The organism is Staphylococcus caeli, assembly GCF_900097965.1.
GTDB lineage: Bacteria > Bacillota > Bacilli > Staphylococcales > Staphylococcaceae > Staphylococcus > Staphylococcus caeli.
The window spans coordinates 346,029-403,699 of record NZ_FMPG01000002.1; the positions used below are offsets into that span (position 1 = coordinate 346,029).

General features: G+C 33.4%; 50 protein-coding genes and 2 pseudogenes (2 of these 52 cut by a window edge). 9 read left to right on the forward strand and 43 right to left on the reverse strand.

All coding sequences use genetic code 11. From position 1 onward, the window contains the following. A protein-coding gene (locus tag BJS11_RS04490; RefSeq protein ID WP_069995446.1) for a glycoside hydrolase family 2 TIM barrel-domain containing protein crosses the window boundary here: on the reverse strand, positions 1 to 1,459 show its beginning. 1,532 nt of this gene lie to the left of the window's left edge; 1,459 of the gene's 2,991 nt are visible here — the first part of the coding sequence; the start codon lies at positions 1,457 to 1,459; its stop codon lies beyond the left edge, outside the window. A 13-nt stretch (positions 1,460 to 1,472) separates the two neighbouring features. Next, entirely contained in the window at positions 1,473 to 2,861 is a 1,389-nt protein-coding gene (melB, locus tag BJS11_RS04495; protein WP_069995445.1) for a melibiose:sodium transporter MelB, read from the reverse strand. 171 nt (positions 2,862 to 3,032) lie between these two features. Between melB and BJS11_RS04500 the strand changes: the two genes are divergently transcribed. Continuing rightward, complete coding sequence (locus BJS11_RS04500) at positions 3,033 to 3,866, forward strand: AraC family ligand binding domain-containing protein (protein ID WP_069995444.1); 834 nt, start codon at positions 3,033 to 3,035, stop codon at positions 3,864 to 3,866. A gap of 314 nt (positions 3,867 to 4,180) precedes the next feature. On the opposite strand, the gene BJS11_RS04505 is transcribed toward BJS11_RS04500, so the two are convergent. The 13 genes from BJS11_RS04505 to BJS11_RS04565 form a co-directional block, all read right to left on the reverse strand. After that, the gene (locus BJS11_RS04505; protein ID WP_069995443.1) at positions 4,181 to 4,813 is read right to left on the reverse strand and encodes a DUF5079 family protein; all 633 of its coding nucleotides are present in this window, start codon (positions 4,811 to 4,813) and stop codon (positions 4,181 to 4,183) included. A gap of 61 nt (positions 4,814 to 4,874) precedes the next feature. Continuing rightward, positions 4,875 to 5,339 (reverse strand): DUF5083 family protein, encoded by a 465-nt coding sequence (locus BJS11_RS04510; RefSeq protein ID WP_069995442.1) that lies wholly within the window; start codon positions 5,337 to 5,339, stop codon positions 4,875 to 4,877. 73 nt (positions 5,340 to 5,412) lie between these two features. Further along, the gene (locus BJS11_RS04515; RefSeq protein ID WP_069995441.1) at positions 5,413 to 5,619 is read right to left on the reverse strand and encodes a hypothetical protein; all 207 of its coding nucleotides are present in this window, start codon (positions 5,617 to 5,619) and stop codon (positions 5,413 to 5,415) included. Between the two features lie 185 nt (positions 5,620 to 5,804). Next, positions 5,805 to 6,416: a DUF5080 family protein gene (locus BJS11_RS04520; RefSeq protein ID WP_069995440.1), complete on the reverse strand. Its 612-nt coding sequence runs from the start codon at positions 6,414 to 6,416 to the stop codon at positions 5,805 to 5,807. Positions 6,417 to 6,446: 30 nt separating this feature from the next. Next, positions 6,447 to 7,124 (reverse strand): DUF5079 family protein, encoded by a 678-nt coding sequence (locus BJS11_RS04525; protein WP_069995439.1) that lies wholly within the window; start codon positions 7,122 to 7,124, stop codon positions 6,447 to 6,449. Positions 7,125 to 7,230: 106 nt separating this feature from the next. Next, entirely contained in the window at positions 7,231 to 7,818 is a 588-nt protein-coding gene (locus tag BJS11_RS04530; RefSeq protein ID WP_069995438.1) for a DUF5080 family protein, read from the reverse strand. A gap of 77 nt (positions 7,819 to 7,895) precedes the next feature. Then, positions 7,896 to 8,417 carry a DUF5079 family protein gene (locus BJS11_RS04535; protein ID WP_081333087.1) on the reverse strand — a complete coding sequence of 174 codons (522 nt, stop codon included), beginning with the start codon at positions 8,415 to 8,417 and terminating at the stop codon, positions 7,896 to 7,898. Between the two features lie 164 nt (positions 8,418 to 8,581). Beyond that, a complete protein-coding gene (locus BJS11_RS04540; RefSeq protein ID WP_069995437.1) occupies positions 8,582 to 9,250 on the reverse strand; it encodes a DUF5079 family protein in 669 nt (222 codons plus the stop codon). 48 nt (positions 9,251 to 9,298) lie between these two features. Then, positions 9,299 to 9,931 (reverse strand): DUF5079 family protein, encoded by a 633-nt coding sequence (locus BJS11_RS04545; RefSeq protein WP_069995436.1) that lies wholly within the window; start codon positions 9,929 to 9,931, stop codon positions 9,299 to 9,301. Between the two features lie 57 nt (positions 9,932 to 9,988). Beyond that, the gene (locus BJS11_RS04550) at positions 9,989 to 10,657 is read right to left on the reverse strand and encodes a DUF5079 family protein (RefSeq protein ID WP_069995435.1); all 669 of its coding nucleotides are present in this window, start codon (positions 10,655 to 10,657) and stop codon (positions 9,989 to 9,991) included. A gap of 39 nt (positions 10,658 to 10,696) precedes the next feature. Then, positions 10,697 to 11,089 (reverse strand): DUF5084 family protein, encoded by a 393-nt coding sequence (locus BJS11_RS04555; RefSeq protein WP_069995434.1) that lies wholly within the window; start codon positions 11,087 to 11,089, stop codon positions 10,697 to 10,699. Beyond that, a complete protein-coding gene (locus BJS11_RS04560) occupies positions 11,079 to 11,492 on the reverse strand; it encodes a DUF4064 domain-containing protein (protein WP_069995433.1) in 414 nt (137 codons plus the stop codon). The genes BJS11_RS04555 and BJS11_RS04560 overlap by 11 nt, the downstream gene beginning before the upstream one ends. 261 nt (positions 11,493 to 11,753) lie before the next feature. Continuing rightward, the gene (locus BJS11_RS04565; protein WP_069995432.1) at positions 11,754 to 12,095 is read right to left on the reverse strand and encodes a winged helix-turn-helix transcriptional regulator; all 342 of its coding nucleotides are present in this window, start codon (positions 12,093 to 12,095) and stop codon (positions 11,754 to 11,756) included. A 104-nt stretch (positions 12,096 to 12,199) separates the two neighbouring features. Here BJS11_RS04565 and BJS11_RS04570 point away from each other — a divergent pair, with 104 nt between their 5' ends. Together BJS11_RS04570 and BJS11_RS04575 are read left to right on the forward strand one after the other, a co-directional pair. Then, positions 12,200 to 12,865 carry an MBL fold metallo-hydrolase gene (locus BJS11_RS04570; protein WP_142351577.1) on the forward strand — a complete coding sequence of 222 codons (666 nt, stop codon included), beginning with the start codon at positions 12,200 to 12,202 and terminating at the stop codon, positions 12,863 to 12,865. Further along, on the forward strand, positions 12,862 to 13,641 hold the full coding sequence (locus BJS11_RS04575) for a carbon-nitrogen family hydrolase (protein ID WP_069995431.1): 780 nt from the start codon (positions 12,862 to 12,864) through the stop codon (positions 13,639 to 13,641). Before BJS11_RS04570 ends, BJS11_RS04575 begins: the two co-directional genes overlap by 4 nt. Positions 13,642 to 13,726: 85 nt before the next feature. Here the strand turns inward: BJS11_RS04575 and BJS11_RS04580 are convergent, their stop codons facing one another. Continuing rightward, on the reverse strand, positions 13,727 to 14,341 hold the full coding sequence (locus BJS11_RS04580; RefSeq protein ID WP_069995430.1) for a DUF5067 domain-containing protein: 615 nt from the start codon (positions 14,339 to 14,341) through the stop codon (positions 13,727 to 13,729). Between the two features lie 256 nt (positions 14,342 to 14,597). On the opposite strand from BJS11_RS04580, the gene BJS11_RS04585 reads away from it, so the two are divergent. After that, positions 14,598 to 14,990, forward strand: coding sequence for a hypothetical protein (locus tag BJS11_RS04585; RefSeq protein ID WP_069995429.1), 393 nt, complete (start codon positions 14,598 to 14,600; stop codon positions 14,988 to 14,990). Positions 14,991 to 15,093: 103 nt separating this feature from the next. On the opposite strand, the gene gtfB is transcribed toward BJS11_RS04585, so the two are convergent. The 20 genes and pseudogenes from gtfB to BJS11_RS04680 form a co-directional block, all read right to left on the reverse strand. Further along, a complete protein-coding gene (gtfB, locus tag BJS11_RS04590; RefSeq protein ID WP_069995428.1) occupies positions 15,094 to 16,425 on the reverse strand; it encodes an accessory Sec system glycosylation chaperone GtfB in 1,332 nt (443 codons plus the stop codon). Next, on the reverse strand, positions 16,418 to 17,926 hold the full coding sequence (gene gtfA / locus BJS11_RS04595; RefSeq protein ID WP_069995427.1) for an accessory Sec system glycosyltransferase GtfA: 1,509 nt from the start codon (positions 17,924 to 17,926) through the stop codon (positions 16,418 to 16,420). Before gtfA ends, gtfB begins: the two co-directional genes overlap by 8 nt. A 16-nt stretch (positions 17,927 to 17,942) precedes the next feature. Next, the gene (secA2, locus tag BJS11_RS04600) at positions 17,943 to 20,330 is read right to left on the reverse strand and encodes an accessory Sec system translocase SecA2 (protein WP_069995426.1); all 2,388 of its coding nucleotides are present in this window, start codon (positions 20,328 to 20,330) and stop codon (positions 17,943 to 17,945) included. Then, positions 20,314 to 21,282 carry an accessory Sec system protein Asp3 gene (gene asp3 / locus BJS11_RS04605; RefSeq protein WP_069995425.1) on the reverse strand — a complete coding sequence of 323 codons (969 nt, stop codon included), beginning with the start codon at positions 21,280 to 21,282 and terminating at the stop codon, positions 20,314 to 20,316. The genes secA2 and asp3 overlap by 17 nt, the downstream gene beginning before the upstream one ends. Then, complete coding sequence (asp2, locus tag BJS11_RS04610) at positions 21,269 to 22,828, reverse strand: accessory Sec system protein Asp2 (RefSeq protein WP_069995424.1); 1,560 nt, start codon at positions 22,826 to 22,828, stop codon at positions 21,269 to 21,271. The genes asp3 and asp2 overlap by 14 nt, the downstream gene beginning before the upstream one ends. Further along, complete coding sequence (gene asp1, locus BJS11_RS04615; RefSeq protein ID WP_069995423.1) at positions 22,828 to 24,375, reverse strand: accessory Sec system protein Asp1; 1,548 nt, start codon at positions 24,373 to 24,375, stop codon at positions 22,828 to 22,830. The genes asp2 and asp1 overlap by 1 nt, the downstream gene beginning before the upstream one ends. 10 nt (positions 24,376 to 24,385) lie before the next feature. Continuing rightward, the gene (secY2, locus tag BJS11_RS04620) at positions 24,386 to 25,588 is read right to left on the reverse strand and encodes an accessory Sec system protein translocase subunit SecY2 (protein WP_069995520.1); all 1,203 of its coding nucleotides are present in this window, start codon (positions 25,586 to 25,588) and stop codon (positions 24,386 to 24,388) included. Between the two features lie 146 nt (positions 25,589 to 25,734). Further along, entirely contained in the window at positions 25,735 to 26,046 is a 312-nt protein-coding gene (locus tag BJS11_RS13565; RefSeq protein ID WP_148114206.1) for an LPXTG cell wall anchor domain-containing protein, read from the reverse strand. Positions 26,047 to 27,519: 1,473 nt separating this feature from the next. Next, a pseudogene (locus BJS11_RS14140) lies at positions 27,520 to 34,503 on the reverse strand (lectin-like domain-containing protein); the annotation flags it as partial. Positions 34,504 to 35,236: 733 nt separating this feature from the next. Further along, entirely contained in the window at positions 35,237 to 36,442 is a 1,206-nt protein-coding gene (locus BJS11_RS04630) for a GTP-binding protein (protein WP_069995421.1), read from the reverse strand. 95 nt (positions 36,443 to 36,537) lie between these two features. Beyond that, positions 36,538 to 37,770 (reverse strand): staphylopine family metallophore export MFS transporter CntE, encoded by a 1,233-nt coding sequence (gene cntE, locus BJS11_RS04635; protein WP_258953788.1) that lies wholly within the window; start codon positions 37,768 to 37,770, stop codon positions 36,538 to 36,540. A gap of 30 nt (positions 37,771 to 37,800) precedes the next feature. Continuing rightward, complete coding sequence (locus tag BJS11_RS04640; RefSeq protein ID WP_069995420.1) at positions 37,801 to 38,550, reverse strand: ABC transporter ATP-binding protein; 750 nt, start codon at positions 38,548 to 38,550, stop codon at positions 37,801 to 37,803. Continuing rightward, positions 38,543 to 39,358, reverse strand: a complete 816-nt coding sequence (gene cntD / locus BJS11_RS04645) for a staphylopine uptake ABC transporter ATP-binding protein CntD (protein WP_069995419.1) — start codon at positions 39,356 to 39,358, stop codon at positions 38,543 to 38,545. The genes BJS11_RS04640 and cntD overlap by 8 nt, the downstream gene beginning before the upstream one ends. After that, positions 39,355 to 40,218, reverse strand: coding sequence for a staphylopine uptake ABC transporter permease subunit CntC (cntC, locus tag BJS11_RS04650; RefSeq protein ID WP_069995418.1), 864 nt, complete (start codon positions 40,216 to 40,218; stop codon positions 39,355 to 39,357). The genes cntD and cntC overlap by 4 nt, the downstream gene beginning before the upstream one ends. Continuing rightward, positions 40,218 to 41,153, reverse strand: coding sequence for a nickel/cobalt ABC transporter permease (gene opp1B / locus BJS11_RS04655; protein ID WP_069995417.1), 936 nt, complete (start codon positions 41,151 to 41,153; stop codon positions 40,218 to 40,220). The genes cntC and opp1B overlap by 1 nt, the downstream gene beginning before the upstream one ends. A 17-nt stretch (positions 41,154 to 41,170) precedes the next feature. Continuing rightward, the gene (gene cntA, locus BJS11_RS04660; protein ID WP_069995416.1) at positions 41,171 to 42,766 is read right to left on the reverse strand and encodes a staphylopine-dependent metal ABC transporter substrate-binding lipoprotein; all 1,596 of its coding nucleotides are present in this window, start codon (positions 42,764 to 42,766) and stop codon (positions 41,171 to 41,173) included. 30 nt (positions 42,767 to 42,796) lie between these two features. Beyond that, on the reverse strand, positions 42,797 to 44,116 hold the full coding sequence (locus tag BJS11_RS04665) for an opine metallophore biosynthesis dehydrogenase (protein ID WP_069995415.1): 1,320 nt from the start codon (positions 44,114 to 44,116) through the stop codon (positions 42,797 to 42,799). Then, the gene (cntL, locus tag BJS11_RS04670) at positions 44,109 to 44,933 is read right to left on the reverse strand and encodes a staphylopine biosynthesis enzyme CntL (RefSeq protein ID WP_069995414.1); all 825 of its coding nucleotides are present in this window, start codon (positions 44,931 to 44,933) and stop codon (positions 44,109 to 44,111) included. The genes BJS11_RS04665 and cntL overlap by 8 nt, the downstream gene beginning before the upstream one ends. A gap of 9 nt (positions 44,934 to 44,942) precedes the next feature. Beyond that, complete coding sequence (gene cntK, locus BJS11_RS04675) at positions 44,943 to 45,788, reverse strand: histidine racemase CntK (protein ID WP_069995413.1); 846 nt, start codon at positions 45,786 to 45,788, stop codon at positions 44,943 to 44,945. A 921-nt stretch (positions 45,789 to 46,709) separates the two neighbouring features. Beyond that, on the reverse strand, positions 46,710 to 47,048 hold the full coding sequence (locus tag BJS11_RS04680; RefSeq protein WP_069995412.1) for a MerR family transcriptional regulator: 339 nt from the start codon (positions 47,046 to 47,048) through the stop codon (positions 46,710 to 46,712). A 113-nt stretch (positions 47,049 to 47,161) separates the two neighbouring features. On the opposite strand from BJS11_RS04680, the gene BJS11_RS04685 reads away from it, so the two are divergent. Next, a complete protein-coding gene (locus BJS11_RS04685; RefSeq protein ID WP_069995411.1) occupies positions 47,162 to 48,139 on the forward strand; it encodes an NAD(P)H-quinone oxidoreductase in 978 nt (325 codons plus the stop codon). A gap of 156 nt (positions 48,140 to 48,295) precedes the next feature. Next, the gene (hchA, locus tag BJS11_RS04690) at positions 48,296 to 49,171 is read left to right on the forward strand and encodes a glyoxalase III HchA (RefSeq protein ID WP_069995410.1); all 876 of its coding nucleotides are present in this window, start codon (positions 48,296 to 48,298) and stop codon (positions 49,169 to 49,171) included. Positions 49,172 to 49,304: 133 nt separating this feature from the next. On the opposite strand, the pseudogene BJS11_RS04695 reads toward hchA, so the two are convergent. From BJS11_RS04695 to BJS11_RS04705, 3 genes and pseudogenes are all read right to left on the reverse strand, one after another. After that, positions 49,305 to 50,252 (reverse strand): annotated as a pseudogene (locus BJS11_RS04695) (IS30 family transposase). A gap of 532 nt (positions 50,253 to 50,784) precedes the next feature. Further along, positions 50,785 to 51,294 (reverse strand): DUF805 domain-containing protein, encoded by a 510-nt coding sequence (locus BJS11_RS04700; RefSeq protein WP_069996614.1) that lies wholly within the window; start codon positions 51,292 to 51,294, stop codon positions 50,785 to 50,787. Positions 51,295 to 51,442: 148 nt separating this feature from the next. Beyond that, entirely contained in the window at positions 51,443 to 51,841 is a 399-nt protein-coding gene (locus tag BJS11_RS04705; protein ID WP_069996615.1) for an Lrp/AsnC family transcriptional regulator, read from the reverse strand. A 104-nt stretch (positions 51,842 to 51,945) separates the two neighbouring features. Here BJS11_RS04705 and BJS11_RS04710 point away from each other — a divergent pair, with 104 nt between their 5' ends. Continuing rightward, on the forward strand, positions 51,946 to 52,383 hold the full coding sequence (locus BJS11_RS04710; protein WP_069996616.1) for a VOC family protein: 438 nt from the start codon (positions 51,946 to 51,948) through the stop codon (positions 52,381 to 52,383). Between the two features lie 13 nt (positions 52,384 to 52,396). On the opposite strand, the gene BJS11_RS04715 is transcribed toward BJS11_RS04710, so the two are convergent. Both BJS11_RS04715 and BJS11_RS04720 read right to left on the reverse strand, forming a co-directional pair. Continuing rightward, a complete protein-coding gene (locus BJS11_RS04715) occupies positions 52,397 to 53,542 on the reverse strand; it encodes an MFS transporter (protein ID WP_069996617.1) in 1,146 nt (381 codons plus the stop codon). A 194-nt stretch (positions 53,543 to 53,736) separates the two neighbouring features. Further along, positions 53,737 to 54,180 carry a hypothetical protein gene (locus BJS11_RS04720; protein ID WP_069996618.1) on the reverse strand — a complete coding sequence of 148 codons (444 nt, stop codon included), beginning with the start codon at positions 54,178 to 54,180 and terminating at the stop codon, positions 53,737 to 53,739. Between the two features lie 225 nt (positions 54,181 to 54,405). Between BJS11_RS04720 and BJS11_RS04725 the strand changes: the two genes are divergently transcribed. Next, positions 54,406 to 55,281 (forward strand): YdeJ family lipoprotein, encoded by an 876-nt coding sequence (locus BJS11_RS04725; protein WP_081333139.1) that lies wholly within the window; start codon positions 54,406 to 54,408, stop codon positions 55,279 to 55,281. 49 nt (positions 55,282 to 55,330) lie between these two features. Here BJS11_RS04725 and BJS11_RS04730 read toward each other — a convergent pair whose 3' ends face one another. After that, positions 55,331 to 56,203: an alpha/beta hydrolase gene (locus tag BJS11_RS04730; protein ID WP_069996619.1), complete on the reverse strand. Its 873-nt coding sequence runs from the start codon at positions 56,201 to 56,203 to the stop codon at positions 55,331 to 55,333. A gap of 210 nt (positions 56,204 to 56,413) precedes the next feature. Here BJS11_RS04730 and BJS11_RS04735 point away from each other — a divergent pair, with 210 nt between their 5' ends. After that, on the forward strand, positions 56,414 to 57,142 hold the full coding sequence (locus BJS11_RS04735; RefSeq protein WP_069996620.1) for an NAD-dependent protein deacylase: 729 nt from the start codon (positions 56,414 to 56,416) through the stop codon (positions 57,140 to 57,142). A 90-nt stretch (positions 57,143 to 57,232) separates the two neighbouring features. Here BJS11_RS04735 and BJS11_RS04740 read toward each other — a convergent pair whose 3' ends face one another. Next, a protein-coding gene (locus BJS11_RS04740; RefSeq protein WP_069996621.1) for a cryptochrome/photolyase family protein crosses the window boundary here: on the reverse strand, positions 57,233 to 57,671 show its end. It continues 935 nt past the right edge of the window; the window shows 439 of its 1,374 coding nt (coding positions 936–1,374); the start codon falls outside the window, past its right edge; the stop codon is at positions 57,233 to 57,235.

Genomic DNA, 57,671 nt, shown 5'->3' on the forward strand with positions numbered 1-57,671 from the left:
CATACATTCTACTAATCATATCTATATTGGATAAATCATACTTTTTTTCTTTATCTCTATACAACGCACCTTCATAATGAATTGGGCGTGTTGAATCTAATGATTTAGCACGCATTAGTCCCTTAACCATATTAATTCCAAAACCTGATTCATTACCTAGTGACCAAGAAATAATTGAACTATAATTTTTTAATGGGATAATAGAAGACTCAATACGCTCAATAATTGGTGTTTCATACTTCTTGTCATCTGTAATAATATTAAAGTGTTCAGTGTTTTCTTCTCCATATAACCTAACAACGCCATGTGTTTCTATATCCGCTTCACTCATTACATAAAATCCATACTGATCTGTCATTTCATAAAATAAAGGTGCTTTCGGATAATGTGCAGTTCTTATTGCATTAAAATTTCCTTGTTTCATTAATGCTAAATCTTTTTTAAAATCTGCTTCACTCATTACATATCCTGACTGTGGATGGCTATCGTGATAATTTGTCCCTCTCAATTTAATTGATTGTCCATTTATATACAGTTGATTATCTTGTATTTTAACTTCTCTAATTCCTATTTTTTGAGTTATTACTTCATTTTTAGTAACAATCAATAAAGTATATAATACCGGGTGTTCCGCCGACCACAGTTCTGGTTGTTTAAGTATAAACTGATGCTGGTTTGTAATTGTAACGTGTTCTATTTCAGTTCCTTCAAAATCATATAAATACAAATCAAAAATATCTAAATCACATTTTCTTTTCATTTTAAATTTGATATTTCCTTCACACTTGTCATAATCTACAGTTGTTTCAATTTGAAAATCATCTATGCGTGATTTAGCACGTTTTAATATATATACATCTCTAAAAATACCTGAATGACGAAACATGTCTTGATTTTCAAAGTAAGTACCATCTGAATATTTAAGTACAACGACTTCAATAAAATTTTTCCCATTATGAACATAATCAGTAATATCAAATTCTGAAATAGCATGTGCAATTTGGCTATATCCAACAAAATTGTTATTTATCCATACATAAAACGCACTATCTACTCCTTCAAAGTTCAAATGAAACTCATTTTCTTCATCATAATCCAGAATTTCAAAGGAGCGTGAATAAAGACCACATGGATTATCTTCAGGTATATATGGCGGGGTGAATGGTATTGGATACTGTGTATTTAAATATTGTATTTGATCATAACCATACAAATTCCAAACAGAAGGAACTTCTATAGTATTATTCTTCTTATGTTTTCGTCTTTCCATACATGATTCAAAAGATTGATATAATTTAAACTGCCAAGTTCCATTTAATAATGTTACATTCTGTGTCGCATATCTTGTTTCTAATTTATAATTTTGTTCTCCATGTTTATATGGTATATAAAAAGCTCTTCTTGGTAGCAAATTAATATGTTGCGTTTCTAAATTTTCATGGTAACTTTCTTTGAACATATGACATCTCTCCTTATTTAATACGTTCTCTATGTTCCCTCTGGCGTTTATATTGCAAGGTTCTCTCTATATCTATTAGAAAATTTCCTTTTAAATTAAAAGCTTTATGATATAGAAAAGCAGATAATCCCACAAATACTAATGGCGCTACAATAATCATGATACGTAGTCCATTAATCGTTACAACTGACTGAGTTGCATTAGGCGTATAACCTAATATTGATAAACCAATACCAACAATCAAAGCTGCTACTGCTTGTGATGCTTTAGTCAAAAATGTATTGGTAGACGTAATTATACTTTCATTACGCTGACCAAATTTTACCTCCCCATAGTCAATAACATCTGCTAATGAAACTGTAGTAATACCAATCATAAACCCTGACCCAATCCTTAATATACCAGCACCTATGATAATAAATAATGTACTCTTTGGTGCAATATATCCGGCTATTAATATTATAATCAGTCCTAAAACAATACATACAATCGCTGTATTAAATGCGCGAGTTCTACCTATCCATTTTATGAATTTAGGTAACAATAAAAGTCCCGCCATTTCGCATAAAATCATAGCGTTAAAAATTGAAAATAAATGCTCTGCATTTACAACATATTTAAAGTAATAAATAATGGAACCATTCAAAGTTTGTAAACATAAATTGAATGTTAATAGTACGCCCATGATGGCTAGTAGTTCTTTATTTTTAAATAAAATTCTTCCAATATCTTTGAAATTAACTTTAATTCCTATTTGTTTCTCTAACTCTTTGTCTTCGGGTACTTTAAAAACTGTTACTGCAATGGTAAATATAAAAACCAAACTACAAATGATAGCAAATATAAAAATACCTATTGAATCACTGCCATTACCGAACACATCACCTAATTGATGAATAAAAAACAAGCCAAATGTTCCAACTGTAAAAGCCGCAAGACTAGCAAAAAATCTTGGTATGACAGAAATTTCTTCACGTTCCCTTGGATTATGCGTTAAATTAGGCAACCAAGACCAATACGGAATATCCATCATTGTGTATGTCATTCCCCAGGAAATATACATAAATGAAATATATATGTACATAAGTGTTTGTGGTAAATCAAAATTTGTAAAAAGTAAAACAGTTACAAGTGCATTTGCTAATGTCCCTATCACTAACCATGTTTTAAATTTACCAAATTCATTTCTGGTATTATCTACAATCATTCCCATAATAGGATCATTGATTGCATCCCAAATACGTGCTACGAACAACATAACGCCTACAAAAGCTGGAGAAAGTCCGACAATGTCAGTAATGTAAAACATTAAAAATACACCAACAATATTAAAAATGGCATCTTTACCTATTGCGCCAAATCCAAAGGCATATTTTTGCTTTGTTGTTAAATATCTATTCATAATATCCACCTCTACGTTTATCTAATTAAAGCGCTTCCAATTTTGGTCGATTTTATTTTATCAATAGCCAATATAGTCATGAATAGCATAATGATGCCTTTATATGGCAAAATGTTTCCTTTTCTATTAAGATATAAATAAATTAATATGATATTCATTAAGAGGGATTTTATGCAGATATTATGGAAGAAATTTCAAAAGAAATTAGTAGATGCCAATTTAGCTGAATGTGGTATTGAAATTGGTATCCCTAATGTTGGCTATGATTACACGGTGCTTCAACAATCTGTACTACATATAGTGACTGATGGTGAGGGTGTCTTTAAATATAATAATGAAATATATCACTTAAAAAAGGGAGATATTTTTTTACTTGAGCGTGGTATGTCAGTGAAGTATATGCCCTCATTTTCAAATCCATGGACATACTATTGGGTGGGAATTAATGGTAAGCAATTATTAAATTATTTAATGCGTTCTTATATTGTAGACACTCATGTCATTATCGGAAAAGATACACAAGACATTAAAGTGATTATTCAAAAGCTCTGTAAATTAGCGAAAGATATTCAGTCGACTAATTCTAACGATATACTTATTATGCAGTATTTATACAAACTTGTTTATACATTTCAAGACAAATTCCCCAAAACTTTCACTGTTCCATTAGACATTGTAAATGAAGATATTCAACACGCTATAGAGTTTATCAATACACATTATCAAAACGGTATTACGATTACTGATGTTACAAATTCAGTAAATATGTCTAGAAGCTATTTGTATAAACTTTTTAAAAAACATTTAAATTGTTCACCTAAATCGTACTTAACTTATATACGTATGTATCATGCCTCTCAACTTTTAATAAACAGCAATTTGTTAGTTAGCGAAATCTCTCAAAGAGTTGGTTATAGTGATCCCTTGCTATTTTCCAAAAATTTCACTAAACATTTTGAGATTAGCGCTTCAGCTTATCGCTTTCATTTTCAACAAAATAAATAAAATAAGGCATTGTATAAATCATCATTTTTAGCCAAATTGAAGGTGAAAACCTATAATTAAAACTAAAGCATGCACGTTAATACTTAATTGTTTGTTTATATAATTCTTGAATATTTAATGGGATATGTGACAGAAATATAATTTTCTAACAAAGATTCTGTAGTCCTCCGATAAGAATTACTAGGATTGAAAGGTTTACCTGAGCTGAAGCTCATTTATAAGTCTCACTAACTTAATGAATTATGCAGTGAGACTCTACATTTTCAATTCAGTCATCTCTGTCCTCTAATTGATTACGAATCTGAAACGTCAAACTATGTCCCAGACTCTTCCAGAAATAACCCTAAATTAAAGTAAGGTCTAATCATATATGCGTGAGAAGCAATCAATATTATCAAACTTATCCATATGAATTTATTCGATTCTTCATCATACATAGGAACATAAAACCCTAAATAAGCAACATATATAAATCCTCCAATTACAAGTAACAATCCTAACAATTTAAAGATACGGTTTTTAAATAATACACCAATTTGAAACTCGCTAAATAAAATCATATGCATACCTAACCATGATAAAAATGTAGACATTACCAAACTTAACCATATATCAAAAGCATGTATATTCATTAATTCAGAAGCAAACACATAAATTGTACTTACTGCTAAGGGTATTACATATGCACATAATATATTGGTTATTAAATACCTTATTGCAGATATTTTTGAAACTTTAACTTTTCTATATCTTTTTTCTTGAATCAATGAAACTACCACACATGTTAACCAAAACACTATAAATACAATAAGATATAGTGGCAATGCATCCCCATTACCTGATACAAAAAACGGTACAATATAAAAAATTAAAATTAAGATGTTAATAACAATAGAAAATGGTGTGATATATGCTAGTTTTATGTTTTTTAAAATCTCTGTGGACATTATATTCTCCTATTATTTTGAACTTGAAATAATAACTTAAATTAACAAAATATGTAGCTATTCACTTAATATTTTGAAACAAATCTTGTAGTTCGAATGGTTTTTTATCCGCTTTTAAAAAGAACTCCCAGAAATGATATGCTGGCTGTCCTGAAACCTTATTTTCTCTAAAAGATCTTACATGCAGTAGTCTAAAGTAAAATACTATAAAATATAGTATTGGGATCATATACAGTATGGATAATACTTTTGTTGCTTTCACTCGATTACACATTTCTATATTTGAAGAATCACAAGTTATTTTACGAGTATATAAAAAATATGTAATGATTTCGATGATTATAGTTATTATATAGACAATAATAAATGTAAATAATACAGTCAAAGCCAAGGTATTAACAAGCTTATCATTATATGTAAAAAATAGTGGTACTATAAACGGTAATGGTAAACCAAATATAAAAACTATAAATGGCAATATTTCAAAAGCTAGTAATTTTTTATTTATACTTTTTATTTCTTTCACTATATTCATCTCCTATTAAAAACACTTTTGAATCAAATTATTTCAATTCAAAAGCACTTAATTTGTACTTATATTAAACAAAATAGTTAAGTAAATTTAAGAAGAATGCAATAATTCCTACCATAATAGCAATGTTTAATAATTTTGATCCTTTATCAGCATCATATTTCTTATATTTAACACTACAAATTATGCTTCCAATCGCAAATAATGGCATAATTACAGTTAATACGATAAATACCCATGCCCATACTTTTAAACCTTTTCCTTTGTTTTCCATAATAACTACTCCTTTATCTTTCTAATTTAAATCCTATTTTTTACTAATTTATTATCATTAAATGATCCATCTAAATTATTTCCTATTTTTTGTGCAGGATAATCTATATTGTACTTCCAACCAAAATGTATAATTAATATTTTGCGTATTGAAAATATAAAATACCTTCATAATCATTTAACTTACTACTGATTAAATCCTAATAAAATTTGTAGTAAAATGAGCCAAAATATAACAAACAATGGTCTAATTGCTATAAATGCGAACTTCTTTCGTTTAATCCACAAAACAATATCTATTACTATGTAAATCACTAATATCAAAAAGAACAATACCCACACCATTGGATTACCTTCCATAAATTCTGATCTGAGTTGTGGCGGCGCTTTAACGGTCATTGTTATCATGAATATTAATGAAATGACTAAAGAAATCATTGCCTTGTATTTGGAAGCTTCTAACGTGATTGTTAGCGCTTCTATTTTTTCATATTTATTTTCTGAAACTGTTTTAGTAGGACTTTTTGTCAATTGCTCTATTTTTAATTTTAAAGGCTTAGACCAAAAACCTTTGATAGCCATCCACGCATACAATACAACACCCATATTTAATATCAATAGATAATTCTGCATACTATTATAGTCATTACTAATAAACAAGAATGGTATTAAATATAAGATAGCCACAGCTAAATAAACGAATAATTGTAATAATTTCAACCCTCCTGCATACATTACAGAAGTGATATAAACAACATAGTATAAACCAAACACTATGAATAATAGTAAATATTCCATAATAACTCCTTATAGTTCTAATACATTTGCTTACTCTTTTAATACTAAGATTTTAAAATCAGCATATTTTCTAATCCACTCGAAAGTTACTAAATAAATACCTAACAGCATAAAAATCATTCCAGCAATTATAAATTTTGAATCTGCAATATTAGGAGCCAAAATGTACTCTATAATTCTCTCAATATGTATAAATTGAGCAATGAAAGTTAATGCAATCCCTATAAAAGTTCTTTTTTTACCATTCATAAATTTATCCCATTTAGGGAATTCTATAAACATTAAAATAACTCCAATTGTCCAAAGTATAAATGAAACCAATATTGATAGTGTGGATACTAGCCAAAAATGATATAAATCTATGAAATTTTGTAATGCCACAAAATAAAACACATTATTAAATGCAAATGCAACGTTATAAGAACCTAAAATATTAATAATTGTGAGAAATTGTGCATATCTTTTCAATAACCTTTTATTAGGATTCTCAGAATTTTTAAAATTAATAAATCTTATAAATTGAAGCAAACTTAATATTATAATTAGTATTTCAATCAAAGTTGGTATCTTTAGATATAAGGGTATATTCTTATATTCAAGTCCATAGAATAACGTGAGTCCACTAAAAGTTATTATCACAATTGCTATACAACTCATTACTTGTGTAGCTGGCTTTCTTAACTCATCAATTTCTTTATTAAAGTCCATAAATCCCCCTTAACTTAATTCAAGGCAGACACCATTGAAAATACTGCACAAACAATGGAGTTCCAACGATGTGTGCTGAAAATTAAAATAATAAGCTCAATGAGACCTATTGCAAGATAATCGTTCCGATAATTATCCATATTGTTACAATCAATGGGACAATCGTTTTATATAGAAAAATATCATATTTTTTCTTACGATAAATATCGATAGCTAACCAAATTAATATAATGAGACATCCAACAAATATAAAAACGGGGTTCATAGATAATACATCTTCTTTTAGGGTCTCTATCATTTTGAGTTTTGTAATAACCATAAGGATTATAGCAATGATGAAATAATATACTGCTCTAATTCTTGATGTTTGTATATCTAATTCTTGATTTTCTAATTCTTCACTTTCTGGTTCTTGATCTTTTTGAATCAGATATTTTAGCAATTTCGGTTTTATCCAAAAGTATTTAATAGCAAAATACATATAAATATATGAACCATAATGTGTAAACATTAAAACATTACTTAAATCATGGCCATTTAATTTACCGCCAATAATATAAAATACTATTAATCCTATTAAAATAAACATATCAATAATTAATGATAGAATCGAAAAACCTTCAGATTTTAATAAACTTACAAATATAACAACATAAAAGATAATAAACAAACCTATTAATACGATATATACCAACTATTTCCCACCCCTATATTTTTAAATTTTGTATCTATAATGAATATCCATTTCCAACTACACCTTAAAGTTCATAATCATTCTTTTAACGAAGAACTATTAACTTCCTTTTCTTCATTGCAAAACAATGCATAATTAAAATATGATCTACCTAGAAATACATCTATTGCAATAATTGGTATAATGCTTAGCCAGATAAATTTATTTTCATCTTGTGTTGATGGCACTACGACTTTTAAATATATAAGTATACCTATTGCTAATATTTTTAATGCCACTCCAATTATTTTTGATAGATTGCCATTTGTGTTTTGAACAATTTCAAATTCATTGCATAATATTAAGTGTAAACCTAACCACGATAAAAACATTGCAACAACAATTAAAATCCAATAATTAAAAACTTCAAATCCATTTACAGTTGCTCCAAATACATAAATTGAAGCCATTGCTGTTGGAATACTATATCCACAAAGTATATTAATAATTAAATATCTTATTACTGAACTTCTATTAGTTTTAAATTTTTCATTTCTTTCCTGTATAAAATAAATAATGTTTATCAAAATCCAAAATAAAACGAATACATATATGTACAATGGTTATTTTGATATTAAGTTATCGTGAAAAAACATGATCAAATAGAAGAATAATGTTAGCGCATTTATATACACGGCAAACGGACTTATGTATGCTTTTTAATATTTTTCACAAAATTCTCTTTCAAAAGCGCACACCTCTAGTTTAAATTCTTAATAACAGATTATAATTGTTTGCCATGTTCTTTAATTTCTACACGGAGAAACGCCAAGAAAAAATAAGTTCTAGCGATAAGTAAATGAGCACAAAATAACATGATCATCCCCATCCAAATCATTTTGTTTTCCTCTGAATCTACAGGTAATATCAATGATAAGTAAAACAAGGATATGAATGATATTAAAACTAATATAAATCCTAATAATTTTTTTATTCCTCTGCCTAAATCATTAATCACGCCAAATTCACCATCGCAAAAAACAAATAATCCAATTGCTGATAAAACAATTAAACCTGCAATAATTAACCAATATGTAAATGCGTCTGCTCTAGAACCAGAAAAATAAAAAACGTACCCAGAGCTTATTAAAAATGGAATATTATATCCTGCCAATAAATTGATGAAATAATAACTTGCTATTCGCTTTTTATAGTTGTCTTTATTATAGTTTTTCAATATGATTCCTTTTTCTTGTAAATAAAGCAACAGCCATAATAATAGTGATACAACTAAATATACCCACATATACATTGGTACTTGTCCCTTCACTCCTGCCACAAAATAAATGAACATATAAAACCCGAAAATAATAAAATTAACGAGTGCGAATCCAATAAGATACGAATTCCTAATTGTTTCCATACATTTTATTTGAATTTCTTTGTTATCCATAATTATCCCTTAAAAATTTTCTATATATTGAAGTTCTTATCATACTTTCTAATTTTTATCTTCAATAGATGATAAATAAAATGCATAATTAAAATAAGAACGTCCAATGAGTAAATCAGAACATATGATTATGATGATGCTCCCCCAAATGAAATTGGCTACATCTTCTACTTCAGGAACTACTACGCTTAAATAAATGAGTAACGCAAACGAAATTAATTTAAGTATTATTCCTAGTAAGTTAAACATTGAACCACTCATACGATTTGCTATATCGAACTCACTAATTGCAAAAATATGTAAGCCTAACCACGATAAGAAAATCGCGCCTATTACCAATAACCAATAGTCAAAAACTAGGTACCCCTGACTCAAAGCTCCAAATACATATACTGATGCAAAGGCCATTGAAACACTATATCCACATAAAATGTTGATGATTAGATATCTTACTACTGATAATTTACTCATTTTATACTTTTTATTTTTCTCTTGTATAAGATAAATAATGTTAATAATAATCCATAAAATATAAAACACACATATATATATTGGTAACTTATTTAATAAATGATTATCCAAAATGATAATTGCGCTAAATAACAACGTTAGCGCATTTATAAATATGGCAAACGGACTTATGTATGCTTTTTTAATATTTTTCACAAAATTCTCTTTCAAAAGCTCACACCTCTAATTAGAATACGATATATAAAATAATAACTTTATTGGCCAATATTATAGCTGTATATCACTTTCTTTGATCACTGAACGTAGTAACCCAAGGTAAAAGTAACTTCTTGCTACTAAAACATGAATACAAAATAAGAATATGATTCCAACCCATATAGTTCTATTTTCTTCTGAATCTACAGGTACTATCATTGATAGATAAAATAATGATATTGCCGGAATCAAAATCATTACTAAACCCATCCATTTCTTTATTGTACTTACTTCACCGTTAATCACACCAAATTCACCATCGCAAAAAATAAATAATCCAATTGCTGATAAAACAATTAAACCTGCAATAATTAACCAATATGTAAATGCGTCAGCTCTAGAACCAGAAAAATAAAAAACGTATGCAGAACTTACTAAAAATGGAATATTGTAACCTGCCAATAAATTTATTAAGTAGTAACTTATTAGCCGCTTTTTATAATTATTTTTATTATAGTCATTCAATATGACTCCCTTTTCTTGTAAATAAAGCAACAACCATAATAATAGTGAAGCAAGTAGATATACCCACATATACATTGGTATTTGACCTTTCACTCCTGCCACAAAATAAATAAACATATAAAACCCAAAAATAATAAAATTAACGAGTGCGAATCCAATAAGATACGAATTCCTAATTGTTTCCATACAATTTATTTGAATTTCTTTGTTATCCATAATTATCCCCTATGCTTAACGATTAACTGTTGAAAAATCTCACTTCTTTAACTGCATATGTTGCATTTTAAATACTAAGCCAGTGCCAACAATATACAATATGAATCCGCATACAAGAGCGATTAAATTAAAACTGTGGAATATATTTCCATAAATCTGTTCACCCATACTGTTAAACCCTTGGTTCATGGTCAACAAAAATACGATTCCCATAAATGTTATTACTGAAAATGTGCCTATAATCGATAGGTATATTGTAGGTTTTGCCACCATTTCAAAGATACGTGCATTACGCTGCGGTGTGTATACGACAAGCCACATTGCATTCAATGCAATCATTGAAAAACAACCAAATCCTAAAATAAATCCTTTTACACTCAGCATGCATAAAATGCCACCAATTGTTAAGACAATCCACCAACTACGATTCATATCTCATATCCTGAGCTACTTGACCCACTTGTTTTTTATTTTGTTGAATCAATAAAATGCCACAAATTAACCAAGCAATGAAGGTAATCATGTTAAAACTTAATACTGCTCCAATAATATAAATTATGCCACTCGCTTTTGGCGAAGTTTTCATTTTTTTCCAACCCACGATACCTAATATGTCTACAATAATTGCTCCAATAAAAAACGCAGCAAACATAATCGCAAATGTTAATTGCGCTGTTGATTCATCTTGCACAGTCACTTCACCATTTACTGTTGTAGTTAAATCTGGGCTAATTACCCCTGTCATCGTTAAAATCAACAGTATTAATAAAATCAACGCTAAAAAGCTTTGTAATATAATTCCAATTAGTGATGTCACTTTAATCATTTTTCCCATTTAATCCCCTACTTATCTGTTATTTGAAAATCTTCCCAAAAGCATCATTAAATAAAACTCGAACTATTTTATTTATCAAACTTATAATAAACATAATAATATATTGCCCATCATATTTCTATGGTTTCCAACAATATTTTTATATTTATTTGAATCAAGCAATATATTTAATTACTTAGTTTATTGCTTTTCAATTAATACACAAAGAAAGTCAACGCATCATCTAATGCGCTGACTTTCTTATTCAAATCTATATACAGTTTAATTTCTTTGTAATAACTGGGACATTTCTTGAATTAAGGGATAAATAGATTTTCCTCTTTCAGTTAATGAATAACAAACTTTTTTCGGATAATCATTCGTTTCTTCTCTTTTAACTATTTGTAAATCGATGAGTTCAGTCAATTGTTCTGTCAGTATTTTCCTACTAATTCCTGAAATATCTCTGTGTAAGGAATTATAAAAATGCGATTCATCGTTTAATGTATTTATGATAATCCCTTTCCATTTGCCACCTAACAACCTTAGCGTTTCTTCTATAGGACATCCTCTCTGAATGATATAGTTACATGTTCCGTATTTCATATTACTTTTAATCGTCATCACTTCCTCCTTATGAAACGAGTTACTTATTTGTGCCTTCTTGTGACTGTGTTTTTAATCATCTACCCTTTATTTATAACACAAATTGAAAGGAAGCGATTATATTGCAATTCACTCAGATTTCATCACATATTTACAAATTAAGTATCGAAATGACAGTAGGAGTGCCAATATTAATCAACACTTGGTATGTCGTTGAAAATAGAGAAGTCTATATCATTGATACTGGTATGGCATCCTATGCTGATTTGCAGATTAAAGCAGCTCAATCTCTTGGTGAACCTAAAGCAATTTTTTTAACGCATGGACATTTAGATCATATAGACGGTGCACAAATCATTTCAGAAACATTAAACATACCCATATTTGCTCATGAAAATGAACTACCTTTTATAAACGGTGAAGTGCCATATCCAAATAAAAATAGCGTTGAAAAAACAAAAGTAAGTCAAAGAGTATTACCTTTTGAACGCGCTGATACTGTACCTTTGAAATATTTTTTAACGCCTGGTCATGCACCTGGACACGTCGTTTTTTTTCATAAGCAAGATGAAGTACTTATATGTGGTGATTTGTTTATTTCAGATTCTGAACATTTACACCCACCAGTTTATCAATTCACCTATAACATGCTAAAAAATATTGACAGTGGTCAAATTATTGATGACATTTGTCCTGCCCTAATCACCACTTCACATGGCCATGATTTAAACTATTCAAAAGACATCTATCCAATTTATAACTTTAAATATAAGGAGCACTCCCAATGAAAATACAACTGTTTCAATTTGAAATTACGGAAGCCAATTTTAAAAAAAATAAAGTAAAAATAAGTACCTTAATAGAAAAAAATTATACTGATGCAGATGTAATTGTCATTCCAGAAATGTGGAATAATGGTTATGCTTTACCTCAATTATCTCAAAAAGCTGATAATAACCTACAACAATCACTACCTTTTATCCAGAAATTGGCACAAAAATATAACACGAATATTATTGCTGGTTCTGTTTCAAATAAGAAAGCACAGGCTATTTACAATACTTCATTTGCTGTATCTAAGGATACGTCACTCATTAATGTTACCGATAAAATTCATTTAGTACCTATGCTTGATGAACACCATTATCTTGAATCTGGTGAAAATGTACCGAATACTTTTTATATAAATAATATTAAATCATCTCAAATTATTTGTTATGACCTAAGATATCCAGAAATTGCGCGTGCATCTGTCAGAGAAGGTGCAGAAATTCTATTTGTTGTCGCGCAATGGACGACAAAAAAATTACACCATTGGCGTACATTGTTGCAAGCGCGCGCAATTGAAAACAACTGTTTTGTTGTTGCTTGTAATAGCATTGGACAAGTTCACCACGCAAATCATAAAGGTAATACTTACGCTGGTCATTCAATGATCATTCATCCAAGTGGTCAAATTCTCATTGAAGCTGATGCATCGGAAACGGTTTTAGAATTAGACATTCAACCGGAAGATGTCACTTCACAACGCACCGCTATACCTACTTTAGATGACATTTACTAAGATCTTATGCTTTATAGAAACGCTTCAAAAAAAGTCTATCTCCTAATAATAAGGAAATAGACTTTTAGCTCTACACATGTATCTTTTAGTTCAATTTAATTTCTTTTTTACCGATGTCTTTTCTTTCATAATTTGATGGATCTTTGGCTTGGACTGTAACAGGTGTTTTTGTATCTTTCAATTTATAGAATTGGACAGATTCAACTTCTCCATCTTTATTTATTTTATCAGTGCTAGTATCTTCATATTTTTCATATAGATCACTTTGGTAGCCACCACCAGGTCTCAAATCTCTCTTTGTATCTTTAGAGTTTTGATAAACTTCAAATGCGTCATAGAATGCAGAATTAGCGGTAACTTCTTTATCGCTCTTATTTTTAACTTTAAATATTAATGCAATACTTGGTTTGTCATCCTCATCATATTCTGAAGCTTTAACAATTTTAGTATCTTTCAATTCAATATCAAAGTCTTTACTTTCAAGTTTGTCATTTTTAAATGTCGCATCTGACTTACTAGATTCATCTGATGAATCAGAGTCAACATCTACTGAATCAGTTTCTCCACCTTCATCTTTTGAAGCAGTATCTGATGATTCTTCGCTTTTATTTTCAGAATCCTTTTTAGAAGAATCATCTTTTGCAGCACACGCTGTCAATACAAGCAATGACGCAAATAATAAAGCTAGTAATTTTTTCATTTAAATATCCCCCTATATAATAATTAAATAAATATGTATGTCTTAAAATAGTATATCACTATCTTTTTGAAATAGTAACTTGTTTTTCAGGAATATTCACAAAAATTATAATAGGTTTTACACGTATTTAATAGTCATAAATTTGGAGATAATATAACTTTTTTATGAGATTTAAAAAAGAAAAGTTCTCAACTTTAATTTTTTAATATATAATCGTGTATAAACAATCTAATTTCAAACAAATGGGGGATTTTATATGCAATTTAAGTTAAAAGAAGAGGAAATTATAGATTTTCTAGAATTGAATTTTCCTGAGGAACATTTTGAAAAAGGGAGATTATTAGTAGGTCAAAACAAACAAAATGAGTTACATATTTTTTATTTAGGTGAGTCATTCAAAGCATGTGTCTTCACTAGCTTTAAGACTTTTGAACACCGCCTTGCAGAATCTATCACAGAGGGCGCCTTGCAACGCATTACATTAAAAGACGGATTGCTATATAGAAAAATGTACATTGAATTTGTAGCAGATAATTTCAAATATGGCACTTCTAAATTATTATTATCTGATTTCCAAAACGATAACTATAATGCATTTATTAAAGGAGAAAAAGAACGCGTCATCTTTGAAAATGGCAAATTCGTATAGCACACCATTTAACAACAACAAACAGTGATGTTAGTACCTAATATTCTATAATACAAAAAGCAGAATCCTATATCCGGATTCTGCTTTTCTCGTTTATCAACTATTATTGGAGTGCTTGATTAAACGCTTCAGCTGTTATTTCGTTAGCATGGGCATGCTGGACGTTTAATGCTTTTTCAAAATTTGAAGCTTGTTGATAAATTTGTTGTATATACAGTTTCAGTTTTTCAGAATCATTGAATTTATCAAATCGATGTTGTTGCGCAGTCACAGTGTGATTATGCGTAACATCTGTATAACTTAAAATCAATAAATCGTAATCAAAGGCTTTTTTCACTGCATTTTCTATTTCGTTGCCTTCATTAATATCTAAATATATGTCACATAATGCATATAGCGTTTCAATTGTTTCCTTATCAATCGCTGGGAACAATTTAACATTTTGATACTGTCCTAGATCTAACAGTTTTGATGACATCTCTGTAATCGCACCAATATAGAAATCAATATCTTCGTTTGCTTTCACAATGGACTCAAGATTGATGATTTGATCAGAATTGGTCATAATCAGTGCCTGCTTTTGATGTTTATTTTCTTTTTTGTACTGATAAATGTAACCAGCAGAAGCGACTAAACTCTGACTATTTTCTTCAAGCTGACCATATATCGAATAAAATTCTTCTTTATCTGGAATAAGCACGCGTGTCTGACGCTTTGTTCGTCCATTAAGAATAAGTTGCATATTCCCTGGAATTTCACCATTACTATGTTCTTGCCAGAATAATAAATCACGCCCTGGCGAATCTAAATTGTAAGTGACTGAGAACGGCGTTGCTAGTGAATTAATAACTATTTCTGTTAAATCCGCTTCAATTTGTTTCAAATAAAATATTAAAAATGCGACTTGCGATTCAAATAGATATGTTTTCCCCTTCCAATCCAACACAATGGTTTGCGTTTTATAATTTTCATAAAATACTTCTTGTCCTTGTTGGTTCATATATTTTTTTAGAATCGGTTCGCCTTGGGCATCCAAAGTCATTTGTGCGAATTTGACACCGTGCTTTGTATAATAGTCAATAAAACGAACTGTGCCATGTTGGTCAAGCCACTCTACATGATTTACTATTCGATTTTCATAGTGTTTTTTATAAAAAATTTTACCGCGAATGTTGCCCATATCTAGAATTAGAGCCTGATCATTATTGCCTTCAATTTCCCAATATTGTGGAATTTCTACATCATTAAAAAATTTAGCGTTAGCATTATCATTTTCAACGTTATAACTGGCAAAAAATTTATATGGTGAATGAATCTCGTCTGGCAAGAAACCATCCTCATGAATGACAATTGTTTCATTATCATGGCCGGCAAGTTTCAAAGTTTGATGCAACTGTTCCGTCATTTGATTATAATGTTCAAATAAATTAATCATGTAACACCTCTTCTATAAGATTTTGCCATTTCTGCTCAATTTTTGGGGTTAAAAAGTCCCTTGCAATGTTATAAGAAGTACGATGTGGATTTGCCATATTACCTTCAAAATATGCAATGATATACTGCGCTATGCGTTCAACAATGTCATCAGTGCTATCTTCTTTCAACGAGATAGGTACTAGGTACCCGTTTTCATTGTGCTTAATAAATGTTGGATTACCGTAATTAACATCAAAGCCTATCATACTTAACCCTGATCCTACTGCTTCCATAAGCGTTAACCCAAATCCTTCACTTGTTGAGGCTGATACAAACAACTCATATTGACTGTAAACATCATCTAATTTCACATGCCCTAAAAGTCGAATATATGATTCAGCTTCATGTTGCAGGATTATATCTGAAATATTCTTTTTCTCTCCGCCTTCACCGTAAATATCAAATGTAAGTTCCGGTACTTTTTGTTTCGCTTTAATGACTGCACGAACAAGCCAATCAATATGTTTTTCACTCGCAAGTCTTGAAGCCGTAATGATAGCGTACGGTTGTCGTCTGTTTTGCGGTTGTTGTAATGACGCTAAGCTTCCAACTGGTATCGTGTAGATATTAGGTTGAAATCCTTTATATTTTTGAAATTGTGTACTCAGGATTTTATTTTGTAAATCTGTTGCAGTGATAAAGAAATCAATATCTTTTGCATTTGAAAATTGATATTCATAATAATTATTCCATAAAATATGTGAGTCATTCATAATGTTGTTACTGAAATGTTCCGCGTGTACAACAACACCTATTTTACTTGGACCTTTATGTTGAAGCACAGCTTGTCCTATTTTTGTCGCTCGGTCTAAAATAATCATATCTTTCGATGTTAACTGCAATCGACGTATGAAATAGCCGACAAACTCTGCCTTACTATATAGCTTGGCATCGTCAAATGCAAATGTACTCTCGTCCCCATCTACATATTCATTATATGCAATAGAACCATCCTCATTATAGAATTGTCGCATATAAATTTTTGCACGATTTTCAAAAGGTGCATAATACTCAGAAAATACACGTACATAGCTATAGAAATCTTTTCTTACTAAAATACCATTAATTACAAATTCAGCACGGTCAACATACGGTTCATCATGATTTTTCAAATAACACGTCACGAAGGTTTGATTATTATTTAGAAATAATCTTACTTTTTTATCAATTTGCTCAGTGCGTATAACCGCTTCACCTAGCGTGTTTTTCAAATCATCTATCGTAAAAGTTGTAGGTGCAATTTTAATGTCTGTAAAATATTGATACAACCAAATAATCTCATTATCATGAAAACCCATATTACTCGTAAGTGTTTGTATGTTCTCATTTTGTATAAAATCTAAATAGACAAATTTTATGTTTTGATTCGACTGTCTTAACAACTTTGCACGGTAGGCTTGAGCATACTCTACTCCACTACTTGCCCAACCAATTCCAAAATTTATATTATATATTGTCATGCATACTCACCTCATTTTATGGAAAATGTATAACTAAATCATCGTATTCATCATAGGTAATCATACTCTGACATAAGTTTCTAATCATATTGCGCTTAATTTTAATAATCATTTGATCATAAGCGTCCAATGCGACTTTATGATACTCAAAAATAGCATTGCGTTGACCATTTTGACGGTTGCCTACACTTGCTTTCAACTGTTGCAAGTTGTCAACTTGGTCAATCCAACCACTATCCACAGCTTTCAATATTGCTTTGCGAACATAGTTTAAATAAAAGTAATCATTTTTAAGTTTTTGTTTGTTCTCTGCCATTTGTTCATGAAATTGATGCATCAAACTTTGTATTGCTGCTTCTTTACTTTGCGTCTGAATACTTGTCATTTTACCTTCAAATTTAAAACTAATATTATTATAAATATAATGCATCAGGCTTTCTTGTGTTAGATGTACCTCTTTGTTCAATGCATATTCAAATACATCTTGTGCCAATCTATCTAAATTGAAATCATCACTTTGAATCATTTCCAAGATTCTGTCGCGTTCTGCGTATACAAGTTCTCTTTGTATACTAATACTTTTTTCATATTCATTAGCCATTTCGCGCATTTTGACGCCTTGTTCTTCTGAAACACGTTGAGCCTTATTCACGCTGTGTTTCACTCTGTGTTGGAAGACACGACTATTTTCAAGACTATTAGAGTCATAGTTGTTGAGCCTTTGATTATTTTTAAGTTTTCCGTCTCCCCACCTTTGGACGAGATAATCATCTAATGAAATATAGATTTGAGAGCTTCCAGGGTCGCCTTGACGCCCTGCTCTTCCACGTAATTGCCTATCTACACGGCTATTTTCCATATGTTCACTGATAATTACAGCAAGACCACCAAGTTCATGAACCCCTTTGTCCAACTTAATATCAGTTCCTCTACCTGCCATACTCGTCGCAACGGTAACTGCTGATAAATAACCTGCTTCTGCAATCATTTGGGCTTCTTTCGCTACATTTTGTGCAATAAGCAAGTTGTTGGGGATATCCATTTGAAAGAGTGCTGCTGAAAATGCTTCTGCTGCTTCTGCAGTACGTGTGATCAAAAGTACTGGACGTTGTTCATTGTGGTAGGCCACGACTGCATCTAAAATAGCACTATTTTTATCTTCTATATTGATAAAAACTTTATCTTCATAGTCCTTACGTTGAACAACTTTATCTGTTGGGATTTGAACGACAATTTTTGAGTACAATTCAAAAAATTCTTGTTCTCCTAATTTACCAGTTGCTGTCATTCCTGAAAAATTATCAAATTGCTTAAACAAATTTTGGAAAGTAATCGTAGCCATAACACTTAGATCTTTGGAAATTTCTACATCTTCCTTAGCTTCTATAGCTTGATGTAAGCCGGCTTGCATTTTCGTGCCGGGTAGCATTCTCCCTGTAATACGATCAATTAGTATGATTTCACCATTTTGAATAAAGTAATCTAGATTAATATCAAATAAATGTTGTGCACGTATCGCCAAGTTTATGTTGCGGACTAAATCAAAATAAGGCTCATCATAAATATTCGATACGTTGAAATATTTGTTTGCCGCTTGAATTCCTTTATCTGTTAACCAAACTTCTTTCTTAGATTTATTAAGTTTAAAATCTTGCCCATCCATTGTTTCGACAAAACGTTTAACGATATGAAACAAGTTAGATTGTACTCTTGGTGCCCCAGAAATAACTAAAGGTGTTTGAGCAGCATCTAAAATAATAGAATCTACTTCATCTATAATTGCAAAATTTAAATTAGGTAAAAATTTATTTTCTAGATTATCTGCTAAGTTATCAATCAAATAATCAAAACCAAGTCTACCATTCGTTGTATAAATAATATCATGCTCAAATATTGCTCGCTTTTCACCTGGTCCATATTCATAATCCACAATATCAACAAAACCTAATGTGGAAGATAAACCTAGCCATTCGTAAAGTGGTTGCATTTCTAAAAAATCTCTCTTTGCAAGATAATCGTTTGTAGTGATTAGATAAGCACCTTTCCCTGTTAAAGCATTCAAATAAAGTGGCATGGTTGCAGTCAATGTCTTACCTTCACCGGTCTGCATCTCAGCTATATTGCCTTGATGAAGCACAATAGCCCCCATCACTTGTACATCTTTAGGATACATACCTAAAACACGTCGACTTGCTTCTCTTACTACAGCATACGCTTCTGGCAATAATTGATCTAAGGTCATCTTACCTTCTGACAACATCACTTTGAACGACTCCGTCTTAGCTTGTAGCTCTATATCGCTACATAACTGAAATTGTTCGCTATAAACATTTACTTTCTTAAGTACTCGTTGGACTTTATTTAACCGAATACGATTGACTGTCGAATTAATTTTTTGTTTCATGACTAACCTCACTATTAATAAGACTGCGTTCTAAGTATTTTAAGTAACGTGCATGGTTGAGTATATTTCTGAAAACATTCAATTCATCGCTTTGCGTTTCATGGTTGAAATATATATAAGGTGTGTGGCCATTTATATTGCTCAAGTTATTTAATTCAGTCTTTAAGTATTGTGCCAATTGTAAATCTCTATGTGATGTTATATAGACTTCACTTTGAACAATCCGATTTAGCGCTTTCGCTAATTCATTTGATTGAGGGCCATACCCTATAAGCCTAATCTGTTTGTTTATGCTTTGCTTTTTTAAATAGTCTATTAAAATTTGTAAATTGCTATGCAAACTTTCTGTATTCCAATTGCGTACGACTATGACATTTTGAATATGTTGAATAGCTTGATTTGATAAAGGTAGTACTTCGTCCATTGATGGTTCTTCAATTACTAAATTTAATACGTTTAACAAAATGTTTGTATTTTTCAACTCACTTATTTCAATACCTGTGTGATTTGCTTTTAATACCTGATCATCTTCTATACTAATTTTTTTGAATTTCAAGTGCGTCGCTGCTGCATTAATCATTTGAATTTTATATGCATAGGCATCTTTAGGATAAGCAACACTTTCCCGTTTTTGCTTGATAATTTGATGACGAATCACTGCCCCATTTTTACGATAAAAAATAATTTTAAAGTAAATGGCTGCTTCAGGCGTCACATCGTAATCAAAATTGAATTGATAATCTTGACCCTTTTCTAAGATTGGTAACTGAGGCGTTGTTTTATCAATATCATAGGTACTTAACATTTTCCATTCTTGAATTATAATTCCTGAAGGCATCAATACATTTTCAAAAATTGTTTCTGTAGGTTTAAAATTTAACTTTGTACCATATAAAAATGTAGATTTATCTGTGTGATTCCATCTTATTGTGAATTGTTTATTTACTTTCATTTTTAACTCTCCCAAATCTACTTTCTAAAATAATATGATAAAAATTTACAAACCAACTTGTAATCGTCGGTGAGTCATCATTGTGTCGCCCTGGTACTGCACGACTCATAACTCTAGCTTGTTGACTGCTCAATAAGGGTAACAATTCTGCAAATGCCCTTGTATCATAGTCATCATGTTTCATGTACGCAATAGCAAATGTCGTATCTGTCAATGTTGCTTGTTGCATGACATCCCAAAATTTCCTATTCAATTTATTAATATCACTCTGAGTTAAATCGCCTTCATTTTTCATCAAAACATCTAATGCCGTACCGAAGTCTTCCGGGCGTTTCAATGTCATATTATCTGCGACTGTGCCCACGTTAATTAACGGTTTACCTATCACAACGCCTGCTGGGTTCAAACGTGCACCATAATAAAGTGCGCCAAAAGATCCCATAGATAAACCTGATAGAATTAAATCCTGTGACTCAAAGCCTAACCATGCTAACTTTTCCTGAATAATCGTTTGAATCTCATTTTCATACGCTTCAGACCCCAGATAAAATGCGCCACCTTCAATTCTTGGATCACTAATTAATAAAAACGGTGCATCGAGACCATTCATCATAAAGTATCCTTCAAATCCTTCTTGAGAACGGTAACCACTAAAATACACATTTAGTGGTGGTTTCATATCACCTGGATTGAAATAGTGGAAAAATTCTTCTCTATTTTCATCAACGAAACGCTTTCCACCTAAAATAAATTGACCCAATTCTTTACGTGACCATCGTTTATGAATCGCACCAATATATAATTTCCCTTCACCACTTGCCTTTACAGAAACGCTCACATACGCTTCCTTAGGTCTCGCTTTAATTTCTATAGGATATTGTAATGCTTGCTCATCAACAATGTGTTCTTCAATCACAGTATCAACGGTACCACTTTGAATGACTCTAAATATATATTCAACTTTAACAGTGCCTTCCGTCTTAAATTCCGGCCAAATTTGAGTACCCTTCTCTTTATCACAAACCACGGTATTTCTCCATGAAGCAACAGGGGAATGAATTTCTCCAAAATCTCCAGATAACACTAAATACTTATTACCAATGTATTCCATTTCTCCACTAAAATTTGGATTAACAGTACAATATTTAGGATATATTTTATCTCCATATTGACCTGAAAATGTAATAGCTTGTAACTTTTCTTCAAGCATAACCTGCGACTCATATGACAATGGTTTTATGAAATTATTTCTTGCAATTAATGATTGTTCAAAATCAGGTCCCCAGTAATGTTCGTCAATATACGTATTATATGGCGTACTTACTAAATTTAAAACTTCTAATAAATCATGAGAATACGATGTTTGAACAAAAATAAAATCAAATTTACCATTTGTTTCTAATACATCTTTCACACTTTGTATATAGTCTTGATCACTTTGAAATAGTGACACGTCTAAATAATCCCATACTACTTGTTTCTTATGCTCAACGACATATTCTAAGTCAGTGCCACCTATCTGCAATACATTAAATTGTCGCGCCATTATAAATCACCTTCTATAAAATGGTTTAAACGTTCAATAATTTTTTCAGAGGCAAAGGCTTCAACTAATTTTATAGAATAAGCATAAGCATAGTTCCAATTTTTTAAATGCTCTAAAAAATAATCTAAAGCCGGAAGAACACTGCTAATATCTGAAATAACTAATCCATTCACTTTGTCTTTCACGTAATCCGTGTGTCTTATATTAATTTGAGGAATACACGCACTGATACTACTAATTTGTAAAAATAAATTGGGTTCTTGATTCAAATCAATAATGATTCGTAATTTCGAAACGATTTCAATGATATCTGTTTCAAATGGTACATGTTCAAGTTCTATTACAGTCATATATTCTTCTTCTTCAGCTAACAGAGCTGCAATACCATCTTCAGTTTCACCGATAGTATTACGCCCATCATTAATCTCTTTAATTTGGTCTTTTAACCATGTTGGGGCATCTTTGACTTCTTTTTGGCTTAATAAAATAATTCTCATATCATCATTCTGCCCTATATAAATTCTCATCTGGTTTAATAATGTCTGTAGTATTTCATCTGACAAACCGTCTATCCAAATTCCGATATACGTTTCATATAGTTGACTACTAATATTCGGAAAGACTTGAGCATCAAATGGTGTGATACGCATTATTTTGGAGGCAAGGTCTTGTTGCATTTTATATTTTTCTAGCATCTGCTCACTATCTACTAAATCAACTAACCAATAATCACTATGTTTGATTGATGAAAGTTGCATTTCTGACATTGGATAGTTCCTATTTTTAAAGATTGAAAAACATATTTTGAATGATTCCAGTGTAGACGATAAAAAAGTATTATGACGCTCGTCAGCTGCAATAATAACTGTATTCACATCTTTTCTTTTAGTAACATATGCTGCCAATTTCTCTTGTATTAATAAATCCATTCGCGCATAACTAGAAGCATTAAACATTTCTAAATAAGTTTCTGTTACCGTAACTTCATTATTTTTAATATTTTCAGTCAGAATGCAATCCCCATTAATTGTCATATATTCTTGTTTGTCAGGTTGGCCATCTGAATCAAAGTAACGAATAGCAGATAAAAAACCTCTATCATCTAATATATAGCGCTTCATCCGCACCTTATGTTCAAACACTTCAATCCACACGATATAACCATCTTGATTAAAATAAACATTTGAATATTCGTTTTTACCCGTTATACATCTCACAAGATACGGTGTATAGACAAATTCTGTTCCTTCTGGCCATTTTAATTCCTTAAAGTCAATAGGTTTTGGTGTTTGATGTTGAAACCCTTGTATATCATCAAATAAAGACCAATAATTTATTTCAAATAAATCATGTCTATGGAGAAATGTTCTTAGGTCTGGATGATAATTTAATATTAACGTTTGAAACCCCACCTTATTCTGATGGTGCATATGCATCAAACTAATCATTTCATCGAATTCAGAAACTTTGCGTTGATGGTAAAACGGTACAGACTGATTTCTCCACCATACCTCTTTGTCATACCACGCTGGAATAAAATATTTCATAAATAGCTCCTCACCAATACTTGTTCAAAAATCTCTTATATTTATCAAAATATAAATACGTTTTTATCGTTTCTGCAATATTAATACCGATATACACTAATACGATTAACTGTATTGCAAAATAAATTTGTTGTGCTAATTGTGGAACAAACAATGTACTGTATAATGGCACTGCAATAATGCATGCGACAATGATTGATCCAATCCAACATATTTTTCGAGCTTTCTTATTTAAAAATCTTTCAGTTGCTTCACCTGGTTGAATCCCTACAAAATAATTACCAGATCTCAGAAAGTCTTTCGATTTATTTTTTGTGTTTAAAATAAATCTAGATAACAAGTAACCTAATATAATTTGTAAAAACATATACAATGTAATACCCGTTGCATTATTAAATGTAAGTAACTGAATCGGTATGTCCTTGTGTTGTATTGTCATACTTAACAACAAATTCAGTACATTATTCAGTATGATAAACACAGACACACTTATCATGATTGAAATGCTGCCTGCTGGGTTTATTTTCCATGCAAGATACTTTTTGATTTCTTGATTTTCAAAGTTCATAATATCTCGATAATTTATTCGATATTCTATAAGTTCCATCACTAACAAAATAAACAGTGCTACGACAATAGCTGCAACAATAAAAACTAATATTAAAGTACTTGTATGCAGCGTTGCTAATTTCTGTTGGAATAAAGATTTCACTATACTCATTAATACAATTGGCATGGGACCTGCTACACCATATCTTACATTTTGATCTGCTAGCCAAACCAATAACATTGTCCCCGTTACTATTACTAAAAGTAAAATGAATATATTTTCCGAATGAATTTTATCTTTAATTACATATTCATGAATTACAAAGTATCCCTGAATAATACTAAGGACTAACGTTAATATTTTTTCTTTATAATGCTTCTCCTTACGCGTTTGTCGAGAAGCTTTATCCATATTTTTATACGCCAACAGACTAAAGAAGATTAATGCAGTTAGCCACGGTCCTAATCCTAATGAGAAAATATTCAGTGTATGAATATCTCCACCCATATTTGAAACTGCTATTTTGTAAAATGTATTATCCTGTTTCTGTACCCCATTTTCGGCAATTAACGAAATATTACTTCCTAATATATATATAAATAAAATTAAGCAAGTGAACAGCAATCTTTTATAAAGGACTTTGTATTCATTTTGCTTAAAAATATACTTTGTAAATTTATTTTTCACAATATACCTCTTTTTATATCATTATATCAAAAAGGCTAAGGATATTATCATTTTAAAACCATAAAATTTATGGAGTTTAAAATGATTTATCTCTTAGCCTCTTTTTTTACTGAAAACCTGAATTAAAATTTATCTTTGTTTTCTTTTGATTGCTTTTTAGATTTTCTAACTAAGCCAAGACCTGCAAGCATTGTTAATACTGCGCCAATTAATCCTGATTGATTATCAGAGGATTGACCTGTTTCTGGTAATGCTTCAGTTTGCTTCGCACGATGACTTGCCTCAGACCCTTTATTAATTTGTGAATCTGTTGATGGACTCACAGCTATCTCTGAAGTGCTTAATGATGTTGACGCACTGTCAAAATGACTACTTGATGTTGAAATGTTATTACTTTCGTTATTTGACTCTGAATGTATCACTGATGTACTCATGCTATTTGAACTACTTACTGATGTACTTTGTGATGTTGATATGCTATTCGATCCACTTGTCGAGTTAGATGCTGATGTACTTTGTGATATGGATATGCTATCTGATCCACTTGTCGAGTTAGATGCTGATGTACTTTGTGATATGGATATGCTATCTGATCCACTTGTTGAATTTGGCACTGACGTACTCATTGATGTCGATGCACTATCTGAACCACTTACCGACGTACTCAATGATGTCGACGCACTGTCTGAATCGCTCACTGACGTACTTAGTGATGTTGACGCACTATCCGAATCACTTACTGATGTACTCATTGACGTTGACGCGCTGTCCGATCCTGATACTGATGTACTCAACGATGTTGACTCGCTATCTGAGTCACTCACTGATGTACTCATTGATGTCGATGCACTATCTGAATCACTTACTGACGTACTCAACGACGTTGAGGCGCTGTCTGAATCACTTACTGATGTACTCATTGATGTTGACTCGCTATCTGAATCACTTATTGATGTACTCAATGATGTTGATGCACTGTCTGAATCACTCACTGATGTACTCATTGATGTTGATACACTGTCTGATCCTGATACTGATGTACTCATTGATGTCGATGCACTGTCTGAATCACTTACTGACGTACTTAGTGATGTTGACGCACTATCTGAATCACTCACTGATGTACTTAATGACGTTGACTCGCTATCTGAGTCACTCACTGACGTACTTAGTGATGTTGATACGCTATCTGAATCACTCACTGATGTACTTAATGACGTTGACTCACTGTCCGAATCACTCACTGACGTACTTAATGACGTTGACTCACTGTCTGAATCACTTACTGACGTACTCAACGACGTTGAGGCGCTGTCTGAATCACTTACTGATGTACTTAGTGATGTTGAGGCGCTGTCTGAGTCACTCACTGATGTACTCAACGACGTTGAGGCGCTGTCTGAATCACTCACTGATGTACTTAGTGATGTTGATGCACTATCTGAATCACTCACTGATGTACTCATTGATGTTGATACACTGTCTGATCCTGATACTGATGTACTCATTGATGTCGATGCACTGTCTGAATCACTTACTGACGTTGACGCGCTATCTGAATCACTTACGGATGTACTCAACGACGTCGATGCACTATCTGAACCACTTACCGACGTACTCAATGATGTCGACGCACTGTCTGAATCGCTCACTGACGTACTTAGTGATGTTGACGCACTATCCGAATCACTTACTGATGTACTTAATGACGTTGACTCACTGTCCGAATCACTCACTGACGTACTTAATGACGTTGACTCACTGTCTGAATCACTTACTGACGTACTCAACGACGTTGAGGCGCTGTCTGAATCACTTACTGATGTACTCAATGATGTTGACTCACTATCCGAATCACTTACTGATGTACTTAGTGATGTCGATGCGCTATCTGAATCACTCACTGATGTACTTAATGACGTTGACTCACTGTCCGAATCACTTACTGATGTACTTTGTGATGTTGACTCGCTATCTGAGTCACTCACTGACGTACTTAGTGATGTAGATACGCTATCTGAATCACTCACTGATGTACTTAATGACGTTGACTCACTGTCCGAATCACTCACTGACGTACTTAATGACGTTGACTCACTGTCCGAATCACTCACTGACGTACTTAATGACGTTGACTCACTGTCCGAATCACTCACTGACGTACTTAATGACGTTGACTCACTGTCTGAATCACTTACTGACGTACTCAACGACGTTGACGCGCTATCTGAGTCACTCACTGATGTACTCATTGATGTTGACTCACTATCTGAATCGCTCACCGACGTACTTAATGATGTTGATGTACTGTCTGATCCTGATACTGATGTACTCATTGATGTCGATGCACTGTCTGAATCGCTTACTGACGTACTTAGTGATGTTGACGCACTATCTGAATCACTCACTGATGTACTTAATGACGTTGACGCGCTATCTGAATCACTTACGGATGTACTCAACGACGTTGATGCGCTGCCTGAATCGCTTACTGATGTACTTAATGACGTTGACGCACTGTCTGAATCGCTTACTGACGTACTCAACGATGTCGACTCACTATCTGAATCACTTACGGATGTACTTAGTGATGTAGAGGCGCTGTCTGAGTCACTCACTGACGTACTCAATGATGTAGATGCACTGTCTGAATCACTCACTGATGTACTTAATGACGTTGACTCGCTATCTGAGTCACTCACTGATGTACTCATTGATGTTGACTCACTGTCTGAATCACTTACTGACGTACTCAACGATGTCGACTCACTATCTGAATCACTTACGGATGTACTTAATGATGTTGAGGCGCTGTCTGAGTCACTCGCTGACGTACTTAGTGATGTCGATGCACTATCTGAATCACTTACTGACGTACTTAATGACGTTGAGGCGCTGTCTGAGTCACTCACTGACGTACTCAATGATGTTGACTCACTATCTGATTCCGACACTGACGTACTCAATGATGTTGACTCACTATCTGAATCGCTCACCGACGTACTCAATGATGTTGAGGCACTGTCTGAATCACTCACTGACGTACTTAATGACGTTGAGGCGCTGTCTGAGTCACTCACTGACGTACTCAACGACGTTGAGGCGCTGTCTGAGTCACTTACGGATGTACTCAACGATGTTGAGGCACTATCCGAATCGCTCACTGACGTACTTAATGACGTTGACGCACTATCTGATTCCGACACTGACGTACTCAACGACGTTGACTCACTGTCTGAATCACTTACTGATGTACTTAGTGATGTTGACTCGCTATCTGAGTCACTCACTGACGTACTCAATGATGTTGAGGCGCTGTCTGAATCACTTACTGATGTACTCAACGACGTTGACTCGCTATCTGAGTCACTCACTGACGTACTTAGTGATGTCGACGCACTGTCTGAATCACTTACTGACGTACTCAACGACGTTGACTCGCTGTCTGAATCACTTACTGATGTACTCATTGATGTTGAGGCACTGTCTGAATCACTTACTGATGTACTTAGTGATGTTGACTCACTATCTGAATCACTTACGGATGTACTTAGTGATGTCGAGGCGCTGTCTGAATCACTTACTGATGTACTTAATGATGTTGATGCGCTGTCTGAGTCACTCACTGACGTACTCAGTGATGTTGATGCACTATCTGAATCGCTCACTGATGTACTTAATGACGTTGACTCACTATCTGATCCCGACACTGATGTACTTAATGATGTTGACTCACTATCTGAATCACTTACGGATGTACTCAACGATGTTGATGCGCTATCTGAATCACTCACTGATGTACTTAATGACGTTGACTCGCTATCTGAGTCACTCACTGATGTACTCATTGATGTTGACTCACTATCTGAATCACTTACTGACGTACTCAATGATGTTGATGCACTATCTGAATCGCTCACTGATGTACTCAACGACGTTGAGGCACTATCTGATTCCGACACTGATGTACTTAGTGATGTTGACGCGCTATCTGAATCACTCACTGATGTACTTAGTGATGTCGACGCACTGTCTGATCCTGACACTGATGTACTCAACGATGTTGAGGCACTATCTGAATCACTTACGGATGTACTCAACGACGTTGACTCGCTGTCTGAATCGCTTACTGATGTACTTAATGACGTTGACTCACTATCTGAATCACTCACTGACGTACTTAGTGATGTCGACGCACTGTCTGAATCACTTACTGACGTACTCAACGACGTTGACTCGCTGTCTGAATCACTTACTGATGTACTTAATGACGTTGACTCACTATCTGAATCACTTACTGACGTACTCAATGATGTTGATGCACTATCTGAATCGCTCACTGATGTACTCAACGACGTTGACTCACTGTCTGAATCACTTACTGACGTACTTAATGACGTTGAGGCGCTGTCTGAGTCACTCACTGACGTACTCAACGACGTTGATGCGCTGTCTGAGTCACTTACGGATGTACTCAACGATGTTGAGGCACTATCCGAATCGCTCACTGACGTACTTAATGACGTTGACGCACTATCTGATTCCGACACTGACGTACTCAACGACGTTGACTCACTGTCTGAATCACTTACTGATGTACTTAGTGATGTTGACTCGCTATCTGAGTCACTCACTGACGTACTCAATGATGTTGAGGCGCTGTCTGAATCACTTACTGATGTACTTAGTGATGTTGACTCGCTATCTGAGTCACTCACTGACGTACTTAGTGATGTCGACGCACTGTCTGAATCACTTACTGACGTACTCAACGACGTTGACTCGCTGTCTGAATCGCTTACTGATGTACTTAATGACGTTGACTCACTATCTGAATCACTCACTGACGTACTTAGTGATGTCGACGCACTGTCTGAATCACTTACTGACGTACTTAATGACGTTGACTCGCTGTCTGAGTCACTCACTGACGTACTCAATGATGTCGATGCACTATCTGAATCACTTACTGACGTACTTAATGACGTTGACTCACTGTCTGAATCTGATACTGATGTACTCATTGATGTTGACTCACTGTCTGAATCACTTACTGACGTACTCAATGATGTTGACTCACTATCTGATTCCGACACTGACGTACTCAATGATGTCGACGCACTGTCTGATCCTGACACCGATGTACTCAATGATGTTGACTCACTGTCTGATCCTGACACCGATGTACTCAATGATGTTGACTCACTATCTGAATCGCTCACTGATGTACTCAACGACGTTGAGGCACTATCTGAATCACTCACTGACGTACTTAATGACGTTGACTCACTGTCTGAATCACTCACTGATGTACTTAATGACGTTGACTCACTGTCTGAATCACTTACTGACGTACTCAACGACGTTGACTCGCTGTCTGAATCACTTACTGACGTACTCAACGACGTTGACTCGCTGTCTGAATCACTTACTGCTGTACTCAATGATGTTGATGCACTATCTGATTCCGACACTGATGTACTCAACGACGTTGAGGCACTATCCGAATCGCTCACTGACGTACTTAATGACGTTGACTCACTATCTGAATCGCTCACTGATGTACTCAATGATGTTGATGCACTATCTGATTCCGACACTGATGTACTTAGTGATGTTGACTCACTATCTGAATCGCTCACTGATGTACTCAACGACGTTGAGGCACTATCCGAATCGCTCACTGACGTACTTAATGACGTTGACTCGCTGTCTGAATCACTTACTGATGTACTCAACGATGTTGACTCGCTGTCTGAATCACTTACTGACGTACTCAATGACGTTGACTCACTGTCTGAATCACTCACTGATGTACTTAATGACATTGACTCACTGTCTGAATCACTTACTGACGTACTCAACGACGTTGACTCGCTGTCTGAATCACTTACGGATGTACTTAGTGATGTTGACTCACTATCTGAATCGCTCACTGATGTACTTAATGACGTTGACTCACTGTCTGAATCACTTACTGACGTACTCAACGACGTTGACTCGCTGTCTGAATCACTTACTGATGTGCTTAGTGATGTTGATGCGCTGTCTGAATCACTTACTGATGTACTCAGTGATGTTGAGGCACTGTCTGAATCACTTACTGACGTACTTAATGACGTTGACTCACTATCTGAATCTGATACTGATGTACTCAATGATGTTGATGCACTATCTGATTCCGACACTGATGTACTTAGTGATGTTGACTCGCTATCTGAGTCACTCACTGATGTACTCATTGATGTCGATGCACTATCTGAATCACTTACTGACGTACTCAATGATGTTGATGCACTATCCGAATCGCTCACTGACGTACTTAATGACGTTGACTCACTGTCTGAATCGCTTACTGATGTACTCATTGACGTTGACTCACTGTCTGAATCACTCACTGATGCACTATCTGATCCTGACACCGATGTACTTAATGACGTGCTCGCGCTTGTTGAATCTTTCAACGATATTGAATTACTAGTTGAAATAGAATCACTCTCAATGTTATTAGTAATATTCAAATTAAATATAGTTGTTGTTTTATTACCTTGATTGTCTACTGAAACAACCGTAACCGTTGATGATCCAATAGTTTTTGGTATACCGCTAATTTTATTTGTAGATGGATCAAAAGTAACACCATCTGGTAGTCCAGAAACAGTATTAGTCACTGTAGTACCACTATTATCCGTTGCAATAATAATAATGTCATCTATTGGCCTAAACACTTCTTTTGTTTGGTTTGCAATTGGCGTGACTTTCGGTGCTGTTGTATCGACAATATTAATTGAAAATTGAGTCGTTGTACTATTACCAGTACTGTCAGTAGTAATTACTGATACCATTGAATTACCTACTTGTGTTGGTGTGCCTACTATACTATTTGTTGTAGGGTTATATGTTAATCCACTTGGCAAACCTGTAACTTGATTAGTTAATGTATCACCACTATTGTCAGTTGCCGTTATTACAATAGGTGCAATTGCTGTACCTACTTCTTTTGTTTGATTTGCTATTTGCACAGTTGGCGCTTTAATATCTTTATAATAATAAATAACTGTTTGTCCTTGATTGGTTAATTTCACTGCTTTTGATGTTGCATTATAGTTAGGTGCGTTTGAACTATCTGTAGATACGAAAACATAACCTTTATTAGTAATCGCAGTATTTTGATCGTTCAATGTCACGGTACTATCTACATCACCAGTTAATTTTTGAGGTGGCAAAATTTCTTTACCCGTTGTTATGTCTACATATTTCGCTTGAGCTACGGCTGATTCCGTATAAGTAAACGTACCAAATTGTATCTGTTGTAAATTACTTGCTCCACCAGTTGATGCTGTAATTGATAAAGAAAAGTTAGTTGATCCACTCTTCTGAATCCAATCTGATATATTCCTTGTCCATATTTGTCCCGCATAATTTATCGTCATTACTTTAGTGTCACCATTATAGTCAATAATAAAATTTTGGAACGAATTATCTTCCGGTTGTACTTTTAATTTAACTGCATCTTCAGCCGGATTAGAAGAAACATAAGTACTTGCTACACCGGTAGCATTTGTAGTCACAAATGCTCCAAATGCGCCACCACCAGCAACTTTTGATGGGTCTGCATTCGCACTCGCTGATGCACTAGGTTTAGAAGTATTATGATAAGTATCTAATTTGAAACCAAATGCATTTTTCAATCCTCCAATACCTACCGCTGCACCTTCTTTTCCTGTTTCTCCCAAAGCACCCGGTGAAAATGCAAAACCTATACCATCTCCACCAGTTTGACCATTTATACTTTTCCCTTCATATTTATTACCTAGATTAACTTTTCCTTCAAAACGGAAGCTTTTATTAGAGTTAATTTTAGTATTAAGAGAGACCGCGCCTTTTAAACTATTCTGATCAGGTGTGAGAGTAACAACACCCGTATTTTGATTAAAAGTTGCACTACCAGATAGTTTCATATTGTCATTAAAATTATCTTTTGTAACTACGACGTTATCAGATTGAACAGTCGCAGCTGTAGCAGCCAAAGTCGTTGCTGCTATTCTACTAACACTTCTTAAGTTTGTTGGAATAGCTACATTATTACTATTTACTGTTGAAGTAATAGAATTAGAAGTTTGAGTGTTTTGTTTAGATTCTGAGGTAGTTAAACTTGAAGAAACTTGCTGTTTATTTTCTATAGATGTACTTTGAGCCAATGAGTTGCTCTTAATTTGTGCCTCATTTGACATTTTTTCTGCTGACGAAATAATTATATCCTTGGTGTTACTTTCACTTTCATATTCAGTTAATGCATTCATTGACTGTATTTCACTTGTTGTTTTATTTTCAATTGATGATTCGCTAGTTTGAGAATCACTCATAGATTTCTCAACAGTTGCTGTATTACTAGTTATTTTTGCACTTGCATCTTTATTGATTGTGCTACTACTAGTAGATTCTGAACTTTTTACATTATTTTCAGAAGAGGAAACTTTACTTTCTTCGGAATTTGACGAAACTGAATTATTATCAAAAGTTCCACTTGTATTATTGATTTTAGTAGAATTTTGAGTTGCTACTGTCTCACTATACGATGATAATTCTGAAGTAACAAGCGGTTCCGAATCAGCAAATGCATAATGATCATTAAGGAGATTTACCGTTAAAGCACCTCCTAGCATGACTGATGTTTTACCCACATGTTTTGCTAGTACGCTCCCTTTTTCTTCATTAATTTCATTTTTACTTTTCACTATACTTCTACTATAAAAAGGAATTCCCATAATTCTTAACAGTTCAAACTCTTTCAATCCAGCTTTAACCCATTGTTTGCCAGATTTGTATAATTTAAATCTTACTTTTTCTTCTGTTAAACTTGAATTCAAAGCTTTTTGCTTTCTAGACATGTTTTTACCCCGTCAACTTAAAATTTTCAATTAATTGTATCATATTTTACTATGAAAATAATCTATTTTACAAACTATTTCTATATACTCTTCATTTGAAATCTTTAATAATTTGATAATAGAATTTTAGGATTTTAACATTATACTAGTTTGATTTTTAATATTAAGTTCCCTGCTTTAAAAATTTCATAATAAAAAGCCCATAATCTTCACTCCATCGTAAGCTGTTAATAGTTACACAACATATACAATAGAGGACGATACGAGCTATATAGATTTTACTATAATCAAGAGAGGGGGACAGAAATCAAATTTTCTAATAAAGGTTTTGTGTTCCCTGCCGGCATGGGTGACTAGAATTGAAACGTTTATCTGAGCTGAAACTCATGCATAAGCCTCACTAACTTAATGAATTCATCAGTGAACCTTCACATTTTTAATTCAGTCATCTACTGCCTAATTGAAAACGAGCCTAAGACGTCTTAATTTATGTCCTAGGCTCTAATATCTTTAAGAACTATATGTAAAAAGACTAAATCATTCAATTTCAAAACTTTCTATAGAAATAAGTAGACATAAGAGTAATGACAATTATTTTGCTGAATATGACCAATTTAACTATACTTCTAGAATGAAGAAATTGGGCGTATAACTAGATTATCTTCATACATATTAGTAGACGATTACGATCAGAGGACTATTTTTTGACTAAGGCCATTGTAAAATTTTTCATTCAGTTTTCACTACTATTAATCACCCAATCATATGGATCAGCTAACTGGCTCCAATCCGCTTCTATTTCATGATGCTTTAACAAACAGGCATCAAGTTCACGTTCGATCTTTTCTGTATCTAAATCCGTACCAATAATTACAAACTGCGTATTTCGATCTCCATATTCAATGTCCCACGATTCTGCAACATCTAGTCGCTCTTGAAGAATCTGTCGTTGTTGTTCTTGTGGCATTGCTGCAACCCAATAAGTTACCGGGCTAATATTACACGAGGAACCTGCTTGAGATAACAGACATGCAACATGATTGTATTGCGCGAGCCACACAATTCCTTTAGAACGGACAATATTTCCCGGGATATTTTCTAGCCATGCATGGAAGCGTTCTGCATGAAAAGGCAATCTTCTTGAATATACGAATGAGCTGATACCGTATTCTTCGGTTTCTGGCGTATGATTTGCATGACCGCCTTCTGTTAATTCTTTAATCCACCCAGCTGCATTACTCGCCTTTTCAAAATCAAAACGGCCTGTGTCCAATAACTCACTTAATGGTACTTCAGCATTCACACTTTTAATTAATTTCGCCTCGGGTTGCAATTGCTTTAAAACATTTTCTAACTTAGCAAGTTCCGTAGAAGTAACTAAATCTGTTTTATTCAATATTAAAACATCACAGAATTCAACTTGATCAATCAATAAATCTGCAATTGAGCGTTCATCTGCGTTATCTACACCTTGGTCACGATCATTTAATAAATCTTCCGAGTTGATATCATGTGTGAAACGATGCGCATCGACCACGGTTACCATCGTATCCAACTGACAGATGGACGTTAAGTCGATACCCAATTCATCATCAATATATGAAAATGTCTGTGCTACTGGTACAGGTTCTGAAATACCAGTTGATTCAATCACAATATTATCAATATTGCCTTTCCTCACTAACTGCTCAACTTCTTTCAACAAATCTTCTCTCAACGTGCAACAAATACAGCCATTTGATAATTCTACAAGTTTCTCATCAGTTCTTGATATACCGCCACCATCAGCTATTAAATCTTTGTCGATATTCACTTCACTCATATCATTAACAATAACTGCAATTTTTCGATTATCTCTATTTTTTAAAATGTGATTAAGTAATGTTGTCTTGCCCGCCCCTAAATAACCGCTTAGTACTGTAACTGGAATTTTATGCATTAAAATAGCTCCCTTTTATAAATCGTAATTATTACGTTTTATAATTTAACCTTAATTCCTTAAGAAGTCAAGTCAACTAGGGAATCTGTACATTTCTATTTTAATATCATCGCTTTTTTAACAAATAAACTCATAAACACCATACAAATCGCCAGACAACCACAGATGATATACATCCAGGTAAATCCAAACCAGTCCGATATTGGGCCCATTACAGTACCACCTAATGAGATACCTAAATCTGCGCAAGCAATAAATAAACCAAGCAACATATTTCTTCCATTCTCAGGTAAGGTAAAGCTCAAATATGTTGTTAAAGTTGGATATACAAGTGCTTGTGTCATACCTATCAATATCGCTGCGCCATAAAATAATGTTATTGGTAAGTATGGGCCATACGCGACTATAAATGATGCCATAGCGAGTAACGATAATACAATAATCATAAATTGCACATGCCACTGCCCATCAGAAGGTATCCATTTTCTTAAATAAAAGCGGGCAGCGACAACCGCAATTGCTTGAATTGTTAAAAATAGACCTGCATTAGCGAAACCACCTTGAATAGTATACAGCGGGATAAATACACTTACTGCACCAAACACTACTGATGCACCTATCATTATCGTTCCACAAACCAATAGTTCTTTATTTTTGAAAAATTGACTAAATACGGTGATTGCATTAAAAGAGGTTGGCTCAATTTTATTTGATGATTCTGGACGTGGTGCATTTCGAGTAATTCGATAACCGAAAAATGTAGTAGAAAGTGCAATCATTATCATTACAATCGCAAACAAACTGATTTGGTTCATCTGCCATATACCTACTGCAATAAAAGGCCCAATTAAATTCGGAATCGTAGAGAATAATGAATAGAGTGAAACACCTTCTGCACGTTGTTCTTCAGGCAAAGCATTGATAATGCCTATTTGTAATGCCATAGAAAAGAAAGCTGTACAAACACCTTGCATTACACGTGCGATAAAATAACCTTCTAACCCTGTAAAGCCATAGATAATCAAAGCAATCGCGTTAATCACTAATATCAATCTCAGTACTTGAAGTGCACCTATTTTGGCAATAATTTGTCCTGCCCAAGGACGAAATATCATTGCTGTCAGCATATAGGCACCCATAACCACACCGATGATAGTGTTCGTGGCACCGAGATCATGACCTCTGAGTGGAATAAAAACATTTAGAATGGCATTAGCACTGAAAAACATTAGCGTCAAAATATACAATCTTAAAAATTGCCATGACAAGGCCGTTTTAACAAGAGGGGGCTGTTCATTGCTCTCATTAACATCTGTCCCTTTGCGAATTTTCTTATTCAAAATTTTCAACTCCTTGTTCTAAAGAGATAGCTGCTTATCTATCAGTTCCCGTGTGTATGTATTTTCGGTACTATATAATTCCTTCGGTGTCATTTGAGCTTCAATCGTGCCATTTTTAAAAATAATTAGATCGTCACAAATATAGGTCGCAACTTGTATATCGTGTGTGATAAAAATAAAACTAAGTTCTCGAGTCTCACGCAGTCTTATGAGTAAATCTAGAATCTGTGTCTGAATTGACATATCTAATGAGCTAATTGCTTCATCTAAAACAATATATTTGGGCTTTAATGCAATTGCACGTGCTATTGCTACACGTTGTGCTTCACCACCAGACAACATATGAGGGTATTTGTCTAAATATGCTACAGACAAACCAACTTCTTTTAATAACTGTATACTTTTCTCTTTAAGACTTCCCCTAGACACCTCTCCACTAAAAGCCAAAACTTCATAAAGTAATTTTTGTACTGTGTGAAATGGGTGTAATGACGAAACGTAGTCCTGAAACACTGCACTTATTTTATTTTCTCGAGCATTTCGTCGATGAATGGGCTTGCCGTCTAACGTAACGCTACCCTTATCCGGCTTCTCAATACCTAGTATCATACGAGCCAAAGTTGTTTTTCCGCTACCACTCTCACCAATAATCCCAAGTGTTGTGTTAGAAGGACAATCAAAATGCACATCCTGAATAATCTGTTTTCTCTGTGAACCAAAGAACTGTGTTCGCTTATAACTTTTGTCAATCACGGATACTTTAAGCATGGCCTTCACCTCGCATAATCAACTTAAAATGATGATTGATTTTTTGCTTTGTCGATAATAGATACTTTGTATAATCATGGTGTGGGCTAAACAACACCGCTTCTTTTGGCCCCGACTCTACACATACGCCCGCTTTCATCACCATGATTTTGTCCGCAACTTTATTAATGACTGCTAAATCATGCGAAATAAAGATAATCGCACAATCAATTTGCTTTTTTATATCTGAAAATGCCTCAAGCACATCATATTGCGTAATCGTATCTAGTGCTGTCGTCGGTTCGTCCGCAATGATGAGTTTGGGCTTTAGCGCTAATGCGAGCACAATCATCAGTCTCTGTAACATACCGCCAGACAGCATATGAGGATAAGACTGCAGGATTTGTTCAGGATCCTTCAATTTCATAAATTGCATATATTTAATAAGCACCGCTTCAATACTTTTTTTAGAAAGGTCTGTATGCATGACCATCGTTTCAAACATTTGCTTACCTACTTTTGAAGATGGGTCAAATGCCCTGCTACCTTGCTGCATAATCATTGCAATGTCACCACCACGACGCTGACGCAACAATTGATTAGGTAATTGCAATAAATCTACACCATCAAAATAAATTTGTCCTTCAACCTGTAAGCGTGGGTCGTTCAATCCCATAATCGCTCGACATGTAATTGTCTTACCACTGCCACTTTCGCCAATGATGCCTAGGGTTTCTCCTTTTTCTAGTTGGAAATGAATGCCATTTACCAGTTGTTGGTGTGTTTGTGTATCCGTAATATTCAATTGTTTTACTGTTAATAAACTCATGACGGCATCACACCCTTTTTCGTTGGATTCACATTTTTCTTCGATTCAATACGTGGATCAAGCGCAACTTGTAGCGCATCTGATAAAAAGTTAAATGACATGACAATTATGACTATCGCAATAGCTGGGGCAAACATCATTTCTGGGTGTGTAAACATGACTTTTCGTGCTTCGTTAAGCATCATTCCCCATTCTGCTGTTGGTGCCTTCACTCCTAATCCTAAAAATGAAAACCCTGATATTTGTAAAATCATTGAACACATAGAACTACTCGCAATTATTGCAATGTCTGCTAATGTTAATGGCAATATGTTTTTTATGATAATGCTTGAATCTTTCATACCGATGACCTTGGCAAATTTAACGTGATCAGCAGCAGTATATTGCATGACACTTGTTCGAATCACCCGACAGAACCAAGCCCAACGTGTCAGTATAAACGCTAGCATAATATTTTCAGCGCCTGCCCCTAACAATGCGATAAGCGCAAGTGCTACAACATAGCTCGGAAAGGCCAACATGATATCACAAAGACGCATAATGACAGTATCAACATAACCTTTCATATAGCCTGAGATGAAGCCCATTGTTGCCCCTATACTTACTGATGCAAATAACGCGCCAAATACATACAATAAACTCGGTCGAATTGCATAAATCAAGCGCGTTAAAATATCCCTACCTAAATGATCTGTCCCTAATAAATGTTGTAAGCTCATCTCTGCATATTTATTGGATACATTAATACTATTTGGGTGATAAGGCGTTATTATTGGTGCCGCAATACCTAACACAATATATAGCGCGATAATTACAATTGCCACCATTGCTAATTTATTGTTCAATAAACGTTTTATCATTATTTGTGCACCTCTCTTAACCTAGGATTAAGCCATGCATTAATGACATCAGCTAAGGTATTAAAGACGATAAATAATACAGCTACAATGAGTACATATGCTTGAATTACCGGAAAATCCTGTTCAAGAATTGCTTTCAAGCTGAGTTGACCTAAACCAGGCCACGCAAAAATATACTCAATGACGACCATACCAGCCATAATCATTGGTATAGACATACAGAATATGGACACTGCAACCTGCAACGCATTTCTCAGCACATGCCACATCACCGTTGATGACTTTACGCCACATGCTTTTAAATATAAAACATAATCTTTGTTGAGTTGTTCAACCATGGAACTTCTCACATTTCTAAAGTAAATCCCAGCGTAGGACAACGTCACTACGGTTACTGGTAAAATATAACTTTCAATTCCGTTCAACCCAGACGTTGGTAGCAAATTCAGCTTGACTGAAAAGTAAATAATGAACATTGATGCCACCCAATACGAAGGTAATGCTGTCAGGAAGAAAGCCAGTGAACGTATCATACGGTCGGGTAGTCTACCCGCTGTATAAGCGCTCACCACGCCTAAAGTAATCGATGTGAAGATAATCGCTGTACTCGCAACAACTGTGAGTTTAAGTGTATTGAAAAATGCAGGCGCAATCCTTCCGGCAACAGAATCTCCTGTGATATAACTTGTTCCAAAATCAAGCTGAACTGCTTGTACGAGCCATTGCCAATACTGAATTAACAACGGCTGATTAAAACCATACTGTGCATTAATTTCATCGATAAGTTGTGGTGTTATATTTGGTGCACCTTGCGCATGTAAAATTGCCACGGCTGGATTTTCATTCGTAAGATAGGTAAGTCCAAAAGTAATAAAGCTGACCGCTAATAACAAGGGAAACATAAACAGAACTCGCTTAAATATAAATTTGAACATTGTTATGAAAACGCCCCTTATTTATATTGCATTTCGTTGAATGGTAATTCATATTGTGACTGCGTAAATGACAAGCCTTTTAAATCTTTCGGTGCTACAACTGTCATACGCCCATGAGAAATCGGTATAAAGATACTTTCATCGTCCAATTCTTTTAAAATACCTTTGTAAGCATTGGAACGTTGCTGTTGGTCTTGCATTTTAAAGGCTTCGTCAATATTGTTGTACAATACTTTTTTATTTTCTATGCCTGAGGTTGCACTTGCATAACCATTCTTTGATTTAAATGCTGCCATTGTACTTTGAGGATCATATAATAACCCCCATGTTTGGTTGAACATTAGATCGTAATCTCCTGAACTACGACGTTCTGCCACTTTTTCAGATGTTTCTCCATTAATATTTAACGTAACACCTATTTTTTTGAATGCTTCCTGTAAAAATTCAGCTTGCTCTTTTTGACTTGCAGACGCTTTATCATAATACATTGCAAGTTTTAAATCTTTACCATCTTTTTGACGAACACCTGCTTTATCAGACATTTTCCAACCTGCTTGATCTAATAACGTAGCTGCTTTTTTCGTATCAAATTGTCTTGATGGCAAATTAAAATCTATGTCTGTCACATTTTTTGAAAATAACTGAGTTGCTGGCTTTTCTTGGTTGTCTAATATATCTTTAGCAATCTTATCGCGATCTACCATGTGACCAATCGCTTGTCGCACTGACTTATCACTTACAGCACTGTCTTTTTTACCAGAATTCGCGACAATCATTTTCGTGTTCATCGCCTGGCTACGCATCGCTCTGTAGTCACCACTTTCAGTCAGTTGCTTCAAAGCATCTTTATCTAAACTATCCGTACCTCTATCGTCCGTAAATGCAAAGTTTGCTTCGCCTTTCTTCATCGCTAAAAATGATGTCTCACCTGCTGGCATAACTTTAGCGACCACTTTATTTAATTTAGCTTTCTCTCCCCAATATTTGTCATTTTTCACAAATTCAGCTGACTCATCTTTTTTATGTTCGCCTGATTTAAATGGTCCTGTCCCATCAAAACCTTTTACGCCGTCTTTTGTCGTATTATTCTTAAAATCTTTAGGTGAAACAAACACATATAGTCGTGGCATTGCTAATTCAGCTAAAGCTGGTTGATAGGCTTCTGTTAAATTGATTTCTACCGTGTGTTTATCCTTCACTTTTACATTATCAATGAGTGTCGAAATTTTGAGCCATGAATGCAAATCTTTATTTTGCTGAACAGCGTCGATATTTTGTTTTACTGCATCAGCATCGAAAGGTGTACCATCATGGAATTTAACGTCGTCACGCAAATGGAACGTATACGTTTTCCCATCATTCGAAATATCCCATTTTTTTGCTAATAATGGTTTAATACCATCTTTTGTATTTTTAACGAGTGGTTCATAAATCATACTTTCTGCTGACATTGAACCACCATATACGTGCGGATTCATGTCACCAATATCTTTAACAGTCGTGTATGTTAATTGGTTTTTATCTTTTTGTTCTTCTGCGCCGTTATTACCACATCCCGCTAAAATTAAGCCAGATGCGATGACGATTGCGCTCATTTTTGAAATTTTGTTCATATCGTTGCCTCTTTCTCTTCAAATTTTTGTTTAATGTGAAACATTTTTTAGATAGTTGTTTATTAAATAGACATCCGCTTCAAAGTGTTTAATCTGAAACTGCTCTGAATATTCAAATTCCGTATGTACTTCTACAAACTTTGATATATGTAATGCATAGCGTTGTAACAATCGATCTATCATGGGTGTCTCAATACCTACTAACGCACCAATTTGCCGAATAATTGTTGTTCGATAGTAATCTTCATAAGGCATGCGTGGCATTTGCAGCATTCCTTGATCATTTTGATAAATTTGCTTAAATGGTACCGCAGAAAAATCAAAATATTTCCCGTTGCTATCTGGCTTCGAAAATGGATCTATTAGAATAGCACTGTAACGCACATACAATAGATATTCTTGATGGATAGCCGGTAATTTTTGAAAATTTTTAATCTCTTGTTCACTAAATGTTTCTTTTCGCACCGGATAATTCTCTTTCACCATAAATTCCAATAAGTTTAGGGAAGGTACATTCAATTTTTCTAAAATTAAAGTTATTTCCTGCCACAATAGCCGCATTTCATGAATTAAATTCATTGTAATCGGACCTTCTGGAAATAATTTATAGACATATACGGGTACATCACTGCCATTTAGAATGACATTTAATGAAAAATCATTCATAAACAACGGAGGATGCACGTATAATGAACTATTTCGCGATTCTGCCATTAAAGGAGCATCTAGCGCTATTAAACACACATCGACGTTCTCAAATAACCTTTGCATCATCACCATAAAATCTGAATCTTTCTTGTTGGTTGTAGAACCGATATACACATGTTTCTTAACCCCCGTCGTCATGACTTGGTGTGGTGTTACCTCATTAGTCACACGTGTGTCACCGATATAAGTGGAAAAAGAAACAACTTCAACATCTGCATTTATTCCGGTTAATTGCTGTTGCACAATCATATGAGAACCAATTGTTGGCGAAATTAATATGATATGATGCAAATTTTCGAGTACTGTTTGTGGCATTTGCTGGATAACTGATGTATATGCATTCGCGTTGCATGCCAAAACTAATGTGTCATATCGATGCTTACTAGTATTTTGATTCAAATCACTGTAATTCGCATACAATTGCCGAATTTTAAATTGGCCTGCGAGAGCTTTATGTTGCTCATTTTGCACTGTGACCTCTAATTGTTGTTGATGTTGGTGATAGGCTTGATAAAACCTTTTAGATTTTTTTGAGCTCTTGGTACGACCTACCATATCCACTTGATTCTGCTGTTCAGTTGTAAAAATATAGGCAAGTTGAACTGCAACAGGACCCGTCCCTGCGATTAAGATATTAGACATCCCTTACACCAACCTTAGTTATTACTTTGCGATATAGTGCAATATCAAAAATTTGGTTAGAACGTAATTGTCTATGCGCGCAGTTCCATTTTTCAAAATTTGTTTCCTCTGTTGGATAATTAAACAAGGCTTTAAATCCATTTCCATAGCGCATAGAAACCACGACATGTTCGTTAGTTAAATCATATAATTGATCCAATATTTGATATTTCACTGGTACAGTAGAACTAAAAATAATGTGTGTAACTGCTGAAATATCTTCAAGTTGGTCTACTGTTTGATTTGTTATATGTATATTTGCTTCTGGGGCGAGCATATTAATTACCTGTTGGCCTAACTCTACTGCTGTTTCATCAATATCGATACCAATCACTTTGGCTCCAGTTTCCTTTGCAACTTGAATTAATGTCATTGGATATGCACCCGATCCTACCAGTAATAACGTGTCATTCGCTGTTACTTTGCATTGTCCAAATTCTTCGTTGATACAATGCTCAATATTCTCAAAATACTGTGATGTAGACATCTTTCCGTCTAATAAACGCTGCGCCCTTAATATCTCCATCTGTTTCACACTTTTTGCAGTAATATCCGCAAGACGATGCGTTAGATGATCTTTTTCTTGCGTGTCTAACCATGCAGAATATGCTTGTTGATAACTTTGATTCAAAATGAAGTCACTATATGATTCAATAAGTGCTTCTAATTTATGTATATTTTTTCTGTTTGTTACTACTTCCTCATATTGAATTTCAAATTCATTGAGATAGATTTCTAATTTTTCTCTAATATTTATCTTAGAATTTGTTTTAGTCATTTGTGTCTCCTATTCTATGTATGCTGTTCCAGTTGCTACGGATGTAACTTTTCCTTTTATTGTTGTGTGGTAATTGTTTCCACCAAAATTTGTAGATACTATAATATGTCCGCCTGGTTGATGTACCACTAAAGATTCACTTGCTCTTTTTGTATGATAAGCTTCAAAAATACCGATTGAGGCTGTCCCTGAACCACAACTATTTTCCCAAATAATACTTTGTACTTCCGGTAAATAAATTAATGGCGATAAATATTGCTCCTTTCTATTGAAAAGCATAATACCAATCGTTTTGAGTGACTGCTCCCATTGCGTCGTTCTTACAAATTGTTCTATTTCTTGCTGTAACTCTTGGGAAGTATGATCGATTGGAATAACGTAGTGAAGGTAACTTTCATAGTTAATTCGAGTGGCTGTGATACTTTGATTACGAAGTGTTAATTGAACTTGATCCACACATTGAGGCTGTGGCATGGATACTTCATAATAACCGTCATTGTGAACTTTACAATCCACTAAATCTGAACGCCCCGATACTTGAATTTGAAGTGTATGCTGTTTTAATGCGTTTAGTTGTTCAGTTGCTTTAATTAAGTGCTGTTCATTTAAATAATGTAAAAATGATATCGTCGCATTACCACAAAACTCATTACCACTCATTACTAATTTGAAGTTTTGACAATTTTCAAATCGCACTGATTCAATAAAACCAACTTGTTCACAACAAACATGTGATGTTTGCATCATTTGATTCGCGATTTCTGCATATTCGGTTCTATTATGTTCAGAATGTACAAGTACGGTCATATTGCCTGTCGGATTATATTTTGAAAACTGTACACGCCTTTTGGTCATATATGATTCCTTTCCTTTTGTATTAAAAATTTTGTTGGTTCTAATTGATAATAATAATCGTTACGATTTGTAATATATACTATAACGTTAAAAATATAAAGTCAATTACCAAAATAATATTAAATATGAATAAATAATGAATTTTTAAAATTTTTCAAGTTATATATAATGTCCTTTATGCATTTAAAAAGCAATAAATAGTAATAAAAATACCCCAAAAGTTTAGTATTTGCTACCAAACATTTGGGGTATTTTTGAAAGCTACTTTAAATTTTTGTTTAATAAATTTTTGAAAATATTCATATAGTGATTCTCTACCTGAAACTCCTTATTTAGCATAAGTAAATGTCGAATTACCTTTTACGTAGTAGCATACGCAGGTAGTCCAACAACTTCAAAATTTCTATTAATCCTTGTTGAGCCAGAGGAACCAGAACAGAATTTATCTTTAGTCATAGTTTCTGCTTTATTTAGAGACTTTTACAAATAAAGCAATTGATTTCAGTAAGATTTGATATTATCATCACCATGCCATGGATATCCAACTGAATAAAATTTGTCTTTGAATTTTAGTTTGCTAATTTTAGAGTTACTTGCAAGTTTTAATGGGTTTACCTTTGCAATCTTACTCATATTTTCTTTCGCATGAACTATAACAATATCGTAAGAAGTCACTTTCTTTATTTGAGTTGCATGAAATTTATACGGAATTTTTTACCATCACAGTTCAAATCTAAAGTCACGTATTTAGTATTAGCATTTTGACCTTTCGCATTTTCAACGACATGTTCATTCGTTAAAAATGTATGGTCATCTACCTATAACTTTACTTGGTATATGGAAATTAATTTACTCAATCAATGAGAAGAGTACATAATCTCAAAACACATCTACTTACATTTTTTAGACAATTCAAATATTTTAAAGATTACCTATTTTGTTGTCTATATTTTGAATATACTTTTTATATTCTGTTATTTTGATTTCTAGAGCTTTTTTGTGTTCTTGTAATATTTGTTTTAAAGAGTAATCGCTTATTAGACTATCTTCTATATACTTCTTTATTTCCTTAATACTTATACCAAGATTTCTCATACATACTATTAAATTAATTAATTCAAAATCTTTTTCGCTATATACTCTATTATTAGTTTCATCTCTTTCTATTTTCTCAATTAATTTAATTTTTTCGTAATAACGTAGCTTACTTTTGCTAATGTTTAGCTTTTTTGACAAATCATCTATAGTAAATTTATTCATTCGATACCTTTCCCTTTACTTAAAGTATGGTTTAAGTATTATATTAAAATTATAAAAAAAATTACAATTATTTGAATCAAATGGCTTTAATTAAATGATAAAGGAGGGCTTAAATGAAAGCGGTTGTCTTAAATAAACCTGGTGGTGTAGAACAATTGAAATTAACTCACGTTAAAAAACCTGTACCACAAGACAATGAGATACTTGTGAAAGTTAAAGCGGCAGCAGTTAATAGAACTGATATAGTAAGTCGAGAAGGTACTTTAGAAGATTTAACTGGGAAAATTTTAGGCGTTGAAGTTTCAGGAATAGTCGAAGATATAGGTGGAAATGTGAATATCCCTATTGGAAAAAAAGTGATGGGCTTAGTAAACCGAGGAGGTTATGCCGAGTATGTCATTATGCATAAATCTTTTGTAATGGATATACCAGATAATTTGAGCTTTGAGGAAGCAGCCGCCATTCCAGAGGTTTTTTTGACAGCGTACCAAACCTTATTTTGGCTTGCTGGTGTTAAAGACAACGAAAAACTTCTCATACATGCTGGTGCAAGTGGTGTAGGAATAGCTGCTATTCAACTTATTAAGAACTTAAGAACAAACGTAGAAGTCTTTGTTACAGCTGGTTCTGATGAAAAATTAAAATTAACTCGATCTTTAGGCGCCAACCATTTAATTAATTATAAAAGACAAAACTTCCAAGATGAGGTCAGTAATCTAACGCAAAATGAAGGTGTTAACATAATTTTAGATTTTATAGGAGCACCTTATTGGCAACAAAACGTCAATAGTTTATCTATAGATGGTAGGCTTGTATTAATTGGAATATTAGGTGGAACAATTATTAAAGAATTTGATTTACAAGCACTGCTTCAAAAGAGAATTCAAGTTACAGGTACGCTTCTAACACCAAGAAGCGATGAATACAAATCAAAATTAAAAGACGATTTCCTAAACGACTCCAAAATATTATTCGAACAAAAAAAGATAAAACCTATCGTTGACAGTATATTTACTATAGAAGATATAAAAGACGCACACACTTATATGGCAGAAAATAAAAACAGTGGAAAAATAATATTAGTCCTGTAAACATGTAATACTCAAATGAGCCTTACTAAATAGATGATAAAGACTACTAGATATTTAAGTTATTTTCCTTTCATTAAAGTATGGTTTAAGTGTTAAAATAAACATATCAAAGAAATTAAAACTTTTAGATTAATAAAAAAGAAAGAAGGAATTACTATGACAAAAGATGTAAATAAACTAAGTAAAAATCCTACACCAGACCAAGCAGAAGAAAATGCTTTTTTTCCTTCACCTTATTCACTAAGCCAATATACGGCACCTAAGACGGACTTTGACGGTGTAAAACATAAAAACGCTTATACAGAAGGTAAATGGAAAATACTAATGATCGCAGCTGAAGAACGTTACTTATTATTAGAAAATGGTAAAATGTTTTCTACAGGGAATCATCCTGTTGAAATGTTGTTACCATTACATCATTTAATGGAAGCTGGTTTTGAAGTTGATGTAGCGACAATTTCAGGCTACCCTGTGAAATTAGAATTATGGGCAATGCCTAACCAAGACGAAGCTGTATTACAAACTTACGAAAAATTAAAGGATAAACTCAAACAACCTAAAGTTTTATCTGATGTTATAAATAATGATTTAGGCTCTAATTCAGATTATCTATCTGTTTTTATACCTGGTGGCCACGCAGCTGTAGTAGGTATTTCAGAAAGTAAAGACGTTCAAAAAACATTGGATTGGGCTTTAGAATATGATAAATTTATTATTACTCTATGCCATGGACCAGCAGCATTATTATCTGCCTCTATGGATAGAAAAGAGTCTCCATTTAAAGGTTACTCAGTATGTGTGTTCCCAGATGCTTTAGATGAAGGCGCAAACTTAGACATTGGCTACCTACCTGGTAAATTAAAATGGCTTGTGGCCGACCTTTTAAGTAAGCAAGGTCTTAAAGTTGTAAATGAAGAAATGACAGGGATGACACATCAAGACCGCAATTTATTAACCGGAGATAGTCCTTTAGCATCTAATGAGTTAGGATTACTTGCTGCAGATGCATTAGTAAATGCTGTTAATAAATAATAAAGGTGCTTATTTATTGTAATCCTATGATACTAGAAGTAAAATGAAAAATGCTTCGTAGATATTTTTATATGAAAGAGTGTACAGAAAATTCTCATTTTCTGTACACCCTTTTTTTATGTATGTTGCATTATCAATTTAACCGAAACAGACTTAAAGTGAAAATTTCATATGGTATACACCAATTAAGACACTTTCTTGGTCAATGATTTATAGAATATAAAGCATAAAACAATTCTGCTTGGGTTGTTTTTGCTAAATCTGTTTTTTTAGGAAAGAATTCTCTAAGTAGACCGTTGGAATTTTCGTTTGTTCCACGTTGCCAAGCAGAATAAGGATCGGCAAAGTAAATGTTGTTTTCGAATTGACTTTCAATAGTTTTATAACATACAAATTCTTTTCCACGATCTACAGTAATCGTTTTAACTATTCCGGTTGGGAGAGAGGAAATCAGTTTTTTAATCACAATTTCCATTGATTTTGCAGAACGGTCAGGCATTTGGAAACAATATAAATATCGAGACTTTCTTTCTAAGAAAGTGGCAAAGCAACCTTTGCTTTTCCCTCTGCTTGACACAACAGTATCAACTTCCCAATGACAAAAAACATTACGACTTCTTACTTCTTTAAGACGTTCAGAAATTAACTTGCCAACGTTGAACTCTCCCCTAGTCTCTTTAGGATGTTGTCGTTTACCTTTTTGTCTAAGATATGTAATTGCATTAAAATTAAGTAGTTTACGATTAATCCATCTATATATCGTTTTAAAAGAAAGTTTACCTGAAAATAAGCACCCAACAATTTGTTCTAGTGACCAGTGTTGCTTAAGGTAATGAATGATTTTCTCCACAACTTCAGAATTCAGTTTAACTCGATGTCCACAGTTCTTTCTTTTAAAGTTATAGTTAGAATGAGCAGATTCAACGTTATATGTATTATTAATTTTATTGCTACGAACTTCTCAAATAATGCTTGAAACCGAATATTTTAATACCCGCACAATCGACCTCAAAGAATAGTTTTCATTTTTTAATACCTCTATACGTGTTCGTTCAGTTATAGTAAGATGAATATTGCTCATATCGGCAACCCCTTGTATGTGTTTTTGTGGTTATTAACATCTTACAATAGAGTGCTGTTTATGGGCATTTTTTCATGAAATTTTGAAAGCATTGCTCTTAATATTGCAATTCATCTTATTAAAAAACAGGATTGTTTTTATAAAGTCATATTGTTACTAATTATTTTTCATCATAAGTACTTCATCGGTAGCTTATTTTCTAACCATTTCTTCATTTCTTTTTACCAAACTAGGATTAAGAAAAGCATCTATTATACCCCATATAAATGTCTGGATTCCAAAAGTCCATCATAAAACCAAAGACGTTAAAGCAAACCAATGGTAGATCCTATCTTATCAAAATAAAATCTGTGTTCATCAAAACCAACTAAGGAAAAACATAAAACATAACCTATGCCTGTAGATTTTGATTGATTTATCATTTGCTATTCGATATACGATTTTTCATTTAAATTCATTAAATTGTCCTATCCTTTTATTTTACATAATTATTTTAAATAATAGAATCGGATTTTAAGATAAAACTTTTTCATTATAAATTTTCGTCTGCGCTTTCTACTTCGGCTTGACTGCTACCACCATCGCCATATCTATTACCTTTTTTATTGCCTGGCAAAATCAATACAAATAGTGTGTATAATGTAACTAATCCAGCAACTACAGCTCCAAATACACCTGCCATTAATGTCGTACCAATGACACCTCCGCCTCCTGTACTAACTACAGTAATCACTCCTAAAATAAATACAATAGCTGCTAACATCGAAATAAATCCACTAATATAAGAAACAATAGCTAATATCATAGTACGATTCGTATCATGTAATCGTCGAACCATCACTGTAAACGTAGGAATAATAATAGCAATAGCAAATACACTACTTAATAATCCTCCAGATACAATACCTAATAACGACGAAATGATAAAATTAATCCAAAAAGGATGCCAGTAATCTGGTCTACTCGACCTACCATTGACATCTAGGAAACGCAACCAAAAATCTTTGTAACTTTCAATCACTTGATTCTGTGAATTATTCATACATTTTCTCCTATAAGTTAATAATTACATTATACAAATATTAAATTGATTAAAGCAAACTCAATTTTTGATACATGAAGTATTTTATAATCAGTCTATTATTCTTTAAAATATTATATATATTTAGTAAGTATTATCAACACATTTCTCATCTTATTTTTTCAGTAATAATATGTAACTGTGATGGTCCAAAAACTCTTAGTGACTTTTGAAATTCTAACAATTTGAGATTATCTGTAGCATGAACTTCTAAACAATAATTGTAAGTGCCGGCCATTCTATAACAGTGTATTGTTTCGACACTTTGACTCACATAAATTTCCAATTCCTGACAATTTGTAGTTTTAATATAAATAAACGCAATGACTTCATCGTTATGTACTGGTGTTTCTATTGTAAATTTCGTAATTGCATTTCGGTCAATCAATTTCAATATACGTTCCTTAACTGCAGGTTGTGATAAGTGAACAGCTTGTGCAATATGCTTGTAAGACTGCCTACTGTCTTCCCTCAATAATGCAATAATCCTTTTATCTGTTTGGTCCATTTAAGCGAACTCCTTATTAAATAAACTTTTTTGATCTATAGCTTTATTTATCCTATGTTCCCTCGCAACTTCTTAACTTATATTGTACCTAGGAGGCGATAATAATGAAAATATATGGGTTAGCACACATTGCCATAATGGCTGAGCACTATGATGAAACAATTGAATTTTACACATCTCTTTTAGATTTTACTAAAGCACATAGTTGGTCATTACCAGCGTATACAATAAAAGAAGCTTGCATGTTAAAATCTCGAGATCAACGCACATATATTGAAGTATTTGATAAAAATGCTGATGTCCCAAGAGAAGGAAATGTACTAAAGTCACTTCACGAAAACGTACACGGACATATTTTACATTTTGCATTAACTGTAGATTCTGTAACTGAAGTAGTAGAACATTTACAACGCAACGGTGTAACCATAATCAATCCAGAAGAGTCCCTCGCATTAGGAAGCCCAGCAATCAATGTCAAAAACGCGATTATCAAAGGACCGAATGGTGAAATTATTGAACTCTTGGAAGGAGTAGAATTTTAGTTGCTACAATTAATCAATGTAAGCTTTTTATAGAAATCAGTAAACTAATAAATCCAACTGCAACAATAGCACTTCCTAATATAATCAACATATAATAGGACTGCATAGATTCAAGTAAGACTGCGCCTAAGAATGAGCCCGTGGCAATGCCGAATTGTACCGTTGATGTACTAAACGTTTGGTTAAAGCTCGCATACTTGGGACTTAAATAGATTAAATATGTTTGTTGAGGTGTATTGATAGACCAACTTAGCATCCCCCACATACCTGTATTGATCAATAATAATACCCACCAATGAGATGTAACTGAGATTGAAAGCATCATCGCTATATAGATCAATATGACAATTATAAGTGTCTTTGTGGCTCCCACACGTTCAACTAATGCACCACTTACCGCGCCGCCAAATACCGCACAAATTCCATAGACAAGATATAACATGCTTGAAGTACCTGCTGAAAAACCAAGCTCATCTTGTATAAAAGGCGTGAAATAAATATAAAACATACTTTGCCCAGTAAAAAAGAAAAATGTTGTTAAATGCGCAAAACTAATACTTTTATTCAACAAGGCTTTTGATTGTTCCATAAAAGTGACCGTCTCGATTGAAATATCACCCGGGAAATACTTCATGATTAGTACTAAAATAATGAGACACGCAACAGTAACAAAGATGAATATTGCTTTCCAACCAAAATATTCACTAATCATAATGCCCATTGGTATACCGAGTACGAGAGAAGTACTGATTGACATCGTTAATATGCTGATAACACGAGATTGTCTATAAATCGGTACCAACTTTACACTGAGCGATAATGACAATGCGATAATCATTGAAACCCCAATTGCTAATATTATGCGCGAGAGCATAAATAAGAAAAACGTGTTACTGATGAGCGTCAGTACATTACCAATGATAAAAATAAGTATGAAACTGATGAATAACTTTTTCCTATTGAATTGAGTTGTAAAAGCAATAATAAATGGTCCTGACACTGCAAAAATGAAAGCAAATATCGTTACTGATTGACCTGCAGTTGCAATAGATACACTAAATTCTTGAGCGACATACGGCAAAATACCCGAGATGACTAATTCTGTTAATCCTGCAACAAAACATAATAAAGCGATAATACATATATTTAACCTAACCATAATGTCCTCCAAATGAAAAAGCACCTCCCATTGATTAGCAATGAAAGGCACTACGTTACTGATTTCACGTCAACAAGCTAAAGCTTGTCACCTACTCGTTTCGTTTATTATATCGTAACACATCATACATGTGTAGAGCGGTAGACATATTTAAAAATACAATTTTTTAATTAGAAGACGTCTTTAGTTGCAGGTTATGCAATTTTTCTTTTTAACATAATTTTAACAGCATATAATGTCACACCAATGTGTAATGTTGTCATGATACTATTCAAACCTGATACAAAGTCAGGGAACAATAATTTTTCAATACCTACGTTTACAGCAATACCAATAATGAAAATAATTACTGTAATGATTGTTCCTTTCTTCATCCATTTATTAGATGTTGGATTCAACCAAACCTTTATTGTCGTACCACGAATTAAACCAAATACCAAACCTGTGATACATGTTGCAATCATATAAAGATACATTGTCATATTTTCGTGATAGGCATGAATGATAACTATCGTTAGTAACAATCCGATAATGATGAGTATCAGTGGTGATTTACTTTTAAAATCAATTTCCTTTTCTTTTAACATTATTCTAGAAATGAGTAGAATCATCAATAATACAATAGCTATGCCAAACATTTTAACCCCTCTTTTATAAATGACCTGTCTTAATCGTAGTCCTGTTAACAAGTCATAACAAGTGACATTTGTAACTAATTTAATGCTACTTTGAAAGGATTTGCTATGAAAACCTTTTCTTGATTATTTATCACACAATAAATTTTAGATTTAAAAAGATTTCTAACAACTAATCATGTATAATGACTATAAAATGTATTTTTTTACTATATAAAGGGGATTTTTATGAAATTTAAATATTTAGCTATTGGTGTGATTATGACCTCTGTAACTTTAGCAGCTTGTGACATTAATATTAATATGGGATCTGGTGGGGACTCTAAAGATTCTAATAAACAAAGTCAAAATAGCGATAAGAATAACGACAAAACGAGTAACAACGATACTAAAGACAATGCATCATCAAATAACAATACTGCTTCTAGTAACAATAACAGTAATGATGAAAGCACATCTTCTCCTGAACATTATGCTAAAGTTTGGGTATCTGTAATTGAAGATAATGGTGGTAGTACCGATATTTCAAACACTGAAATCATGCATAAAGATGTATCGGGCGAAGTATTAAATCCATATAATGAAAGTGCTTCTTCTACCTTCCCTAATGGGACTCAAGCACTCTATGGCTCTCCAACCGCTGCAGGCCAAGTCGTGTACAAAGATAATAACGACGGTACAATAGATGTTTATGCTGTACCAAGCCACTTCCAAGATAAACGTTGGGACGAAGATGAATATTCAAAAAATGAATCTGCGCGCATACTTAATAATCCAAAAACAGTCACTCTCAAAGATCTATCAAAAAGTGAAATAGCTAATTGGACATCTGTCATTTCTGAATATACTGACTCAAATGAAAGTACAGATAGCGATGATAATAATGATACTGAAGTCACTCGCGATAACGTCATTGATAAAGTCGAAGATTACGAAGGTCATACATTAAACACTTCTCAATACACATATAAAGAACCTGAACAAGATGATAACGGAGACTGGGGCTTCTCGTTCGAAGATAAAGATGGCAACCTCGCTGGATCTTACATTGTTGATAGCGATGGTACTGTGACGAAATATGACGAAGATGGTGAACCAGAATAGGATAATGAAAAAGCGAGGTGCCTAGCGCACTTCGCTTGTTTTATTACTTTTAATGCTCTTGTTTCTCCCACAGAAAATCAATAAGTTCATCGGCAACTGCTTTATTTTCATGTAACTGACTATGTTGTGCCGATTTACCTTTATATAATGATTCCTTATAGTTTTTTGGACTATCTCCAAGTAAGTATTTTAATGATTTTGACGAACTATTGGAAACACGACCGTCAGAGTGCGTACCGTCTTCCAAGTCTCCATAAATATTCAACACTTCAATATTTTTCCCGTTATAAATATCTTTAAGTGCACGTAATTGCTGAAATGGCGGATTCATACGACTAGGTTTACCATTATCATCTACACTGATTTCATTTACCTTTTCATTCATGTCTAGGACACCATTAAACGTTCCAGCAATATTCACCTGCTTATTAAGCTGTGGTAATGCGTTGTCTTTACCATAAGTCATCATATATTGTGCAAATGTTAAATTACCCATAGAATGTCCTACAAAATTAAAGTGCTTAATATGGTATTCTTTTTGCAATTTTACAAGTACATTTTTAAACCATTTCGCATTTTTATCGAGGTAACCTTGCTTATTGTCTTCTAATTCTATTTTGACAATTGGATTACTCGCACCTGACTTAAGCTTTCCTTTTAACTTAACCGCGCCTTCTTTTGAGACAATCGCTGTGATTGTATTATTAGTAACCCCTCGTTGTTCAGCTCGCTTCACCATATATTTTTCAGAATTAGCACTTCCACCATAACCATGTAAAAACAACGTTGGCGTTTGGTTTTTTGTAAAATTTGAGCTTTCCATACTTTTATGATTAGACTGATGTTGACTAATAACTATACCTAGAACCGCGACAACGATAATAGCTACTATCACAGTTAACCAAACCCACAATTTTTTCATAACATTACCTCTATCTTCATAATATTGCTTATTATTATAGTTTAATTCTTAAGAATAGTACTTTATTTTGCTTAAGATCCATGACAATAAATTCTTAATAATTTACTTCTATTTGCTAAAATGTTTACTGCGTCCTAAAATTAAATTATTACTTTTAAAACTAGACAACAAGTAAAAATTTGATTCTAAACTATTAATGGAGTGAACACTATGGATACTAGTATCGAACAATTCAAAAATATTATTGCTAACTCTAACAAAATCACCTTTTTTACAGGTGCCGGGGTATCAGTCGCAAGTGGTGTGCCAGATTTCCGCTCAATGGGTGGCTTATTCGACGAAATTTCAAAAGATGGTTATTCACCTGAGTATTTATTAAGTACAAATTATCTTCAAGATGATCCCAAAGGTTTCGTTGACTTTTATCACAAACGTTTATTAGTAGCCGATAAACAACCAAACCTTGTACATCAGTGGATTGCTCAACTTGAGCAGGATAAACGTTCATTAGGCGTCATCACTCAAAATATTGATGGTCTACATGCTGATGCAGGTAGCTCGAATGTAGATGAACTTCACGGTACGTTGAATCGATTTTATTGTATTGACTGCCATAAACAATATTCAAAAAATGAAGTTATGACAGAGGATATACGTCAATGCGATGTATGTGGAAATCCTATAAGACCCGATATTGTATTGTATGGTGAAATGTTAAATCAAAATACAATATCACGTGCAATAAATAAAATTCGAGAAGCAAACACTTTAGTTGTTTTAGGATCTTCTCTTGTAGTCCAACCAGCAGCAGGACTGATTTCATATTTTGAAGGACAGAACTTAATCATTATTAATAAAGACACTACGCCATATGATAGCGATGCTGATTTAGTTATTAATGATGACATGGTTTCAGTAGTTGAATCTGTAACACGATAATTCTATAATGAATGTTTTTACCATTCCAAACTATTAAATACACGCTTTATTTTCTGTTTAAATTATATTTTTGTATTGTTGTTTTCTTGTTTAAAATTGTTTGAACTGATGCATCACATACTCTCTACTCGCTTTATGGTCTACGATTGTTTTTGGATAATCTTTCCCCACTTCTACTTGATATTTCTCTAAAAGTTCATTTCTGTATTTAGTTGGATTATGTACGTATTTTTCTTCAACATTTTCAAATATCTCTAATTGGTATTTAATAAAATAACCTTTCGAATCAAAACGCTCACTTTGGCGAATTGGATTAAACATTCTAAAGTATGGTACAGCATCTGTCCCGGTAGATGCTGACCATTGCCAACCATGTACGTTCGATGCACTATCATAATCAAGCAGATATTTTCTAAAATATGATTCTCCCCATGTCCAATCAATAAATAAATGTTTCGTTAAAAATTGAGAGACGACCATTCTTAAACGATTATGCATAAGACCCGTACGGTTTAACTTCTGCATAGCT

Excerpts from the sequence above, each read along its gene's own strand:
- hchA (WP_069995410.1), top strand. The coding sequence starts at position 48,296 with ATGACAAAAGATGTAAATAAACTAAGTAAAAATCCTACACCAGACCAA.
- BJS11_RS04700 (WP_069996614.1), bottom strand. The coding sequence starts at position 51,294 with ATGAATAATTCACAGAATCAAGTGATTGAAAGTTACAAAGATTTTTGG.
- cntD (WP_069995419.1), bottom strand. The coding sequence starts at position 39,358 with ATGAGTTTATTAACAGTAAAACAATTGAATATTACGGATACACAAACA.
- BJS11_RS04520 (WP_069995440.1), bottom strand. The coding sequence starts at position 6,416 with ATGGAATATTTACTATTATTCATAGTGTTTGGTTTATACTATGTTGTT.
- BJS11_RS04525 (WP_069995439.1), bottom strand. The coding sequence starts at position 7,124 with ATGGACTTTAATAAAGAAATTGATGAGTTAAGAAAGCCAGCTACACAA.
- BJS11_RS04500 (WP_069995444.1), top strand. The coding sequence starts at position 3,033 with ATGCAGATATTATGGAAGAAATTTCAAAAGAAATTAGTAGATGCCAAT.
- BJS11_RS04630 (WP_069995421.1), bottom strand. The coding sequence starts at position 36,442 with ATGCATAAAATTCCAGTTACAGTACTAAGCGGTTATTTAGGGGCGGGC.
- cntA (WP_069995416.1), bottom strand. The coding sequence starts at position 42,766 with ATGAACAAAATTTCAAAAATGAGCGCAATCGTCATCGCATCTGGCTTA.
- BJS11_RS04550 (WP_069995435.1), bottom strand. The coding sequence starts at position 10,657 with ATGGATAACAAAGAAATTCAAATAAATTGTATGGAAACAATTAGGAAT.
- BJS11_RS13565 (WP_148114206.1), bottom strand. The coding sequence starts at position 26,046 with ATGAGTACATCAGTGATACATTCAGAGTCAAATAACGAAAGTAATAAC.
- BJS11_RS04725 (WP_081333139.1), top strand. The coding sequence starts at position 54,406 with ATGAAATTTAAATATTTAGCTATTGGTGTGATTATGACCTCTGTAACT.
- BJS11_RS04730 (WP_069996619.1), bottom strand. The coding sequence starts at position 56,203 with ATGAAAAAATTGTGGGTTTGGTTAACTGTGATAGTAGCTATTATCGTT.
- BJS11_RS04580 (WP_069995430.1), bottom strand. The coding sequence starts at position 14,341 with ATGAAAAAATTACTAGCTTTATTATTTGCGTCATTGCTTGTATTGACA.
- BJS11_RS04555 (WP_069995434.1), bottom strand. The coding sequence starts at position 11,089 with ATGAATCGTAGTTGGTGGATTGTCTTAACAATTGGTGGCATTTTATGC.
- BJS11_RS04680 (WP_069995412.1), bottom strand. The coding sequence starts at position 47,048 with ATGAATAAATTTACTATAGATGATTTGTCAAAAAAGCTAAACATTAGC.
- cntC (WP_069995418.1), bottom strand. The coding sequence starts at position 40,218 with ATGATAAAACGTTTATTGAACAATAAATTAGCAATGGTGGCAATTGTA.
- BJS11_RS04720 (WP_069996618.1), bottom strand. The coding sequence starts at position 54,180 with ATGTTTGGCATAGCTATTGTATTATTGATGATTCTACTCATTTCTAGA.
- gtfB (WP_069995428.1), bottom strand. The coding sequence starts at position 16,425 with ATGATTAATTTATTTGAACATTATAATCAAATGACGGAACAGTTGCAT.
- BJS11_RS04585 (WP_069995429.1), top strand. The coding sequence starts at position 14,598 with ATGCAATTTAAGTTAAAAGAAGAGGAAATTATAGATTTTCTAGAATTG.
- BJS11_RS04575 (WP_069995431.1), top strand. The coding sequence starts at position 12,862 with ATGAAAATACAACTGTTTCAATTTGAAATTACGGAAGCCAATTTTAAA.
- BJS11_RS04515 (WP_069995441.1), bottom strand. The coding sequence starts at position 5,619 with ATGGAAAACAAAGGAAAAGGTTTAAAAGTATGGGCATGGGTATTTATC.
- BJS11_RS04705 (WP_069996615.1), bottom strand. The coding sequence starts at position 51,841 with ATGGACCAAACAGATAAAAGGATTATTGCATTATTGAGGGAAGACAGT.
- asp3 (WP_069995425.1), bottom strand. The coding sequence starts at position 21,282 with ATGAAAGTAAATAAACAATTCACAATAAGATGGAATCACACAGATAAA.
- BJS11_RS04640 (WP_069995420.1), bottom strand. The coding sequence starts at position 38,550 with ATGCTTAAAGTATCCGTGATTGACAAAAGTTATAAGCGAACACAGTTC.
- BJS11_RS04715 (WP_069996617.1), bottom strand. The coding sequence starts at position 53,542 with ATGGTTAGGTTAAATATATGTATTATCGCTTTATTATGTTTTGTTGCA.
- cntL (WP_069995414.1), bottom strand. The coding sequence starts at position 44,933 with ATGACTAAAACAAATTCTAAGATAAATATTAGAGAAAAATTAGAAATC.
- BJS11_RS04540 (WP_069995437.1), bottom strand. The coding sequence starts at position 9,250 with ATGGATAACAAAGAAATTCAAATAAAATGTATGGAAACAATTAGGAAT.
- asp2 (WP_069995424.1), bottom strand. The coding sequence starts at position 22,828 with ATGGCGCGACAATTTAATGTATTGCAGATAGGTGGCACTGACTTAGAA.
- BJS11_RS04560 (WP_069995433.1), bottom strand. The coding sequence starts at position 11,492 with ATGGGAAAAATGATTAAAGTGACATCACTAATTGGAATTATATTACAA.
- BJS11_RS04710 (WP_069996616.1), top strand. The coding sequence starts at position 51,946 with ATGAAAATATATGGGTTAGCACACATTGCCATAATGGCTGAGCACTAT.
- BJS11_RS04565 (WP_069995432.1), bottom strand. The coding sequence starts at position 12,095 with ATGACGATTAAAAGTAATATGAAATACGGAACATGTAACTATATCATT.
- asp1 (WP_069995423.1), bottom strand. The coding sequence starts at position 24,375 with ATGAAATATTTTATTCCAGCGTGGTATGACAAAGAGGTATGGTGGAGA.
- BJS11_RS04685 (WP_069995411.1), top strand. The coding sequence starts at position 47,162 with ATGAAAGCGGTTGTCTTAAATAAACCTGGTGGTGTAGAACAATTGAAA.
- opp1B (WP_069995417.1), bottom strand. The coding sequence starts at position 41,153 with ATGTTCAAATTTATATTTAAGCGAGTTCTGTTTATGTTTCCCTTGTTA.
- gtfA (WP_069995427.1), bottom strand. The coding sequence starts at position 17,926 with ATGACAATATATAATATAAATTTTGGAATTGGTTGGGCAAGTAGTGGA.
- BJS11_RS04735 (WP_069996620.1), top strand. The coding sequence starts at position 56,414 with ATGGATACTAGTATCGAACAATTCAAAAATATTATTGCTAACTCTAAC.
- secA2 (WP_069995426.1), bottom strand. The coding sequence starts at position 20,330 with ATGAAACAAAAAATTAATTCGACAGTCAATCGTATTCGGTTAAATAAA.
- cntK (WP_069995413.1), bottom strand. The coding sequence starts at position 45,788 with ATGACCAAAAGGCGTGTACAGTTTTCAAAATATAATCCGACAGGCAAT.
- melB (WP_069995445.1), bottom strand. The coding sequence starts at position 2,861 with ATGAATAGATATTTAACAACAAAGCAAAAATATGCCTTTGGATTTGGC.
- BJS11_RS04665 (WP_069995415.1), bottom strand. The coding sequence starts at position 44,116 with ATGTCTAATATCTTAATCGCAGGGACGGGTCCTGTTGCAGTTCAACTT.
- BJS11_RS04505 (WP_069995443.1), bottom strand. The coding sequence starts at position 4,813 with ATGTCCACAGAGATTTTAAAAAACATAAAACTAGCATATATCACACCA.